We start from the raw sequence: 57,671 nt of genomic DNA on the forward strand, positions 1-57,671 counted from the left end.
GGGTGATTTCTTGAGTACGGTTTTTTACTTCTCTACGATGTGTTTAATTTTTTCTTTTAACTTTGTATGATAATCATTCCGTCTGAACCCGCCGTGTATTTTGAGATAAAAATCCGGTATCTTAATGACACATTCCAAACAGTCGTATTAGTATTTAAAATACCTTTGGAACAAGTTTCCTATACTTTTTTTGATGGAGCAATATTCTCCGCAAAACGAGTAATCCCAGCCCCAAATGCTAAATCAAACTCTTAACACTTCTACTTTGCTATCTAAAATCATAGATTACAATAAGGTCGTTTATTTGGGGGAAATATAATGCAATCAAAAATCGTTGGACAACTTATCCGCAGTCTTATTATCATTATCATTTTATTCGGCAGTATTTTTCTTCTTTATATGCTTTTCCCTTATATATATCCTATTCTGATAGCATTTTTACTGTCACTTCTCTTTCAGCCCTTCATCAGATTTTTTGCAGAAAAGTTAAAAATGCCGAGATTACTTGCTTTAGTCAGCACGTTTATTCTTTTTTTCAGCTTGTTCACTTTCGTTTTGTTCTTTTTAGTAAGTGAGGTCTACCAAGGTATTCTTTACTTATCGGACAGGCTGCCAGCTTATTTTCACCATATGATGGAACAGTTTCAACAACTGTTAGATACCCAAATATTACCTTTATATGATCAATTGCTTTCTCTTTTAACTACTTTACATGTTGATTATCGTTTGGAGGTCTATGAGTATATAAATTCCTTTACGGAATCTGTTACTGCAGCCTCAACCCGGTTCTTTCAAATGCTGTTACAGCAGTCGGCAAATTTTCTTATGATGCTGCCAAATTCCTTTACTGTTTTTATTTTTATTATATTGGCTACTCTTATGATCAGCTATGATTTTCATAACATCCAAAATAAGTTTCGCGAAATTATACCTTCCAATTGGTATGCTCTTCATAAAAAAATAGCCTCTCATTTAAAAGAAGCTGTAATTGGCTATTTTAAAGCACAACTCATATTGGTCTGTATTTCTGCAGTTATTTTATGGGTTGGGCTTTCCGTTCTCGGTGTAGAGCATGCATTTACGATTGTTTTATTTGCTGCGATTGCCGATTTTATCCCTTATTTAGGAATTGGAATTATTATTATACCCTGGATTCTTTTCAGCTTTTTAACCTTTAATTATCCTTTAACAATCGGTTTATCTGTTCTTTATGGCCTTATTATTATCATCAGGCAATTGATAGAGCCTAAAATTGTGGCAACTTCTATTGGTATTTCGCCTTTAATGATGCTCATAGGGATGTTTTTAGGTATCCAATGGCTTGGAGTCTTTGGATTTATCCTTGCTCCTGTGATTTTAGTAGTTATACTCGCCATCAAAAAATCAGGCGTATTCCAGCAATTATTTCTTTATATTAAGGGATAATTTATCACCATCGGCGGTAAATTATTGTGTTTCTGCCTACAAACTGCATTGCTATTTTCTTTAGTTGCTTTTTAAATTGATTTCTTGTCCAGGGTATCAGTAACAATAAACCAACTATATCTAAAACAAAACCAGGGATAATAAGCAAAAATGCTCCAAGCATCGTTGCCAGTCCATCGAGAATTTCATCGGTTGGTGGTGTACCTCTCTGTATTTGCAGCTGCGCACGTCTAAAAACTTCCATTCCCTGATACCTGGCTAGGAAAATACCCAATATAGCTGTTCCGATAATTAATCCAACTACCCATAAAACACCAATAAGCTGGCTTAACCAAAGAAACACACCAATCTCTACTGCCAGGATAATTATAAATGCCAGAAGAAGGTATTTATTTCTCATTTTCAACACCCTTTCTACTTTGATACGGTATTTTCACCCATTCCCAGAATATATATCCTAAATATATAAAAATAGAAATACCTATATTATCTATCCATTGAATTGTATCATTGAAAATGAGTTGTTTCACAGTAATAAAAATGAAACAAAGAATTGGCAATCCGATATTCTTTTTGAACATATTACCTTCCCTTCGTAAATACGTCTCTTCACTAAAATCAATAAATAAGCCAGCTTTTATTTTATCATGTTCCCATACAGACTTAAAAATAAAACCCCCGAATCGGGGGTTTAACTTATTTTTTATATTTTTTATAGTACGCCTGCATGGCCGGCATATACCTGTCCACGGCTGCTGTCTACAGTAATATCTTGACCGTCTTCTAATACTTCAAAAACATTCTCTACGCCGACAATAACTGGTATTCCTATACTAACACCAACTACTGCCGCATGAGAAGTCAGACCGCCTTCTTCTGTAATAATTGCAGAAGCTTTCTCAATTGCCGGCATCATTTCTTTTTCAGTGGCATGGGTTACAAGAATATCACCCTCATTCATACGGGTTAATGCTTCTTCATTATTTTTAGCGAAGACAACATGCCCATATGCTTTACTTCTGCCGATACCTTGTCCTTTTGCAACAACATCTCCAATAACATGGACTTTCATTAGATTTGTTGTGCCCTTTTCTCCAGCAGGTACTCCTGCAACAACAAGCACTGTATCTCCGCGTTTGCATACTTCCGCTTCAAGCCCCCGTTTTACTGCTACTTCTAACATTTCGTCTGTAGATTTTGTCGGTGTGCCCATAACTGCATGGACGCCCCATACTAGCGAAAGCTGACGATTTACTATTTCATCCACTGTTACAGCAATAATCGTTGCTTTAGGACGGTATTTTGAAACCATACGGGATGTTGACCCGCTTTCTGTCGGTGTGATAATCGTACCGATATTTAAGTTATATGCTGTATGAGAAACTGATTGTGTAATAGCTTCTCTGATTTCCATATCAACATTTTTAGAACGCTCTTCTAAAATAGCTTTATGATCTAATGCAGATTCTGCTTTTAACGCAATATTACTCATGGTTTGTACAGATTCTACCGGATAATTACCAGCAGCTGTTTCACCGGAAAGCATGATTGCATCTGTACCATCAAATATTGCATTGGCAACATCGGAAGCCTCTGCACGAGTCGGACGAGGATTCCGCTGCATAGAATCTAACATTTGAGTTGCTGTAATAACTGGCTTTCCGGCTGTATTACATTTTTTAATAAGTTCTTTCTGTACTAGAGGTACATCTTCTGCAGGTATTTCCACGCCAAGGTCTCCACGTGCAACCATTAGACCATCACTAACTTCCAGGATGCTGTTAATATTATCTACACCCTCCTGGTTTTCAATTTTAGGGATAATTTTAATATGATCTGCATTATGCTGCTCTAATACTTCTTTAATTTCTAATACATCTGAAGGACGGCGGACAAAAGATGCTGCAATAAAGTCTACTCCTTGCTCTACCCCAAAGATAATATCATTCGTATCCTTTTCTGTAATTCCAGGAAGATTGACGGATACATTTGGAACGTTAACTCCTTTTTTATTTTTAATTTCTCCAGAGTTTAACGCAACAGTTATAATTTCTCCATTATCCTGGTTAATCCCTGTTACTTCTAATTCAATAAGTCCATCATCCAGCAGAATTTTTGAGCCTTCATGAACATCGTTGATTAACCCATCATACGTAATGGAGAATCGTTCAGAAGTACCTTCTACTTCCTTCATTGAAATAATCACTTCTTCACCTTGAACAAGATCCGCTCTTCCTTCTTTAAAGTTCCCTGTACGAATTTCAGGTCCTTTTGTATCAAGAAGAATAGCTACTGTTTTATTTTTCTTAGCTGCTGCTTCACGAATATTATTGATTCTGGCACCATGCTCATCAAAATCCCCATGCGAGAAGTTTAATCTGGCAACATTCATTCCTGCATCAATAAGTTGCTCCAATTTTTCTATTGATTCCGATGCCGGACCAATTGTACAAACGATTTTTGTGTTTCTCATTTTATTTCCTCCTTAAAATTCAACCAAAATCTATCTTTGTATGTTAGATAGAAAGTTCTTTAGATAGCTGGAACATTTCATTATTAATATGATGCTTCATTTTCAAGATATCATTAATATCATTATCCACGATTTGGTTGTTTCTAATTCCAACCATACGTCCGCCTTTATTATTTAGCAGCAGCTCTACAGCTGCAGCACCAAGCCGGCTTGCCAGCACTCTATCCTGGCCAGTCGGTGAACCGCCTCTTTGAATGTGTCCTAATACAGTTACCCTTGTTTCCAAATCGGTAGCCTCTTCAATTTTCTTTCCAACGTCAAATCCGCTGCCGACACCTTCTGCAAGCAGGATAATACTATGCTTTTTCCCACGCTTATGTCCACGGTTTAATCGATCAACGATTTGAGAGAATTCATCCTTCTGTTCCGGGATAAGGATACTTTCTGCACCAACTGATAACCCGGCCCAAAGCGCTAAATCTCCTGCATCGCGTCCCATTACTTCTATGACATATGTACGCTCATGAGAAGTAGCAGTATCACGAACCTTATCCACGGCATCTATAATTGTGTTAAGAGATGTGTCAAAACCAATTGTAAAATCAGTTCCTGCAATATCATTATCAATTGTTCCCGGTACACCGATACAAGGAACACCTTTTTCTGTCAGCTTCTGTGCTCCTTTAAAACTGCCATCACCGCCAATTACAATTAAACCTTCAATGCCGGCTTTCTTCATTTGTTCAACCGCTCTTAGCTGTCCTTCATCCGTTTTAAACTTCTCACTTCTTGCTGAGAATAGAATTGTTCCTCCACGATGAATAATATCGCCGACAGAGCCAAGATGCATCTCTTCAAAGTTACCATCCATTAAACCTTGGTAGCCGTTTTTGACACCAATTACTTCCATCTCATGATAGATTGCTTTTCTCACAGTTGCTCTGATAGCAGCATTCATACCAGGAGCGTCTCCTCCACTAGTCAAAACACCAATTTTTTTCATTTATTTATTCACCTCATTGTTAAAATATCGCCATGTTCAGCTTATTTTTAAGCATTTGCGAAATATTGGAATCATCACTCCTGCTGTTTGGGAAATACAGGCAACTGTTATCAGACAGTTATACTAATTTGTCGAATTCCCTTTTCTACAATTTTAAAACACCTGAACACGCTTCTTAATATAAATAAAAGATAAAGAATATCGTTAGACATAGTAATTATAAATCAAATTAAATCAATAATCGATTATTGATTTCTTATCTTTCATCCACTACTCTATCTATTTTACATGATTCTTTCATTATAATCCAAATTAAAATAAAGGCTGATATTCATTCTCAGCCTTTATAAACGATACTTACACCGTTTGAAATGAACCTATCTTTTTATATTTTTGCCATCTTTCTTCTACAATATCCTCAGATGACAATTCTTTTAACTCTTTTAATGACTTTTCAAGTACTTGATCGATAAATACAGCTTGTTCGTCAATATCCCGATGTGCTCCACCTTTTGGTTCTGGTATCACTTCATCAATGACGCCCAATTTTTTCAAATCTGGAGCTGTAATCTGCATCGATTCAGCGGCCCGCTGCGCTTCTCCTGCATCCTTCCACAGTATTGCGGCAGCTCCTTCTGGAGATATTACGGAATATGTAGAATTTTCCAGCATGTGAACATGATTTCCTACACCGATTCCTAATGCACCACCGCTACCGCCTTCACCAATTACAACACACACAATAGGGACGGTTAAACCAGCCATTTCCATTAAGTTTTTGGCGATGGCTTCGCTTTGTCCTCTTTCTTCGGCTGCTTTGCCTGGATATGCCCCTTTTGTATCAATGAAAGTGATAATTGGACGGTTGAATTTTTCAGCCTGCTTCATATGACGCAATGCTTTTCTATAACCTTCAGGATGCGGCATTCCAAAATTACGTTTAATATTTTCTTTCGTATCTTTTCCACGTTGATGACCAATTATAGTTACCGGTTGATTTTTATAATAAGCAATACCGGAAACAATTGCTTCATCTTCACCAAATAAACGATCACCATGAAACTCAATAAAATCTTCAAACAGTCTTTCTACATAATCTAATGTAGTAGGACGATCTGGATGTCTTGCCATCTGCACCCGGTTCCAGGGCTTTAAATTGCCATAGATATCTTCTTCCAGCTTCGCTAAGCGCTCTTCCAGTGTTCTAATTTCATCCTTCAAATCAATTTCACTGTTTTCTGTGAATGCTTTTAGTTCTTTAATCTTTTCTTTTAAATTTACAATGGGTTTTTCAAATTCCATTATTGGCGCCACTTATGATTACCTCCCATCTGCATGCATGGAAAGAATTTTTCCAAGCGTTTTTTTCATGTCATGACGGTGAATAACCTTATCTATCTGCCCATGCTCTAATTGAAATTCAGCTGTCTGAAAATCGTTTGGTAATTTTTCACGAATAGTCTGCTCGATAATTCTTCGACCAGCAAAACCTATTAGTGCCCCCGGTTCGGCAAAATTATAGTCTCCAATAGATGCAAAACTTGCGGATACACCGCCGGTGGTTGGATGGGTCATAACAGAAATCATTAAATTTCCGCTGTCTCTGAACCGCTTAACAGCAAATGATGTTTTCGCCATTTGCATTAAACTTAAGAGCCCCTCCTGCATACGGGCACCGCCGGATGCTGTAAATATAATAAACGGGATAGATTCTTCTCTGGCTTCCTCAATTGCTCTGGTTATTTTTTCTCCGATTGCGGAGCCCATACTCCCCATACGAAAATGTGAATCCATAACTGCAAATGCGGTCTGTTTACCTTCAATCGCCCCTGTGCCAGTAATAATAGCTTCGTTCAAGCCTGTTTTCTCACGGTCTTTCTTAATCTTCTCCTCGTAATCAGGGAAATTTAATGGATTTGCAGATGTTAAACTAGCATCCCATTCTTCAAATGTCCCTTCATCGAATAAGTTTTCAATTCTTGTCCATGCTGTCATCGGATGATGATATCCGCAGTTGGGACAAACATATAAAGATTTAACTATTTCTTTTCGATAATAGATTTGTTTACAATTATCACATTTCTGCATTAAACCCTCTGGAACATCAACTTTCGCCTTCTCGCTCGGGATTGATGCATACTTCTTACGCTTGCCGAAAAAATCTTTAAGTGGCAAGTTTATCCCCCCTTTTTCTACTACTAGATTATCTGAGCATATATAAACAGGCTGTGTATATTATCTAGTATTCAAATAGAGCTTTCAATAAGAGCTGTTTCCTATTTTACTATTGTAAACTATTTTGCCGAGTTATAATAGTTATTCCATAAAATGAAAGTATTTTTAGTTTTAGAATCCCAACAAATAGATTACCACCTGATGCCAAGTCGTGCAATCACGTTTTTCTTATTAAACATAATTTTTTCTCAAATGTAAGGTAAATTATGCTGTTTAACGAACGGCTAAAACGCCTTCTCCCACTGGAATTAACTTAAGATTTAAAAATAAAATAAATGCGTATGAAGAGGATATTCAAAAAAAAATGAAATAATAAGCTGCAGGGTATCAGTCTATTATTAACACATCTATAATCATTTGTCGGGCATCTTATTTCCAGAACTTTTGAACATGTACTATGAGAGCAGTATTCTTTTGAAGAAATTTGGCTCTATACTGAATGTGGTGGTGCCCTCCGTTCCATCGCCAGATGGAACGGAGACAAAAAAATACACTCTATTTCCTCTCTCTGGTAACCTTGAGTTGTCGAGACAAAAGGAATGGGAGAGGAAAAGAGTGCATCATCATTTTATCACAGAGTTGTTAGGAATTAAAGATACGCATGTAGATGTGTGGGATATCAGAGAAGAAGAAAGTTATTTTATTGCAGAATTATTCACGAAACAGCGTATGCAGAAATGTCCTTTTTGCCGTAAAAGAACCAAGCGGATACATGGCTATCGTTGGCAAAGCATTCAAGGACCAGCGTTTACAACCAAGGAAGTTCATCTTTCCCTGCGAAAACGACGTTATATTTGCACGTCGTGTCATCACACATTTTATGAGCGTCTACAAATGATTCATCGGTATCAACGTTGTATGGCGAGTGTGCAAACGACAGCGATGATGCATGCAGCGGTGAGTTCCTTTCGTACAGCGGCGCTAGTAACCGGAGTAACAGTGAATCGTGTCTTACGGTGGTTTGATCAGAAGGAGTTAACTACCAGCAAAGTGTTGCCGCGAGTCATTGCGATCGATGAGTTTAAAGGTGACGCGGATGGAGAGAGGTTTCAATTGAATGTGGTCGATGTGGAGAACCGAAGAATTATCGATATCTTGCCAAATCGAAAAGTGGAAACCATTGAAGCGTACTTAAAGTCCTGTGATACAGGTAAAGTAGAAATGGTAGTAATGGATTTATCTCAAGCGTTTAAACAAGCAATTCGAAAAGCACTGGGAAATCCTCTGATTATCGCTGACCGTTTTCACTTTATGCGTCAGGCCTATTGGGCTCTAGATGAGGTCCGCCGTGAAGTTCAAAAGGAGCTGCCCAAGAAAGATCGAATTCGAATGAAACGTTCCAAAAAACTTCTGTGGAAATCATGGACAACCTGTTCAGATGATCAGAAGAAGAAAGTCGAGCAATTATTAAGGATAGATCCCCGCTTAAAGGAAGCTTATGGTTTAAAGCATGAATTGGATACGTGGTTTAAGGAAAGTGATGCGCACAACGCAACTGCTGGATTAGAAGCGTGCCTGGAGAAGTTGAATGCATCCGCGTTAGAGGGATTTCATCGTGTCGCACGTACATTTAAAAGATGGCAACAAGAAATTCTGCATTCTTTTATGTATCCCTTTAATAATGGCTACATAGAAGGCGTTAATAATACGATTAAAGTATTAAAAAGATTATCTTATGGGATTAAACAGTTTGATCGAATGAGAAAGAAAATTCTATGGCAACAAGAGGTAAAGCTTGTCTTAAAGCAAGCTTATAAATAAAGAGGTGGAGGAATGATATTCCACCACCACATTTGACATAGAACCAGAAATTTGTCCTAAAACAAAATATCCCCAAAAACACTTTTACTAAAAATGTTTCCGGGGCTAATTATCAGAACAGATTATTTATTGATTTCTTTTGTCAGATTTCTTGTCTTCTCTGCTACTTCCTCAGGGTCTACTTGGACACGGGCCACACCGGATTTCATTGCCGCTTCAGCTACGTGCTTGGCCACAAGCGGGGCAACTCTATCATCAAAAGGAGAAGGAATAACATAATCCTCATTCAACTCATCTTCTGAGATCAAAGAAGCGATTCCTTCTGCAGCAGCAATTTTCATTTCTTCATTAATCCGTGTTGCTCTGACATCCAACGCACCCCTGAAAATCCCTGGAAAAGCAAGTACATTATTTACCTGATTTGCAAAATCAGACCGGCCGGTTCCAATAACCCTTGCCCCTGCTTCTTTTGCATCATCTGGTAAAATTTCCGGATCAGGGTTTGCCATAGCAAAGATAATTGCATCATCATTCATCTTCTTTACCATTTCTTTTGTTAATGCTCCGCCTACTGAAACACCGATAAATACGTCTGCACCCTCTAAAACATCTTCCAGGCTTCCTTCTATCTTCCGTGCATTGGTATATTTTGCAACAAGTTCTTTCACCCGGTTCATCCCATTAGGACGCCCTTCGTAAATTGCTCCTCTGGAATCACACATAATCATGTCATGAACGCCCAGGCTCTTTAACAGCCGAATGATTGCAATACCTGCTGCACCCGCCCCGTTAGCCACAACTTTTATATTTGAGAAATCCTTATCTACCAATTTTAAAGCATTCATTAATCCTGCAACAGTTACAATTGCTGTACCGTGCTGGTCATCATGAAAGATAGGGATATTTGTTTCACTTTTTAAGCGGTCTTCTATAATAAAACAGTTTGGTGCTGCAATATCTTCCAGGTTGACTCCGCCAAAGGTTGGTTCCATTAATTTCACTGTTTCTACAATTTTGTCTACATCTTGTGTATCCAGACAAATCGGAAAAGCATCTACTCCTGCAAAGCCTTTAAATAATACCGCTTTTCCTTCCATAACAGGTAAAGAAGCTTCTGCACCGATATTACCGAGGCCTAATACAGCAGATCCATCACTTACTACAGCAACCATATTTCCCTTCATCGTATAGTCATAGACAGTTTCTTTCCGTTCATAAATTTCTTTGCAAGGTTCTGCAACACCAGGGGAATACGCTAGACTTAAGTCCTCTTTGTTTTTCATGGGAACCTTTGATTTTATTTCTAATTTCCCCTGCTTTTGTTTGTGTAAATGTAACGCTTCGTCTCGTAGGTTTGCCATCGAATTCCGCTCCTTTGAATACTGTAAGTAATATGTATAATTATTACGCTTACAATTTGGGCCAAGCCCTTTTAAATCCCTTTTATTATAACAGATGATGAACCTGTGTAAAGTAACTCTGCATATAAAATTACTATCTTTTCTATCATTTGAATATTAGCTGATATATTGCCAAAAACACTCTGCTGCCGACAGTGCTTCACGACTCTTATGATAACTAAAAACCAGGAGAGTCACTTCAGCAAAAGTAACTCCCCTAGGATTCATTCCAATCAATACATTTCAATTTATTTATCACTTTAATTTACATTCAGGCTGCAGGTACTACCTTTCTACCACATTCTCATTTCCAAAATAACTTTTCAGCTGTCTCATTTCTTTTTCCGTCAAATATAAAGCATAATCATTTGAAAGACGGTAGGTTTCCTTGTTTACAGGATTATAAACAATCACTGGTATTTTACCCGGATGCTGATCAGCTAATTGCTTTAAATACTGTAGAACATTGCTTTTATCCTGATTTGTCATTCGTACAAATAATTTTTTTGTTTCAGGTACACCTATCTCTGAAAGATCTAAAGCTCCAATTTCTTTTATAACAAGCTGAAGCTTTTGGTTTCTCTCTTCCACAGAAACCCGCATCCAAACCATCTGCTCTTCCTCCAGCTGGTTGGAAATTTGACGGAATAAATCGGGGAAAATCACAGCATCCAACTTTTTATCCTCATCTGATACAGTTAAAAAGGCCATTCTTTCCCTATTTTTTGTTCGAATAACTTTTACCTCTTCCACAACACCAGCCGTATAAATTTCTTTTCTCTTACCAGTGAATTTGCCTGCCTGTTTGAGTGAAATAATTCCGTTCGCCCTTAAAACATCCCGGCAGCTTTCAAACGGGTGATTTGATATATAAATACCCATTAATTCTTTTTCAAAAGTGAGCTTCTGTATCGTTGAGTAATCTTCTATATCTGTATATTCCAATGCATCTTGAAATAAAGAAGCATCTTCGTACATCCCTTGAAAAAGCTCTTTCTGTTCAAGAGCCGGTTCAATGGAAGCAATCAGACTTGCCCGGTTGTGGTGAAATGCATCAAACACGCCGGCTAAAACAAGATTTCGAATAGCCGCCCGATTTACTTTTTTAATATCAACCCGCATACAAAAATCAAAAAAGTTGGTAAAAGAAGCTTCCTTCCGAATTTCTAAAATATGAACTAATGCCTGATAACTGATTCCCTTAATAGCGGCTAATCCAGCACGTATCATCTTTTTTTCAACTGTAAATTGCTGATAACTTCTATTAATGTGCGGAGGGAGTATATTAATATCAAGTTCTTTTAATGACTCCTGATAAGCCGACAACTTTTCAGGCTGGTTCTTGGCATCGGTCAACAGACATGAGAAGAACACTGCTGGATAATGTGCTTTCAGAAAGCTTAACTGATAGGATATTTTACTGTAGGCTACTGCATGACTTCTCGGAAAACCGTAATTGGAAAAACGGACAATCCAGCTGAATATTTCTCCGGCCACAGCGTGAGAATAGCCATTCTTTATGCACCCTTTGATAAAAGCCTCCTCTTGCTGCTGCATAACACCCTGCTTCTTTTTGCTTACCGCTCTTCTTAAAATATCAGCCTCACCAAGGCTGAAACCGGCAATACGGTGAGCAATTTGCATAATCTGCTCCTGATAAATCAGAACACCGTACGTTGATTTTAAAATCGGCTCCAGATCTGGGTGCGGATAGCTTACAGGCTCTTGTTTATATTTCCGCCGGATATATACAGGAATAAAATCCATTGGGCCTGGGCGGTAAAGCGCATTTACCGCTACAATGTCCTCAAATGAAGATGGCTGCAGTTCTTTAAGTACATTTTGCATCCCTGCTGATTCTAATTGAAAGACCCCGCTGGTTTCTCCTCTTCGCAACATAGTAAAAGTCTTTTCATCCTGTTCTGGAATATCCGCTAATATCTCATCTTTTTTTAAAGTATATGCTACACCATTTGTTACTCTTTCAATTAGTGAAAGGTTTCTAAGCCCCAAAAAGTCCATCTTTAATAATCCTGCTGCTTCCAGTTCATTCATTGCATATTGCGTCAAATACGTTTCTCCTGTGCCGCTTGTTAAAGGAACATCTGCCACTAAAGGGTTCTCGCTGATTACTACACCTGCAGCATGTGTGGATACATTTCTGGGTAACCCCTCTAATTTAATCGCTATTGAAAATAAAGTCTTTAATTTTTCAGATGATTTCACATACGCTGCCAATTCTGTTGAATCTTGTAACAGTCTTTGGATACTTTTAGAAGATGCTCCCTTCAGCTCTCGTAAAATATAGCTGACATCCTGATCATGAACATCCATTGTTTTCATCAGTTCACGAAGAATAGAACGCGTCGCAAAGGTTCCAAAAGTAATAATCTGCGCAACATGCTCTCTTCCATATTTATCTCTTACATAATCAATTACTTCGTCACGCCGACTATCAGAAAAGTCCACATCAATATCTGGCATGGTAAGTCTTTCCGGATTTAAAAAACGTTCAAATAACAGATTATATTTTAAAGGATCTACCTCTGTAATCCCTAAAATGTAAGCTACAATGGATCCAGCTGACGAACCCCTTCCTGGTCCGACCATAATATGATTATCTTTCGCAAATTGAATAAAATCCGCAACAATTAAGAAATAATCACTGTAATTCATGTTTATAATTGTGTCCAGCTCGTACTCAAGCCGGTTCCGATGTACCTCTGTAATGTTTGTATAACGATCCTCCAACCCACTTTCACAGCACTGTCGCAAGTAAGTATCTGCAGATATCCGGTCTGGGGTTGGAAAGGATGGCAGATGCTGTTCATCAAAATTTAAGTATGTTGAGCATTTATCGGCAATTTCTTCTGTTTTATTGAGCAGCTCTGGCCAAGCGTGGAATAATCGTTTCATTTCTTCCGGAGAAGAAAAATGATGACCTTCAGGTAACTGTTCCTTCCGTTTTGGACCCCACTTCTCTCCAAAGCGCATCGATTGCAAGCAATCATATGCTAATATATCCTGTTCTTCTAAATACAGAACATCCTGCATAGCTGTATAAGAGAAGCCTGCTTCCTTCCAAACCTGGAGCTGATGTGCATCAGAATCAATTCCGACATAAAAATCACCTGGTTGAAAGTATGCTTCTACTTTTTTTAACTCTTGAAAGAATAAACCTGTATCAGCTTCTGCAGAATGATTACTGCCTTGAAGGAAATGTTTTCCTGATAAAACACCAATGACACCTTCTGTATATTTCGAAAGCTGGCTGGCAGTTAATATATCAATATGATTTGTTTGTAAATACGTACTTAACTTCAGCAGTTGTTGATATCCTGTCTTATTTTTGGCTAGTACAATAAACGGATTTCCTGGTTCATTTTCTTCTATTTGAACATTAACAGTCATTCCGATAATTGGTTTAATCCCTTGATCCATACAAGCTTTATAGAATGAAATGGCACCATAAAGAACAGCCTCGTCTGTTAAACACAGGCTTTGATAATGTAAATTTTTTGCTTTTTGAACAAGCTTTTGTATAGAAATGGTGCTCTCCATTAAACTATAGCCGCTTTTCACTGAGATATGTGTGTACGTCATTCTACTCCGCCTTCTTTCTAGAGGATGTTCAAAAAGTCTAATATGAATCGCATGTCGAGACGAGGAGTGTCTCCTAAAACCGCCCACATTGTGCAGGCAATATAGAAGTCACCGCTTCCTGAGAAGTTCGTTAGCTTACTTTTAGCTGTTCCTGCATCTAATAGTATAATTCTGCGCTGCCTCGAACTTTTTGAACACACATTTCTATGTCCATTATAACAAGATAGTACATATGTGCCTATAAATTTAGTTTTGCTCATATCCCGCCTATTTCATTCATAGGATAGAATATAGCACCTCCAATCATAAGGATTGCCAATTATAAGACAAGCTATAGCGCGAGGAGTGTCAATATGGAGGAAAGGTTTTTTGCTGCATTTATTCATTGTTTTTTCATTGCGTTAGGAGTTATCATCGGAGGCTCTATTATCGGGAGCATCGGAGATTTTGCAACAGGAGACGCTGCTTTAACTTCGATGAATCGAATCGCAGAACGCTTAAGGATATGGGGAATTGTTGCTGCTATCGGAGGAACTTTTGATGCTATTGCCAACTTTGAAAGAGGTTTATTTGATGGAACACCAATGGATTTAATTAAACAAATACTATTAATTTTATCTGCTATGGGCGGCGTAAAGGTCGGCCTGATTATTATCCAATGGTTTTCTCAAGGAGAGGTCCCATAATGCATATCCCGCCATATCATAAAAAAACAAACTGGCAGCTGATTTTTGTCGGTTTCTTTTTTGGCACTATTATTTCCTATATGGTTTTCACATATATGTACGGTACCATGTATGAAGAAGTGTTAAAAGAAAATATTGAATTGTCTAATGAAGTAACCGACCTTGAGCACACAAATCAAACACTGCTGAAAGATAAAGAGGATTTGAGTGAACAATCCAGACAACCACTTACCATCTCAAAAATCACGGTTGAAATAGAAGATCCAGATTCTATGAAAATTGATTTATTAATGCAGGATCAGCTCCGCGCTTTAATCCGCGATGAAATCAATCATGTCATCGGCCAGGAGGTAGAGCTTATATCACGTTCAGATGAGCTGCTTATTTCTACCATTGAAAATAAAGCTTTCACTCTTGACGGCATGAGCTACCAGTTCACTGTAAGTCAAATTATTGCATTGGGATCAGAATTAAAAATAGCTGTCTTACCTGCTTCAGTAAGATAATTTACGCAACTGGAAACGTTTCAGTTTAATCGAATACCTAAACAGATTGCTAAGGATGTTATTGCATGAGCTGCTCCCACTTTAATTTCTGACAAAATTTGAAGCGGGAGTTTATCCAGTCCATGACAAAATCTCTTTATATTCCACGAGAGCGGAAATTCTTTAGTTAAAGTTCAGTAGATGTTTTATTTCAGCTCCTATTTTGAAACATAACGCCCTTAGCATTTTCTAGTAAAGCAGAAACTAATATTAACCTGAAGCTCCAGCATCTATAATCACTTTAAACGTATTCTCTGCATACTTTTTCTAAATCAGATACTAAATCGTTTCCTTCCTCCCATGAATACACTGTTGCACCAGAGGCTAATGGGTGTCCTCCACCATTATACTTACCTGCTATTCCATTAATAATAACTCCTTTTGAACGTATACGCACCCGTATCTGATCTTCTTCTTCAATAAGAAAAACCCAAGCTTTAATCCCTTTCACATCTGATACCACCTGAACCAGCTGATTGGATTCCTCTACGCTGACATCATATTTTTCCAGCAAATCTGCTGTTAACTTAATGACGCATAGTCCATTATCGGATAATTGAAAATGCTGTAAAATATAGCCGCTTAACCGCAGTACCTTTTCCTCTGCCTGATATAGTTCATCATAAAGACCTGATCTGTCAAAATCATAACGAACCAGTTCTCCGGCATATTGAAAGGTTTTTACAGTTGTGCTCGGAAATTTAAATCTTCCTGTATCACCAACAATTCCTGCATATAATAAACGGGCTGCATTATTATTCAGTGCCCAGCCCCGTGACTGTGCTTCTAAAGCAAGCTCAACAATCATTTCGGAGGTAGAACTTGCATCTGTGGACACCCATTCTATGTCTCCATAAGAATCTGTAACCGGATGATGATCAATTTTTATTAATTGTTTTCCTGTATCATAACGCTCATCATCAATCCTCGGCTGATTGGCTGTATCACAGACAATTACCAGACTCCCATAGTACGCATCATCTGATACTTGATCCATCTGCGCTAAAAAGGTTAAGGACTGAACATCTTCACCTACAGCATAAACTTCTTTTTCCGGGAAAGAGTTTTTGATTAGTGCTTTTAAACCCACCTGTGAGCCAATTGCATCCGGATCAGGACGCACATGCCGGTGTATAATGATTTTCCGACTTTTTTCAATCGCTTCAATAATTTTTGTAACTTCCATGACTATCTTCCTTTCCTATATATGGTATCTCAATTGGTTCTCTAAAATTAATTATAAATCAGAAACGCGGAACACATTTGCAAGCTAAGAGCGCTTATACACCAGCTCCTTAGTTTTCGGCACTCGCAGTTGATTGCTGTCATTCCCGCATAAGAATTAATTTCCGCAAAAATATTATACTTTCTTTCACATCTAAAAAACGGTACAATAAACATAGAATTTAGAATATGTAATTAGGAGCATTTAAATGGTTATCTTCCCAATAATAATTATCGTTTCAGTTGTTTTTTATATCTATTATAAAGTATCCATCCTGAAAGAGAAAAGCACGTTAACCCAAAAATATTACAATGGCAGATCGAAATCCTGTCTGGGAGCGTTTATGATGGCTTTTGCTATCAATCAATATACGCTTTACCTTACACAGCTTAGCCTGTTTATCGGCCTAGTTATCTTCATTTTAGGTTTAATGCAATTTATCCGCGGTTTTAAAGAAGCACGTCACTATCAAAAAGAGTGGAGAAGATTGCATCCACAATAAGAAAAAACGTGAGCTGTACTTGTTAAAAAGCAGAAAAACATTCTTCTGTTCTCTCACGAAACTGATTCAGCCAAACTTTCCCGCCTTGAGCGTAAAAACAACTGGAATAATATGATTCCAGTTGTTTTTTTATAGCCTGGCAACAGACAGATTTCCCTCAGTTACCGATTAATAAGCTGCGCCATAATCAATGCTCTGCCAACAGTAGTCTGTCCTTGCAGTACTTCTATATCTATTTTTGCATACAAACGTCCGACATCCAGAAGCACCGGCTTAATATGCAAAATACTATCAATTGGCACCGGCTTGCTGAAGTAAACTGTAATATTCTCAATCGAAATTTCTGCCTTCTTCTCGATTTTCATCATTTTATCACAGGCTTCCGTAATTAAAGCTGTAAAGACACCATGTGATAATGTCCCTAAATGATTTGTCATTTGCGGTATAACCCGTGCTTCAAACAAACCGCCCTCATCTGGATTCTGTGACATATTATTAGAAACAATATCTTCAATTGTTTCTCCAACCTGTGGCTGTCTCTGAATCTGCTGCATCGCCTTTAATACATCTTGTCTGGAAATAACGCCTTTTAACACATGAGATCCATCCACTACAGGAACAAGTTCAATTCCTTCCCAAACCATCATATGTGCAACAGATGCCAAGGATGTTTTTTCCTGAACAACTAATGGCTTGCGGCTCATGATACGATCAATAAAAGTACTCTGTTCTTTTCCGACAATGTCACGGGAAGAAACCATTCCTACTACCTTCATACGGTCATCAACCACCGGAAAGCGTATGTGTGAAGACACTTCATTATTAATATACCAATCCTTCACCTGCTGTTTTGTTGTTAAATAATATGAAGATTCAAATGGCGTTGAAATATCTCCTACAAATACAATTTCCTTCTTAATCAATTGATCATAAATCGCCCTGTTAATCATTGCCGCAACTGTAAAAGTATCATAACTTGTCGAAATAATAGGTAATTGTTTTTCATTCGCCAGCTGTTTGATAGAATCGTCAGTATCAAATCCTCCTGTAATCAGAACTGCTGCCCCAGCTTCTAAAGCCAGCTTATGTGCCTCATGGCGGTTACCGACAATCAGTAATGAATCTGCTTGTGTATAACGCATCATAGCATTTAATTGCATCGCCCCAATGACAAATTTGCTGAGGGTTTTATGCAGCCCATCTCTGCCGCCGAGTACTTGTCCATCAATAATATTTACAATCTCGGCAAAGGTCAGCTCTTCAAAATTATCTTTCTTTTTCTGTTCAATCCTGATAGTTCCTACACGCTCAATCGTACTGACAATACCTTGGTTTTCCGCTTCTTTGATTGCGCGGTAAGCAGTCCCATCACTAACATTCAAATCTTTTGCAATTTGACGGACAGATATTTTGCTACCTACTTGCAACGATAAAATATGCTGTAATATTTGTTCATGCTTGGTCGCCATCTGCCATCACCTTCTTTCAACTGTACTATATAAAACGTAATAGTTTTATTATACAATTGATACAGGATAAACTCAATGGCTGCGCAGTTTCTTCTTATTTATTCCTTCCTGTTCCATAACCGGCGGACGAGACATCTTTAAAAGTGTTGCTAGATTTGCACCAATAAATACAAATGCAAATAACAACCAGCATCCCCAAAAAAGGAACTCTAAAGAGCTGGTAGATTGCGGAATCATTGGCCAGGCAATATAGAGAAAAAAGCCAACTAATAATAACCTTAAAATAATATTTGTTCTCAAAGTTACATCCCCCTTTATTATAAGTGTATGAGGAATGGTTATTTCTATGCACCAGAAAACCACAGAATATAGCGATTCTGTGGTTTTTCAGGTTAGAATATTATTCTAAATCAATTGTTTCTCCAACTTGCATTACATGCGCATTACCGGCCTTTACTTTAGATGCCCAGGCTTCCGGGTCCTGTTCAATTGGCGGAAAGGTATTATAGTGAACGGGGACAACCTTCTTAGCATTCACCCACTCAGCTGCAAGAAGCGCATCACTTGGTCCCATTGTAAAATTATCACCGATTGGAATAAAGGCAAGATCAATATCATTTAGCTCACCATACATTTTTAAATCCGTGAATAACGCAGTATCGCCCAAGTGATAAATGGTTTTTCCATTCACTGTAAGAAGTATTCCACCGGGCATGCCGCCATAAATAACTGTGCCGTCCTCTTCTGTATAGGATGATCCATGAAAGGCTTGTGTAAATTGCACTTTACCAAACTCAAATTCACGGGACCCGCCGATGTGCATTGGATGTGTATTCAGGCCTTTTGATGCAAAATAATCAGCAAGCTCTGCCGTCGCCACAACCAGCGCATTATTATTCTTAGCAATCTCCACTGTTTCTCCAACATGATCATTGTGGCCATGTGTCAACAGAATAACATCTGCTTTTTCTGTACCTGGGTCTAAATCGCATGCTTTATTCCCATTGATAAACGGGTCAATAATGATTCGGTGCTTTCCTGTGTCTACTTTTACTACTGAATGTCCATGAAAAGATACCTTCACTCAAAATCTCTCCTTTGGTATAGTTGGATTATTATTAGATTTTGTACTGTGTTTTCCCGTTATCAATTAAATCTATGCATTTTTTTACAAATTTATTTATTGAGTTTCTTTTTTAGTGCAGCCAGTTCATCATCTACACCATTGTCTTCAAGCTCTTTAAATTCATCATCTAGTGTTCGTGCGCTTTCATTTAAATCTTCTGACGTCTCGGCTTCTGCTTCGTATTGAAGTACTTTTTCTTCCATTCTTTCAAATCCTTGGCGGGACTGATCACTGCCGATAGAAGACATCGTACGATTCATTTTTGTTCTTGTTTTCGCAGATTCTGCACGTGCTTTTAAGGAGTCTTTCTTCAGCTTCATTTCCTGATATTCTTTTTTCATTTCAGATAATTTTTCTTTAAGAATTCTTACATCCTCATCAGCCCGTTCCCAGGAAGCCTGCAAAGATTCATACGACTTTTCCTGATGTCTTTTATCTTCTAATGCTTTTCTGGCTAAATCTTCATTATCTGCTTCGACTGCTTTTTCAGCTTGTTCCTGACGCTTTTCTACCATAGCTTTTGCATCATTTGCTTTCCGCTTCAGCATTTTTTCATTAGCCATTTGCTTTGCTACAGCTGCTTCTACGTCTTCGATATCCTTGCCCATATCTCTCAAGTATTGATCTAACATTTTGACCGGGTCTTCCGCCTTATCAATCATTGCATTCAATTCTGAACTGACAATTGTTTTCATTCTGTTAAAAAATTGAAACATACAAATCCTCCTCTTGGAATAAGTAATAGTAATGTACGATTCGTGTACAATAAGAAATACGATTGATTTCGCAAAAAGTTTCATTTTTATCGGATTTTTTCTTTCTATCTGCTATAATTTTTTAAAGGATGCTATTTATACATGCGGAATCGCAGCTATAATAATAAACTAGGAGGAAAAAATAATGTCAGAAAGAATTAATAAATTATTTGCCGAACTCAAAAAGCAGCAAGCGGACAGCTGTTTTATCAGTTCAAAAGCAAATGTATATTATTTAAGCGGGTATTACACAGATCCGCATGAAAGAGTTATTGGAATTATTGTTATGGATGGAATAGATCCTATTTTCCTATTGCCAAAAATGGAGGAAGAGGATGCTAGAAATGCCGGATGGAAACATTTAATTGTAAGTTATTATGATCACGAAAACCCTTGGCACGCTTTGCAGGTCTTTTTGAAAAAGCAAGAAAAAAATCCATCTGTCATGGCAGTGGAAAAAGACCATCTGACTATTCAACGCTATAATCAGCTCCAAGAAGTTTTTCCGGAAGCTGCGTATATAGATGCAACACCGGCAATTCAAAATCTACGTCTAATCAAATCAAAAAAAGAACATGATTATTTAAGAACTGCTGCAGAATTAGCTGATTTAGGAGTTAAAACTGGGGTGGAAGCTTTAAAAGAAGGTGTCTCTGAACTAGAAGTAGTTGCTGCTATTGAGCACACTTTAAAAAAGCAAGGGATACGCGAGATGTCATTTCTAACAATGGCATTATTTGGTTCGAAAACAGCATCCCCTCACGGAAACCCGGATAAAACACAATTGGAGAAAAATAATTTTGTTCTCTTTGACTTAGGCGTTATCTATCAGGGCTATTGCTCCGATATTACCCGGACAGTTGCCTTCGGTAATATTACTGATGAACAAAAACAAATATACGATACTGTATTGGAAGCTCAAGAAAGAGCAATTGATGCAAGCAGAACCGGCACAGCAGTCGGAGAGCTGGATAAAATTGCAAGAAATTACATCACAGAACAGGGATATGGTGATTATTTTACACACCGCCTTGGACATGGTTTAGGAATCGAAACACACGAATATCCTTCGATGCATAGTGAAAACACATTGCCTATCGAACCGGGAATGTGTTTTACGATTGAGCCAGGAATTTATGTGCCAAACGTGGGTGGAGTCAGAATTGAAGATATGCTGTTCACAACTAATTACATGCCATTAGAGCTGACAAAATATCCGAAAACATTACAAATCATTTCTTAAAAAATAATAAATGAATCAGTTTAACAATCCTCAAAACCCTGTTCTATATAAATCGGGTTTAAGTAACTTGCTACAGCCGGAAGCCTTAATAGCTTCTGCTGTCAAGCTCTTTACCAGATATTAAACTGATTCATTTATTTTTTGTCTTTTTTCCGAAATTTTATGTAATTTACTGATATTCGTTTGTAACGCTTTCAAAACAGGTATATAATAGTAGTAGAAAGGGGAGATGAATCATGGAATATAAAAATATTGTTGTCGCAGTAGATGGATCTAAAGCAGCTGAAAAGGCATTTAGTAAATCACTCGATATCGCAAAAAGAAATACTGCCCGATTAATCCTTGCTCATGTAGTGGATTCCCGTACTTTCTCAACAGCTGAAGCGTATGATCGTTCTTTATCTGAAAGAGCGGAAACTTATGCAAAAGAATTATTAGATGATTATGTAGCGCAAGCTGAAGCAGCTGGATTAACAGATATTATCCGTTGTATTGAATATGGATCTCCTAAAGTAAAAATCGCAAAAGAAATAGCTGGTAATTTTGAAGCCGATTTAATTATTTGTGGTGCAACTGGTATGAATGCTGTTGAACGTTTCTTAATTGGAAGTGTTTCTGAAAGCATTACAAGATACGCCAGCTGTGACGTACTTGTTATTCGTTAATCTATTGAACTTCCATCCTTTGGGAAACTCCTCTCAAGGGATGGAAACTAAATGCATAAAATCAAGAATAATACTGTATCTCAATGTCCGGTTTCTACTTAGAAATTCTTCACTTATTCAAGTTATATACTTCATCATGCCATTGCTCCAAAATAGCAGCAATATTGCTTCTTATCTTTGGATATGTATTTTTATACAGCAGCCGAAAATAAAATCCCCTCAAAAAGTTTATAACATTAGTTTTTTTCCAAAAAAAGTTTAAACTATATCCTTCTCTTGTTTTTAACTCCTGCAGATCACCAGTAATATTTAACACCAGACAAGCAATGTCCTCCTCTTTGATACCTTTATCAATAAGTGCTTCTAATACAAAAAGAAGTCTTTCCTCCTCATCATCAACGTAAGGAGCTTTTGCTATACTTTCTTTAAATAGACATCGTTTGATTGTTTCAAGGCATTCAAAAGATAGCCTCCTATCAAAACAGGGATGTTTAACTGCTTCTGTTAATAAATCCGCTCCATGCGCAATACTATGTGCCCATCCCTTACCTTCTACATAACCGCGAATATCTTTTTCAAGATTTAAATACGCAATACTCTTTTTAATTGTCTTGATAATAATTGCTTCCTGTAAGAAGACTTTTTGTCTATCTTTATGTAGAATTATTCCGATAACTAAAGCAGAAAAAGAGCGTGTAAAAACGAGGTTGCTTTCATTTTCTTCAATCCCCAAAAATAGTTTATCTAAGCAAACTTCAAGAATATGCTTCATTTGTTTATCGGTTAAAGAATCTTCCATAATCAATTTTCCAAACGTATTAAAAATCAATGTATCTCTCAGCTCCGGATCAATAGATCCGATATTATCTAACATTTTATCGATAAGAACATTTAAATCTTTTTGCTTTAGATTTATATCATAGTCTATTTCCTTCAGTTCTGCTTTTAATGTCATGCTGTCACCACTTTTCTATCTTTAAAATATCCATATTAAGGGACTAAAGTACATATTTTCACAGACATTATAGTTATAATAACACAAAATCACCTTCTCCCTATAAATTTGGGGGATGAGGAATAAAAAAGCTAACCTCTTTCCATGTAATTTTTCATTACACAGAAAAAGATCAGCTTTTTCATACCTGCTCTTGCTAAAATGGCTTTCATACGATCTGTGACAGCCGCTTAACCCAATAGCAATTGCCTTTTATTATTTACTTAAACGAACTGTATCCCGCGCAATCATAACCTCTTCATTCGTCGGGATGATCATTACTTTTACCGGAGAGTGCGGATAGTTAATAAACTGTTCTTTTCCGCGTACCTCATTAAGCTTCGGATCCCAATAAATTCCCATGAATTCCAGTCCTTTTAGAATTTTTTCACGGATAGTAATACTATTTTCTCCAATACCCGCAGTAAAAATAATGGCATCTACACCATTCATCTTCGCAGCATAGGATCCTATATATTTATGGATTCTTCCAGCAAATACATCTAAAGCCAGTTCTGCACGAGGGTTTGTATCTGCTTCACTTTCGATATCACGTAAATCACTGGAGAACCCGGAAAGTGCCAGCATTCCACTTTCTTTATTTAAAACATGAAGTACTTCATCTACTGTTTTACCAGTACATTGCATAATATAAGGAATTAATGCCGGATCAATATTCCCGGATCTTGTACCCATTGTAACTCCTGCAAGCGGTGTAAAGCCCATAGACGTATCCATAGATTTACCATCTTTAATTGCTGTTACACTAGCGCCATTACCGATATGGCAGGATATTAAGCGAAGGCTCTCTAACGGTCTGCCCAAAAGCTCTGCGGCCCGTTCAGAAACATATTTATGGGAAGTCCCGTGGAAACCATATTTACGGATGCCATAGTCTTCATAATAATTTCTCGGCAGGCTGTAAAGATAAGATGATTCCGGCATTGACTGATGGAAGGCAGTGTCAAACACAGCTACCATTGGAACATTTGGCAGAATTTCTTTGAAAGCACGAATTCCTGTTAAGTTGGCAGGGTTATGCAAAGGCGCTAATTCAGAAACTTCTTCAATTTTTTGAATTGCTTCGTCATCTAATAAAACAGAATCAGTGAAATACTCTCCTCCGTGAACAACTCGATGTCCAACTGCATCAATTTCATCAAATGATTGAATAATTCCTGTAGAAATCAAAGCATCTAATAGCATTTTTACTGCGACACTGTGGTCTGGAATATCTGTTACCGTCTTATCCTCTTTGCCGTTCGCCTCAATTTTAAAAATCGATTCCGGCATCCCGATTCGTTCTACCAGACCGATTGCAGCTACTTCTTCTTCCGGCATTTTAATCAGCTGAAATTTCAAAGATGAACTTCCAGCATTAATTGCTAATACATTACTCATTTTCATTCCACTCCTATATTCTTCATTTAATCCTGTTTGGATAAGATGTAAACCATTGATTAATCTGTTTGATGATATCTGCCGTTGCATGAGCATTCTTAAAAGAAGGTAATTGTACAAGTAACGGTTGCTTCGGTTCTTTTGTACCATACCCTTTTTTCTGCAGGATTAATACACTTTTCGCCTGATTTTTTGATTTAAAAGATGTTTCCGGCAATCGGATGACTCCGACAATATGTGCTGTTTCCTGTAGAAATGCATGTAATTTTGCCGATTGATCACTATCAAATAAAAATTCTGGAATCACGCCAATAAAAAATCCGCCATCTTTTATATATTTTAAGCTTTGCTCTATAAATAAATGATGTGAATAAGAATGACCTTCATCTGCCTTTAACTGATACTCCTCTGCTGTTACATCATCCGGATAATATCCCACCGGAAGATCTGTAACAACAAAATCCACCGGCTCTATCAGAAAAGGTCTCAAGCTATCCTGATGATAGAAGCTGATTTCTCTTTTCTGCAAATTTGCATTTAATACAGCTAATTCAATCAAAGTCGGATCTACTTCAGAAGCATATGCCTTCACAGGATTTTTTATCTGATTTAACACAGCCGTAAGCAGATTAGCTGTTCCGCTGGCAGGGTCAAAAATGGTTATCTGTCCCTTTTTATCAATCAATTTATTTACTAAGTAACTGATTAAAAAACTAACCGTATCAGGTGTCATTAAATGCTGCTGTTGGGCTGCACCCTTCATTCCTTTTAGAATGGAAAGTCCCAATGCTTTTCGATACGATTCTGCATCAAACTCTTCTTCATTAAAAGCCTGAACAAGTTTTGTAACCTTGCGCTCCGTAACATCGTCCAATTCATTCCGAGTTCCATCGTCCAAGATAGTATCTAACGATAAAATCAAACTTTCCAGATAGGTTTCATTTTTTGCGCTTTGAATAATTTCAGTTACTTCATCAATACATTTAAATAATTTTTCGACATTCGATTGCTCCATGGTATGTCCTCCTATCCAAGCTGACAACTTTCTATTTTAACAATTCTCATACCAGATGTAAAAGGAATTTAATTATTTCCAAATAAAATATTTGCTTAGATAAGAGCTGCGCAAGACATAACCATTTTTAAACCAGGAAAGTACAGCTTTATTTTTATATTACAGGATCCGGTAATTGACAATTTGTTTAATATTATATCCGCACTTTTGCTTATCATTTTAAGTCTGTGAACTTAGCCTTATTTATGTATTTTATTTTAAAAAAAGCATGACTCAGACGGAATCATGCTTTTTTTTCATTATTTTGTTTTTAAATGCTCCAATACAGCATCGTAATTTGGATGGTTCGTTACCTCTGGTACGTATTCTACGTAGGTAATCTCATTATTTTCATCTACTACAAAAATTGATCTGGATAATAAACGGAGTTCTTCAATTAACACCCCGTAATTTTTGCCAAAATCCGCTAAGCGGTGATCAGATAATGTTTCAACGTTTTCAATTCCATTTGCACCACACCAGCGGGCTTGAGCAAACGGTAAATCCATACTGATTGTTAAAACAACTGTATTATCAAGATTAGCAGCTTCTTCATTAAAACGGCGCGTCTGCTCAGCACATACTCCTGTATCAACAGAAGGGACCACGCTGATTAATTTAACTTTCCCGTCATAATCGGCAAGCGTTTTCTCTGATAAGTCATTTGCAATTACCGTAAAGTCAGGAGCTTTATTCCCTGCTTTTTGTTCTTCTCCGAGTAAAGTAACGGTTTCTTGTTTAAATGTAACATGTTTTGGCATTATATTTCTCCTCCCCATCTTTACAATTCTGATTCACTTACTATTATGGGGCTTGTTTTATTAACTGTCCAATCATAGCTATTATTCTGCTATCTAAATTTCAAAACGGTTAAGAATAGACTCCAGCTCTTTTTTTTCTTTCTCAGGTTCATGGTCGGAAGCTTGATTTTGTTCCTTATGATCTTTATGCTCTTTATGTTCTTTTTCATCCTTTTTGTGATGTCTTTGCTCTACTTTCTTTTCTAACGTTTTTTCTTTATTAGGCATACTTGAGCGCTGCAGAAGTTCTGGAATCAAATCAATTATTTTCTCATATAGATGTGCATGCTGATCCATATGCACCAGCTCCATATTTCCCTCTCTTAATACTAAAAAAGCAACCGGCGTTATAGAAACTCCGCCTCCGCTGCCTCCTCCAAACGGAATTTCGTGCTCTTCAAAATCACTTGACTTTAATTCTCCCGGCATGAATTCACTTCCACCGGCTGCAAAACCAAATCCAACCTTTGATACCGGAATAATTACTGTATCATCGGAAGCTTTCAAAGGATCCCCGATAATCGTATTTACCTCTACCATCTTTTGTATACTTTTCATTGCACTGGACATTAAACCTTCTATCGGATGTTCAGTCATTATTTTACCTCCTTTATTTTCAAGACGCGCATGATTCCCAGAATAGTTTTTCCTAAGCGGAAGGAAATCATACATGAAAATCTAGTCTCCAGACTGCTGCTTTTAAAGTCCGGCTGCACATGAATTTGCGGTTTTTCACAAAGCTGAAGATGCTGTGTGAGATATCCAATCAGCCAGCCTTTTATCGCCCAGATTGCACCGCTTGCTATAGATGTGGTAAAAGCATTACCAGTTCCTCCTTTGGTCTGCCATTTGAATTCAAGCACCTTTATTTCCTTTAATAAGGATCGAAACCGCAGTTGTTTTAGTAAATGAAGCTGTTTTCGGGACAATTGCTTATAAAAATGCATGTATCCTTTTTCCATTTCATTTTGATTTGGTATACGTAACTTCTTCTCTTTAAGAACACACCAGTTATAAAAAAAGACAGAAATATGCACATCATTCATTTCCGGAAATTGATAGTTGACTTTAATAATCCATTTGCTTTGGAAAAGAAATAGGATGATCAAAATACTAACCGCAATAAAAATTAACAAAATGTATAAACTATCCATAATCAACTCTCCTAAAATAATTAAAAAAATACTTCACAATTGTTTGTTTTTCTTATACCAATTCACTATCCATACATATTTCTAAAGAGAAATAACACTTAGAAAATGTTATGATGAGAATAAGCAAATCATAATTTTTGAAGATTTGCCTATCTGTATTTAATCCATGAGCTTACACCGTGTTTTATATGTTCCTGTCTGACAGCATGCATCTCTACCACGAAAACGGGAACCTGACAAAAGATTACTGCACCATAAAATTTGTTTGGAGGTTATCGTATGCAAAATCGTAATAATATTTTCTTTTTTTATCACCCTCGTCAGGAAGGCGAAAAAACAGATTACTTAAAATCGATTGCTGAACAAAATGATTTACACGTTGTTAATAATCCTAAAGATGCGTCTATTATTGTCAGCTTTGGCGGAGATGGTACTTTCCTGCAGGCTGTCCGCAAGACTGGATTCCGCCAGGATTGTATCTATACAGGTATTACAGACGACGAGCAAATTGGATTATACTGTGATTTTAGTATAACCAGATTCGACGAAATGATTGATGCAGTAACAAATAATAAAATTGAAGTTCGGCGTTTTCCGGCGATTAAAGTGAGTGTTGACGGTGAAAAAGCATTTTATTGCCTGAATGAGGTATCTTTGCGCTCCAGTATTATTAAAACTATCGTTATCAATGTCAAAATAGACGGCGAGCACTTCGAAACATTTCGAGGTGATGGTATGGTCGTATCAACTCCTACAGGAAGTACAGGCTATTCCAAATCTGCACGTGGAGCAGTTATCGACCCGTTACTTTCAAGCTTTCAGGTATCTGAGGTAGCTTCTTTGAATAATAATAGCTATCGAACACTTGGTTCTTCTTTTATTCTAAGTCAGGATAGAAAGCTTCAACTGGAGGTCATTCAAGACGGCAACGATTATCCTATCATCAGTCTGGATAATGAAGCATGGCCAGTACAGCGAATTCACCATGTTGACATTGAAATGGACGAAACAGTGATCAAAACTGTAAAAATGAAAAACAACACATTCTGGAATCGTGTACAACGAACCTTCTTATAAATATTTTCAAAAACCCGATGCTCCCCTATCAGATAGGGGAGCATCGGGTTTTAATAGTTGGTTTAATAAAATATATTGCCCAAAATCAAAGTATTCTCTTAGAGCGTTTTATATAAATATAAAAGCTGCCTCCACATTTGCAGAGACAGCTAGCCATGCATTTAATTATTTAGTTCCGCCAAATTGTTGCTCAGCCATTGTTACTAATCTTTTCGTGATTTCTCCACCAACAGATCCGTTAGCACGAGAAGTTGAGTCAGGACCAAGTTGAACACCAAATTCCTGAGCAATTTCGTATTTCATTTGATCAAGTGCTTGTTGCACTCCTGGAACAACTAATTGATTTGAGTTATTATTTGCCATGTTGTTCACCTCCTTGGTACTTATAGAATGCGTCGATTGAGGTGAAAACATGCATTTTATTTAATGGTAATTTTTTCTTTTTAATTGCTATTTAAAAATCGAATATAAGAAAAGGTAATCTGTTTAAAAAAGATCTGTAAAATCCTCATTGAATAAAGTTTTCTCTGTTACTTTTATTGTTTCTATACCCTCTATTGCTTCTTCAATCGATGGTGTAAAGTCATATTTTGATTCATAAAAATTAACTTTATCTCTTTTCGGTTTTGTTTTTGGAGATTTCGGTACAAAAATAGTGCAGCAATCTTCATAAGGTAAAATCGAAGTCTCATATGTTCCGATATCCTGCGCGATTCGGATAACCTCATCCTTATCCATTGCAATTAACGGACGGATGATTGGATAATTAGTTACCTCATTGATAGTGTGCATACTATCCATCGTTTGACTGGCCACCTGTCCAAGGTTTTCCCCTGTTGTCAGTGACAAGATACCTTCACGTTTGCAAAGCTGTTCACTGACACGAAACATCACGCGGCGCATGATTGTCATAGCATAGTCATTTGGCATCTCTCTAAAAATTTCCTGCTGTAATTTTGTAAACGGAACAATATGCACTTTTATGGACTTTCCATATTTCGTAAGCTGTTTGGCCAAGTCCAGTACCTTTTGCTTGGCACGATCACTTGTAAACGGCGGAGAATGAAAGTGAATTGCTTCTAAATGAACGCCTCTTTTCATTGCCAAAAAGCCCGCCACCGGACTGTCAATTCCGCCTGAAAGCAAGAGCAGTGACTTACCAGATGTTCCAACCGGAAGTCCACCTCTGCACATAATTGTTCCACTGGTAATATAGGTCGCTTCCTTACGTATTTCTACTTTTATTTCCAAATCAGGATGGTGCACATCTACAGTAATGTCTTCTGTATTGGTTAATAAATGGCTTCCTAATATATGATTCATTTCACCGGAACGAATTGGAAAATCTTTTTTCGTACGACGGACACTCATTTTAAATGTTTTTACATTTGCTTCTTGCTTTAATGCATATAAAGCTGCTTCTTTTATTTCTTCCACATCGTTCTCAACACGAATTGCCAGACTTAAACTATGGATGCCAAAAACATTTTTTATTTTTTCTACAATCGGTTCTGGGTCATTACCGTTCAGTAAGACGAACATTCTTCCCTGTGTCCGCATGACCTTCACACCATCAAAATCCTTTATCTTCTGATGAATATTATCATGAAGCTTCAGTATAAATTGTTTCGCGTTTTTTCCTTTTAAAGCTAACTCTCCATAACGAATTAATATATGATCATATTGCATGTTATCTACCTCAATACCTCTTTAAATTGTTGAATTGCTTTTTTTATTTCCTTCACAAATATATCTACTTCTTCTTCTTTATTCTCATAAGAAAAACTTACCCGTAAACCTGAGGAAGAAACTTCCTTTGTTTTCCCGCAGGCAACCAGCACATGACTTTCCGTCAGATCCCGGGATGAGCAGGCTGACTTTGTGGAAATATATATTTCCTTTTGGCTTAAGCTATGAATAATAACCTCCGGCTTAATTCCCGGTACAGAGAAATGGATAATATGATTGGCACCGCCAGCAGGGCTGTTGATTTCAATACCCTCCAACTGGCTGAGCTCCTTCATAAGCTTATCATGCAGGGTTTTTAATATATTATCCTTCTGAATATCTTGCTTTTCTTTGATTAAACGCAATGCTTTTACAAATGAAACAGCGCCAGCCACATTCTCTGTTCCAGAACGGATACCAGATTCTTGACTGCCACCATGAAGAAGCGGATATAATTTGGCCGTATGATTCACATACAGGAGTCCTGTCCCTTTTAGTCCATGAATTTTATGACCTGAAAAAGTACATAAATCAATACCAGTATCTGAAAGGTTTAAAGGAACCTTCCCTAACCCTTGGACAGCATCCACATGAAAAAGAACTTTAGGATGCTTTTTTAAAACATTTCCAATTTCCTCAATCGGCTGAATTGAGCCAATTTCATTGTTCACCTGCATCATTGTAACAAGAATAGTATCCTTTCGAATGGAATTTTCAACATCTGCCGCTGAAACAGTTCCATCTTCAGCTACCGGCATATAGGTTATTTCAAAACCCAATTTTTCTAAACTCCTGCATGTATCATGAATCGATGGGTGCTCCGCTTGAGTTGTAATAATATGTTTTCCACGTGATTGATGCTCAAGGGCAACTCCTTTAATCGCAGTATTATTTCCTTCCGTTCCTCCCGAAGTAAAGATTATTGTTTCCTTGGAAACGCCGATTAAATCTGCTGCCTGCTGTCTCGCAGCATCTAACAGTTTCTCCACTTGACCGCCCAGAGGATGTATCGATGAGGAATTTGCAAAATAATTAGCCGATACTTTCGCGAAGCTTTCAATCACTTCCGGATGCGGCTTCGTTGTTGCACTGTTATCGAAGTATATCAAGTTTTCCACCTTCTTTTTAACAAAAATGTAAGGCTGACCTAAGTTAACGAATATTCCATTCTTAGCGACAGCCTTTACCTTATATTTTTCATATTATATAGTATCTGAAATCTTCAGCGGATACAAAGCAGGCAACCTGTAAGCTCAAAAATTGTTCTTCCTGCTTTTGTTCTATCCAGTAAATAATCTTGTCCCTTCATAGAAAGAAACAACGATAATTATTGGCTTCTTTCCGTTTGATACGATTCTATTTTCTGTAACGATCCCGGTTCAATCTCTTCTACTGCTTTGGCAGCATGCTCTAAAGAAAGCTCATATTCATAATTACGGAATAATCTCTCCGCTTCCTTCAGCTTGTTGTCCAGATCAGAGTGCTTACTTCTGTAGCGGTTCGCATATTGAATCACCTGCTCTGTTAAATAAGCCTGATCCAGCATCATATCTACTTGCTCATATGCCTGCTCAATCGATTTTTTAGCTTCAGTCAACGCTTGCTGTACATTGTTCATATCTAATGGATAGGTTTCTAACGCTTCCATTACCTTATCATTTTTCTGTATTGCTGTTTCAAAACGGGTCCAAATGTAGCTTGGTACTCCCGGTATATTACTCTTTTTCAGTTTTCTATTCAAATCTGTAAGCTGTCCGCGCATTTCTACCAGTTTATCTCTTGCCTCCAGCTCATCTTTCCGTAAATTTGCAATAGACTTTTTAAAAGATTCATGCTCCTCTTCCAGCTGTGCAATTTTCTTAAATCCTTCTTCAATTCCTTTTTTCAATTCTGAATGTGATTGTTTATCGTCCTCTACACTCTGGTGTAATTCTTCTACATGGCCATTTAAAGCTTTAATTGCTTTACCCATAGTCTGGAAACGTTCCATATCATCGTCTTCTACGTAGTAAGCCTTCTTTATCTCTTCTACTTCTCTTTTCGCGGTTTCATACGTAGCACTTATCTGGTTTACAGAATCCTCATACTCCGGACCTTTCTGCTCTATATAATTCTTGGCTATCGCTTCCCCTTCCAGAGCTTCGTACATTTCTAAAATACGTGTCTCCATTTGCTGGAGAAGCTGTTCCACATCTGTTATATCAGCAGTTTCAAGCTGAGTTTCTATATCCCTCAATTGTTCCTGATATGTAATAATTTCTTTTTCAAAGCCTAAATGTCTAATCCGGTAGCCGCTTTCCCGCATCTCTTTCATACCGGAAGACAGGTTTGTTAATTGAGACGGCAGCTCCTGCTTCACTTGTTTAAGCAAATCAGGAAATGTATCTAATTTATTTTCTACTTTTTCAGTACTTTCCTTTAATTCACTAATACTTTCATTCGCTTTTAGATAGTCGCCATCATTAACGAATGCATCGTATTGATCCAATATTGCTTCCAGCTCATCGATTTCCTTGTCAAATTGCTTTTCGGCCTTCCCATATTGGTATCTGGATTGAGAAAGCATACTTCGTAACCCTTTAATTCTCGGTTTTAATTCCTCCGCACCGCCACGGCCTGTTTCTTCTGCATAGAGTAATTCCTCTAACTCACCGATAATTTCTTTGATTTCTTCCTCAATTTTTTCGAGATGGTTTTCTGCTTCTTTCAAAATTTTATTTGCCTTAGGCACAAGAAAGCGGTCAGCTGCCTCTTCTGCATCCATCAAATACTTCTCTATGTCAGGCAAAGATTTGGTTACGATTTTTTCCCATTCCTCTTTCCATTCTTCAAATTTCTCGAGTGTTTCACCGGATAGATTCAATGTTTTAATTTTTCCAATCTGTTTTGCAACATCCCTATCCGTAATATCCAATTTCCATTTTTCAATATGGTCTACTTGATCGTAAACACGCTTTCTTACAATTAAAGCAATCGTTAAACATACAATAATCGCTAAAATAATCCCAACTACGACAGCCATACTTTGCCTCCCAACCAATAAACATCTATATAAATATATCTATAATTACAAAATCACAATAATATATCCTTTATAATATCATGTATTCCGCCCTTTTGGCTAAAGAAAATACATTTTTCTTACTGATTCAACAACTTTTTGATATTTATACGGGGAAAAGTCAATTATTTATTATTATTTGCTTTTCTCGTTAATTTTTACATTTGCATTAAATTGAATCCATTTCTGTATACTTTTGGTATATTTTTTCACAAATTGTTCGTGAGCAAATTGCCCTAAAATTTGATCTTTCCAATCTGAATGTAAAATATAAGGGGTTATCAGCATGCCTTTCAGCTGCATAAACAGATACCTTTTCTCATCCTGATCAGCATTTCTTCCGATTGTTTCCTGAAACAATTCTTTTACATAGTAATTTTCTTTCGCCAGATATGTAACCGTCATTTCTCTAACAAATACAGAATCAAGAGATAATTCACGCTGAATAAAACATGTTAATTGATGATGCGTTTGCTTATAATGTATAATTGTAAAAATTAGTTCATTTAATCGATCGATAGAAGAGCTTCCTTCTGTTGTTTCAAGTGACTCTTCTATTTTCTCTAAGTATGCTTCATAATAATTTGTTACAGCATATTCTAAAAGGCCCTGCTTTCCTTTAAAATAATAACTGATTAAGGAAACATTCACAGAGGCCCGATCAGCAATATCACGCACAGAAGTACCATGGAATCCTTTTTGAAAGAATAGGGAGGAAGCAGCGTCCACTACTTTTTGCTTGGTTACGTTATTTTTCATTCTTATTCAACTCCTTACTCTATTCATTTACGACAAAGAAGGGGATAAATCCTTTAATCGATTATCGACAAAAACTGTATTCATGTCGTTAAATGTCATTTTTCACAAAACTACTACACGCAACTTTTAGGAGGTAACACATAATGTTTCAACAACTTGATTATTCTGGAGAAAAAACAAAAGATTACGAGCTTCTTATCAAACAGCTGGATGCCTTATCCACAGGAGAAACAAATCAAATCGCGCTGCTTTCAAACGCTTCGGCACTTCTCAATCAGTTTTTAGATGAAGTAAACTGGGTTGGCTTCTACTTATCCGAAAAGGAAGAATTAGTGCTCGGTCCCTTCCAAGGTCTCCCGGCGTGCATCCGTATTCCTTTTGGAAAAGGAGTTTGCGGAACTGCCGTCTCAGAGAAGAAAACACAGCGTATAGCAGATGTTCATCAATTTCCTGGTCATATCGCCTGTGATGGAGCGTCAAAATCTGAAATTGTCATACCTGTCTATCGTGATAATGAGATTATCGGTGTTTTAGATATTGACAGTCCTATTCATGACAGATTCGATGCTATTGATCAGGAATGTTTAGAAAAATTTGTTGCAGTGCTTGAAAAGCATTTATAATTACCTCATTTTATTACAAAATAGAATTTTAGACATATTCATATTATAACGGATACTTTTTTGTTATGAATTATTTTTGCTTCTAAACAAAAATAATATCTTTCCAAAAAGACTTTATACTGTGTTTTTTCTTTTTTCTATTGACAGGTGTACATGCAAATTATATACTAGAATTTGTGTAAAATAATAAAGTGGCCTAAGTGAGTCGACGCTTGCACTCATTTTGTTCCTTTCAAAGATGAATCTTATAAAGGTGTATCGTGTAACTCTCTGCTACTGGAGCGATGGTACATGAAAACAAAATGAACAACGAAACGATCACGCGCGTTTTATTTTATACAAATAAAACATAAAGGAGGAAATGTCCTATGTCACGTTATACTGGATCAGTATGGAAGAAATCACGTCGTCTTGGCATTTCATTATCTGGAACTGGTAAGGAATTAGATAAACGCCCTTACGCTCCTGGTCAACATGGACCGAACCAAAGAAAGAAAATCTCTGAATATGGCTTGCAAATGCAAGAAAAGCAAAAATTACGCTTTATGTATGGATTGAACGAGCGTCAATTCCGTAACCTATTCAATAAAGCCGGCAACATGAAAGGTATCCACGGTGAGAACTTCATGATTCTTCTTGAATCTCGTCTTGATAACCTTGTTTACCGCCTTGGTCTTGCTCGTACACGCAAGCAAGCACGTCAGCTGGTTAACCATGGTCACGTTACAGTAGATGGTTCTCGTGTAGATATCCCATCTTACTCTGTAAAACCTGGTCAAACAATCGCTCTTCGTGAAAAATCTCAAAAGCTGGATATCGTTACAGAAGCTATTGAAGTAAATAACTTCGTACCAGAATATACTACTTTTGATGCTGAGAAAAAAGAAGGTACTTATGCTCGTTTCCCTGAGCGTTCTGAACTTCCAGCTGAAATCAACGAACAGCTTATCGTTGAATTCTACTCTCGTTAATTTTGATGCTTTGCAGAGAACAACATTAAAAGAGGCTATACTAACTGGCCCAAATAGAAAAAAGAATTTTGCATCGAGTTTTCGATGCAAAATTCTTTTTTTCTTTAAATTAATGATATATCCTATCCATAAAAAATCTGGTAGAAACAGTGTATCTTCTCAGATTCACCGCTATTAAGACAAAGCCCAATTTTATATTATCCATTATACAAATGGCTTTATCTAAAATTAAATAATCCATAATCTCCTTTCTTGCTAATTTCCCAAAGATAAATTCATTAAAAATTTTACACACCTTTTCTCTAACACTTTCTTATTAATGATTTATTAACCAGCCTTTAACACTTTTAATCAATCAAAAAGCTCTTCAGTCTCTCGTGTTGGAAATACTAGTCATCTCTCTCCATGGAAAAAGTATAACTATACAAATCGTTTCGAAATACACCAGTTTCATAAAGAACTGGCACCCCATAATTATCGTAAGTAATTCGTTCCATCGACAAACCAGCTGAGTTTTTACTGATACCTAAATGTTTAGCTACTTCTGCATTAATAATTGTTGCATTTATCGTATGTGTTGCAGAACGAATAACCTTACCGCATTGTTGCTCAATGAAGAAATATAAAGATCCAGGAATATTAAAATCCTCGGTAATTCCAATATTTAACGGAATATATCCACATACATATAAAATCGGAATATCATTTCCTGTACGAATCCTCTCAATAAACAAGACTCGATCACTCACATCTATATCTAAGTTTTTAGCAACTTCCTCTGTAGGTTGTATTATTTTGCCTTGCAATAAAGTGCTTCCAGGGATCATACCCTTTTCTTCCAGTTCTTGAGACAAGCTTTTTAAATTTGGTAAAACAATATGACTCTCTGGATAGCTAATCGAAATAAAAGTACCTTTTCCGGTAATTCTCATTAGATATTTTTGTCTAACTAATTCCTCAAGAGCTTTTCGTATTGTAGCTCTGCTCATTTGAGTTTCTTCCTGCAATAAACTTTCAGTTGCAAAAAAGCTGCCTGGTTCCAATTCTTTATTAACAATAACCTTATAAAGCGAATCATAAAGTTGTTGATATAAAGGCAAAGGATTATTTCTATTAATTTTTTGTAAACTTCTTTTAATTGGATCAGCTAACAGTTTGTGGTCAAAATACTTATCGTCCTCTTTTATATGGAAATTCTGCATAACTTACACTTCCTTTTTTAATTCAACAGCACTATTTTTAATAATTCACATGTATATTCTAACATAATAATTTAACATGTATATTCTAACATAATAATTGAAATAGACTGAATAATAAATTTGACAAAACTCTTTTTATGACTTAATATGATTATACGTACAAACGGTTAAAATATCAATATAAAGGATTATTCTTTTTCAATTAAAATAAGAATTCTTCTAATTCATTCAATATTGTAAGACATTCACTAAAATTACACCCATGTATCTGGTTTCACTAACACAACAAAGTATTTTAATTATCCTTGTATATTATATATTTTAATCGCTATAAGTCTATTAAGCTGCTAATCGGTATAAAGAAAGGACTGAGCAAATAATATTGGCATTTATGAAAAATATTTAGTTTAAGCAAAATAAGGTAATTATAGAGTAGCTGCATCAAATGTTTTTCATTTGGAGACTGCCCGTGTAGCCTTTGAACTGGCAAAACTTCTAAAGTTTCCAATTATACTGAATTGTGCAGGAATTCATCCAATTGAAGAAGTTAATGAGATTGCCTATTTCTATGAAAGAAAATTGTTTAAATTGCTTGCTCTGTAGGTGTTTCTGTTGAAGCTGAACTTGGCCACGTGGAAGTAGGGCATAAATATGATAAAACGAGGGATAGTGGTTTAACCAATCTTAAAGAAACGATCGAATATGCCAAACAAACGAATATTGACTGTTTAGCTGTTGTAATTGGCACATCTCATGGTATTTATAAAGAAGAACCAAGGCTAGATTTTGAGCTATTACAAAAATTAAATAGCATTTTAGACGTACCTTTAGTCCTCCACCGAGGTTCCGAAACAGGTAATGACAACCTTAAAAGAACTATTAAAACCGGGATTCAAAAAGTAAATCTATTTGCTGATTCAAGCAAACGGGGTATGCAGCATTTAAATGCTTACTTGAAAGGAGTTAACAATGAACCAGTTAAATCAGAACTGTAATCAGACAAACCTAGAAGTGAATTTGATGATAATCCAAATATAAATATTTTTGACAGCATCAAACATATCGAGGGGGTTTTATAAAGAGACACTCATACATTACATAAAACTATTCAGCTCTGCCAACAAGGCTTAAGTTACAGTCACTAAAAACTAATAAATTTGTTTTACTGTCTGAATTAATAAAACCTACTTGTTACAAAGCGAGTAAATAATAATAAATATTGAGGTGTTTACATGGTTTATATTAATGGAAAATGGCGACAAAGCGAAACAAAAATGGAAGTACGTAATCCTGCGACTAACGAGGTTATCAAGACAGTTTTTACAGTAGGAAAAGCGGAAACAGAAGAAGCAATACAAAGTGCACAACAAGCATTTAAATCTTGGAAAAAAACAACTTTTACAGAACGCGTTACTTATTTGGAGGAAGCTGCTAGATTACTAGAAGAACAAAGTGAAGAATTAGCACAACTTATTACAAAAGAAAACGGTAAACCTATTGCTGATGCTAGATATGAAGTAAACGACGGAATTGCCTTTTTACATTGGTATGCAGAAGAAGCAAAACGGATATATGGTGATGTTCTTCCAGCAGCCGCAAAAGATAAACAACTTTTCGTTATAAGACGTCCAATTGGTGTATGCGCAGCAATTACCCCATGGAACTTTCCATTTTCAATGATTACAAGAAAAATCGCTCCGGCCCTAGCAACTGGTTGTACAATAATCTTAAAACCTGCATCTGTTACACCTTTGTCAGCGATTAAAGTATTTGAATGTTTTCATAAAGCGGGCTTACCAAAAGGGGTAGTTAATCTTGTTATAGGTAAAGCTAGCGAAATTGGAAATACATTAACAGCGAGTGAAGACGTAAAAAAAATCACCTTTACTGGATCTACTGATGTTGGCAAATTGTTACTAAGAGACTCTGCTGAGACTGTTAAAGCCTCTTCAATGGAGCTTGGAGGTCACGCACCATTTATTGTCTTTGCTGATTCAGACATCGATGTCGCTATAGACGGCGTCTTAATGACAAAATTTACAAATTCTGGGCAAACTTGTGTTAGCACAAACAGAATTTACGTTGAAAAAAGTATTGCTGAAGAATTCACTAGCAAGCTTGTACAGAAGGTAGAGAAATTAAAAATAGGCAATGGTTTAGATGAAGACGTTAATGTTGGTCCTGTTATTGATAGTAATTCCTTCAAGAAAATTATGAACCAGATTGCTGATGCTAAAGCGAAAAACGGAGAGGTTATCTGTGGAGGTAGACAATACGATAATAAGACAAGCGGTTATTTTATCGAACCTACTATTATTTCCAATGCTAATGAAGACATGTCAATCGCCTATGAGGAAACATTTGGGCCAGTTGTTCCAATCTTTACATTCGAAGGTGAAGAAGAAATTATTGAAAAGGCAAATCATACTCATTATGGTCTAGCAGGATATTGTTACACAAAGGATTTAGGCCGTGCTTTTAGAATGATGGAAGAATTAGAATATGGAATGGTCGGTATAAATGACCCTGCTCCATTTGCCATCCACACTCCATTCGGTGGAGTAAAAGAAAGCGGGCTTGGTCAAGAGGGAGGTAAATACGGTCTAGAAGCGTATTTAATTACAAAATACATTTCATTTAACATAAATTACTAATTATAGTAATGGGGCAACTTAACGAATAAGGTTTAGGTTGCTTCATACTATTTACTTAAGAAAAATATTTCCTAAAAAGTAACAACTAAGAGGAAAGGATGCATCTTTTTGAGAGAAGACACATTTGAGAAACAAGAGTTAGGCAAAGATAACACCAATGTTCTTATAATTATAGGGATTTTCTTAGTTGCTCTTAATTTAAGACCAGCGCTAACTTCAATAGGACCAATTATGGGAATCATTAGAGATGAAATAGGCTTTGCAAATTGGAATGTAGCATTACTTACAAGTTTACCATTAGTAGCTTTTGCTATTATGTCAATTACTTCATCATATTTAGCTCAAAAGTACTCAAATGAGAAAATATTAATTTTTGGATTAATGATATTAAGCACGGGGATTATTTTTCGCTCTTCTACTATAATGTTCCTTTTATTTCTTGGTACACTATTTATCGGAATAGGAATTGCAGTTTGTAACGTCCTTTTACCAGGAATCATCAAAGATAAATTTCCTGACAAACTATCAGTAATGACTGGGCTATATTCCTCGATAATGGGAATTTCTGCTACTGTTGCTTCAGCAATAAGTGTACCAATTGCCAAAAACATGGGATTGGGCTGGAGAAATTCTCTTTTAATTTGGGCAGCCCCTGCAATTTTTGCATCTTTTTATTGGTTAGTGCTTATACGGCGGAAATCGATGAATCATATAAAAGAAAGGCTCACAGAAAAACAAAAGAATCTTCTAAAATCTCCGTTTGCCTGGTTTATTGCCTTTTTTATGGGGTGTCATTCCCTGTTATTCTATATCACCATCTCTTGGTTCCCAGAAATATTAATTGATTTTGGTGCTAATAAAACAATTGCTGGTTTCCTATTATCCTATTTACAGCTAGTAGGAATAGTTTCTAGTTTACTCATTCCACTTATAGCTGGAAAACTTAAATCACAAGTAGGCTTAGTTATCAGCTTAAATATTTTATTAATAATAGGAGTTATTTATTTATTGCTTTATCATAATGATATAAGCTATATAATTTCCACAACACTAATAGGATTTTCTTTAAGTGGTAACTTTACAATTGCCCTTCTGTTACTATCTATTCGTACTAAAAATACAAAACAAGCTACACTTTTATCCGGCATGGCACAATCAACTGGTTATGCTTTAGCCGCTTTAGGACCTATAGCGGTAGGCTTAATCTATGATATTACAAGAGACTGGACCATTCCCTTATTCTCACTAATATTACTTGCTATTTGCAGTTCTCTTTTAGGATTGAAAGTCGGACAAAATAAATTTGTTTAAAATAATAAAATTTCAAGAGTATAAAGGATTATATAAGGATCACTCTGGCAGAGGTCATTCGTTCTAGTGGGAAGCTGTCTCACTTATACCGAAAAACAAAGAAGCTTAATGGAGATTAAATTCATAAAGATGTTGGCAAAATGTTGAGGGTCACAACCACACTTGATCGAGTACCATAAATGAAAGACTCCAAAATTAAAATAACAGTCGAAATCCGAACTATAAACGAATCCTTTAAAAAGAAATTGAATTCATAGTTCGGATTTCTTAATGGAATTTATGACAATATACCATACCAAATCGTATAATTACTTAAATCAGCTAAAATCATCATCAATATTTGGATCAGCACCTATTCGACCATTATGATCAAGATTAGCAAGCTTATCCATATCCTTTTTTACAATAGAGAAATCAAATAACTTAAAGTTTTCCTTAATTCGTGGCGGTGTAATAGATTTCGGAATAACAATTGTATCACACTCTAAATGCCACCTCAAAATAATCTGAGCCGGGGTCTTATCATATTTTTGAGCAAGTTCTTTAATCAGTTCATCTTGTAAAATTGTTCCTTTTCCAAGAGGTGCCCATGCTGTAACAGCTATTGCTCTTTCCTCACAAAAGCTTTTTAATCCCTTTTGCTGAAGATAAGGATGACATTCTACTTGGTTAACCATTGGCATTACATTCACCTTATTTTCAAGTTGTAAAAGATGTTTTTTATGATGATTAGAGACACCCGGCACACGAATAAGTTTTTCTTCATACAATTTTTCAATTGCACGATAGGTTTCAATAAATTTATCAGGTAGAGGCCAATGGGTTAAATATAAATCGATATAATCAAGTCCCAACAAACTCAATGAACGGTCAAACGCACGTAATGTTTCATCATATCCTTGCTCATCATTCCATACTTTAGTAGTAATAAACAGATCTTCCCTTGAAATTCCGGATTGACGAATTGCCTCGCCTACTTCCTTCTCATTTTTATAGTAGCTAGCAGTGTCAATCGCTCGGTATCCAACTTTTAATGCTTCCTCAACAGCATTCACCGTATCTTTCGGATCTATCATTTTATAAACACCAAGCCCCACTTGGGGCATAAGTACATCATTTCTCAATTTTTTCGATATCATTTTTTAATGTACCTCCTTTTTCGGTGACTTTTATCACTATTAGTAAAAGACTAGAAATGAATATTTAGTCAATAACTGCTAAACTAGTTTCTCCTTTAGCTCTTTTTCTTTACTCTTTTGATAACTTTCAACAGCCTTAGCAATTACTTTTCTTACAGTTTTTTTATAGCCATTAAGGTTTTCCTCATTTATACTCAATAAGTTTTCATTTATTAGTTCTTCACAACTGCGCCATGAAGAAAAAAAGGTTGCACCAGACATCAATAGACAGTCTCTAATATTCGCTTCCTTATCTAATTGAAGCATGATAATAGCACCAGAAAAAATACCTTTCTTTCTCTCCACTAATACATTTCCTGTTTCTAAAAACTTATTATAATGGGTATGCAATACTTTTGTCTGCTTTACTTTAAAAAACCATTGCAAAATAACTAAAACAATAAAGAATAAAAATAGAATCTCCATTTTCTCACCTACTTGATTGTGATTTCCCCAAGATTGGATAAATCGCTTTCAAAACCCGGTGTTAAATGAATATGACCAGGTAATTGTGCCTTCTTTGCTCCATCAAAACATAGTGAGGCATGTCCAAGCGAATAGAGATTTTCATTAACAATATTGCCTACAGCTGTGACCTTATACGTACAGCCTACTATAGTCACAACATCACCTGACTCTACTTGTCCATCATGCTTATTTTCTTCGGTAACAACACAGAATGGTTTTAAATCTTCCGGAGCACTTTGATTAAAAAGAATTAATAACCCCGTTTTCAACATATCCTCAACATTTGAACCAACTTCGACAATATTTACGTTATATTTCAAGTAAATTACCTCCTTAAAAATATTTACGATAAATATTTTAACATATTATTTATCTTTTCTTTTTGATATTTTATAAATCTATTATTATACCTATTATGTTAGTTTTAACTTCAAAAAATAAAGAGAACTGAATTGGTTAGTCTATCATTTATACAATCCTATTAATAAAAACAGATACCTGTTTTACTAATTAAATGAAAGTTAATTAGCATAAACCATTTATTTCCTACTCTCATCTACTGTTAACTTTTCGCTAACTGCGAATTTTTAATTTTAATATTTCAATCACTTTAATTATAGAGTCCAATACTAAACAGATATGCAATAACAACAGCAATAGGGCTTGAAATTTGTCTCGCGATCAGGAATGCTGGTGTACCATATTCTATTGTTTTTGGTTTCGCCTGCATTAAAGACATACCTACAGGGAAGAAATCCCCACCTACTTGTGCGTTGATAGCAAACAAAGCTGGTAATGCAAATTGTGGCGGAATTGCTCCTGCTGCAATTTGCGTGCCTACTAGAACACCAACGACTTGCGCAACAGCTGCTCCTGGCCCCAAGATAGGTGACAAGAACGGGAAACTACAAATAATAGAAATAAGCAGTAATCCCCAAAGTGACGACCCTAGCGGGGTTAAAGCGTTCGCAATCAATTCCCCTACTCCTGTATATTGCACTAGTGCTACTAAAATACTAACGAATGCCATGAATGGTATAATCGTTTTCAATAACAGATCGACCGTTTTTCTACCAGAGTCTAAGAACATGGAAACTACAGAGCCAACGCCAGAACCAATTTTGGTTAATAGTTTAAATATCAGGTTACCGCTTTCTTCGGCTGCACGTTGTTTATCGACTTTTTTTGGTTGTTTCTCTAGTTCAGGTTCTACTACCGCAGCGTGTTCATGATCTGGCTGGTCTAATTCTTGTACTATTGTAATATTTCCTTTTTTAACCCCAGAAACGTATATTTCCTCTTTAATGTGCTCAGCTAAAGGGCCAGATGGACCAATCGCATTTAAATTAATCGTGTAAACCCCTTTTTGTGGGTAAACACCACATCTTAATGTACCGCCACAGTTAATAATTGCACAAACAATCTCATCATCATTCGGTACCTCTTTAAATCCATCAACTGCCACACCGCCTATAGCGTCTGCAATATGTGTAGCTAAATCATGAATTCCTCCACCTGTCATTGATAATACTTTGTTTTTCTTCCCTTCACATTGTAAATAAAGTGGGCCACCCCAACCACTACCACCTTTTTCAACTTTAATCATTATATTTTTAGACATTTTTTATCCCCCCTGTTAAACCTCGTAATTATTTCTTCTGGCAATAATTGTAAATACTATCTCGGTAATAATACCACTGATGACACCTACAACAATACCGGTAATAACATAGCGAATAGCTAAAGCTCCAACTGGCAAACCAAGTGCCTCAATACCTTGGGCAACTCCTAGCCAAACAAATAATTCAGCTGGATTTGTATGGGGAAATAAACTAGTTAAGGGATGTCCATTTCTAAAAAACGCTTCCATTAATCCTGGTTTTGACTTTTCCGGCAGGAACCTTCCCATAGTACCACTTGCTGGGCTTCCAAGGAAAAATGCAGCAAATATCGGGAATATCGAATATTTTAATATGCTACTTTTTGCTAATAATTTTCCTATTCTTTCAATTCGGTTTTCACCAACAAGATTTACAATAAATTGAATTAAAGTTAGCATTCCTACAAGTATAGGAACAATACCAGTAAACATGCCGACAAACGTATCCCCTACAAATCCGAAAAAGCCCATAAACTGTTCCGCAAAATCAACGACAAACGACATAACTTCATCCTCCTTCTATTTGTTATACTGATTTTGATTGAGATTTTAAAAAATCTTAATGCCAAAAAATTAATTTATTATATGTTTGCGCTTACATCCTATAAAGAGAGAGTGTGACACCCTCTCCAATTACTTCATACATCGTAGTATTTTTATTGTGTAAAGTTATTCTGATTCTTCTTGTAATAAAACACTTACGCGGTAACTTCCTTGCGTACTAGCAATCTCGTAAGCTTTTTGGATTTCTTCTAGAGGTACTTTTGTTTCAATTAATTTTGACACATCAACTTTTCCATCATTTAATAAATTTGCAGATTTATTAAAGTCATGTATATCAGCTCCATAGGTCCCAATCAATTCCATTTTTCTATAATGAGCTAAATTCGAATCTACATGTAATTCAGGAGCAGGATATCCTGCAGCAAAAAGCAACAATCTACCATTTAAGCGTTTAACCATTTCTAATGCTTGATTATTTGCTTTCGTAGCTCCAACGGCAAGAATAACTGCATCTGCCCCCTCATCATTTGTTAATTCTTTTACTTTTTCTACTGGATCACATTCTTTCACATCAATAACATTTAGCCTCATTGATCTTGCCGCTTCAATCTTCTTATCCATCATTTCAGTAACAATGACTTCTGCACCATATGCTGTAGCAGCTAGTGCATTTAATATCCCCATTGTTCCAGCACCAATGACAACAACACGTTCTAATGCGCTAACCCTTAACCGCTTTAGACCACTCACCACAGTTGCAAGCGGCTCCAAAAATCCAGCCTCACTAAATGATAATTTGGGATTCATTTTAATAACTGCATTTGCATCTTTAACATTATAAGTTGCAAAACCTAAATGACCGTAATATCCTTCATCATTTTTATCTTTAAAAGGGTTTGATATCTCTACACACTCGCTCGTTCTCCCAGTTTGACAAGCCGTACATTCTCCACAATAATCATAAGCAAGTGCAACATGATCTCCTATACTTAATTCATCTCTTACATTTTTACCTTTTGCGACAAGGATTCCAGCACCTTCATGTCCGCCTGCCATCGGATATGGTTGATGTTCCCTTAGACCAAGCCATTGCCCGAAATCTGTTGTACAAATATTACAATTTTTTTGCTTAATGAGGACTTGATTATCACCAACCTCTGGGATTTCTCCTTCATGTACCTCTGCATTTTTTGCGTTTGTTAAAACAGCAAACTTTCTCATTTTAGTCATCAAAATTCCTCCATTAAGTTATTCTTGTGCTAAATATTTCGAGTTACTTAATAATTAACATTTTTAGTTTCTGGGCTTATGGATAATTTCTGCAAATCTAGCTAATAATTCTTTTGCTTCTTTGGGCGGCCGTTGCCAAACATTCCTGCCAATTGCAACACCATTAATACCAACATTAATAGCATCATCTACCATATTCACTAAATCTTCCGTAGTCCCACTTTTATTTCCACCTAGTAGAATAATAGGAATATCAAAATAATTCACCCAATTTTCAAGTGTTTTTGTATCACCAGGGTGAGCTACTTTTAATATATCCGCACCTAGTTCAAACGCAGCCCTATTTGCATCAGAGAGAACTTTTGCCCGCTCTTTAGGATCTTCGATTGGCTTTGATGTAAGGGGCTCCACTAAAACCGGCATTTCCCATTTTTCTGCTTCCTCAATAACTGAGGCTATCAATTTCATAGAACGCATTCTTTCCTCAGCAGGACGATCCCAAAACAAAACAAGCTTTATACAATCATATCCTTTACGGACTGCAAACTCTGGACTGAATGTTAAATGATGTTCCATTCGTTCATTTTTTACTTCATAACTAAAAATATCCGAATTTAACATTCGGCCTGGTGTGCCTTTTCCATAAAAAACTTCTTCAGCTTGTCTAGCAACACCATCATTTAGTAATATTGCGTCAATATCAGGTGTTTGTAACTCTTTAAGAATCTTAACTGGGTCTTCTAATCCTTCAATACTCCCTCCAATTCCATGATCTACAGGTAATATAAGTGAATTACCTGTGTCCTTTCTAAAAATTCTTGACAGCCGTAACGATTTTCCCATTTGGTCGTCCACTCCTTAGATTATTTTGTATAAAGCATCAACCCATTATTGTTTAAATTATTACAACTTAAACCGTTTGTACGTATAATGGTTTAAAATTATAATAGTATAATTAATATTCTTTGTCAATTCATTATTTTAAAATTTCAATTTATTTATTATTGATTAATGTCTGTAAAATGAAAAGATCTCATAATATGATTTGTAACATATAAAAAAACAAGACGCTTTGTACTTATGCGTCTTGTTTTTTGTATATTAAGCCCTGGATGATACATCTGCCTTTTCCATCCAGTCTTTCCCTTCAATATGTCTTGCCACAACCATACTTGAAACGGTATCACCTGTCGAGTTAACCATCGTAGCCGGCGGATCAACAACAACTCCGATCGCAGTAATGATTGGCAGAGCTTCGATTGGAAAACCGTACAGCGTAATTATCATTAATTCTCCCGTAAAACCTCCGCCCGGGATTCCACTCATAACAATACCGGATAATAAACAAATACCAATAGCAGTTAAAAATGTATCAATCCCGGTGAAGTCCTTGTTAAATACTCCAAAAATAAAAGCGATTTTTAACATAGCTGATAAACAGGAACCATCCATATGAATAGTTGCTCCGAGAGGCATGATCGTCTCACGGATATCTTTTGGAACTCCAATTCGTTCGGCTGCCTGCAGGTTAACCGGAATGGTTGCCACACTACTGCCTGTTCCCAGCGAGGTAGCAGCAGGACCTAGTATATTCTTCCAAAAACGGCTTATTCCTTTTCTTCCTCCGGCGATGAATGCATATAATGTAAAGCCGATAGCAAAATACAGTATAGCAACTGGATAATAAATAATCACTGCTTTTGCATAATCACCAATCAGTGCTGTTCCGAATTCTCCTACCAATGAGGCAAAGTATGCACCCAATCCAATTGGCGCATAGTACATAATCAGCTGAATCAGCTTCATAAATACGTCAGAGGCGCTGGTCAGGAACCTTGCAAGTGGTCTTCCTTTCTCTCCTGTCAATCCTGTTGCGACACCAATCAGTATCGACATAACAATAAGAGCCATCATATTATCTCTTGAGAACAGTTCAACAAAATCAGGAACAGTAAATGTATTGACTAGTTGATCTGCCAAGCTCTGTTCTTCAACATTATCTGGGGCACTCAATGGAATATCTACCCCTGAACCCGGCTCAAAAATAACTACGGCAACAAGCATAAATACAGCTGCAATCACTCCAGTTATGATAAATACCGTAATCATGGAACCCATGATTTTCCCAAGTCTTTTCATACTGTCCATGCTGGCAATAGCAGACGATATAGAGAAGAAAACAAGAGGGATGACAATCATAAATAATAAATTAATAAATAGATCTCCAAACGGCTTTATTACTGTTGCATCTTCTCCAAAAATCAAACCGATTATCGCTCCAACAATAATAGAAGCTAAAAGGATAAGCGGAAACCGGTAGGCTTTTAATTTTTCTAACATCTTTTTATTTCCTTTCCCTTTACAATATGATTTTAATAGAATCTATTTTATTTTACAGGAATGATGAAATGATGAAAAGTTATTAAATATTCATATAATTATTAAATTCTCTTTCGGAAAGGTTTTTATAAAAATTTTTCTGCTCATCATCAAGGAGCATTAAAGGTAAAGAAGATTACCAAATAAAATAATCAAACTATACAAAAAATCACTATTCTATACGACCGTATAGAATAGTGATTCCTTAAGACAAGTTGTATTTTATTTTCACCGGTGATAAAATGAAGCGACGGACATATTGGTCTGGAGACATGGTAGAGTGGAATCAATCAGTCTTATTCCAGAACGATATGTCAGTCCTCAATTATTTTACATAAGCTGCATCTTCTTTATCCTTTGATGCTTTACTGCTTAATTCTGGTTTTACAACGATTTTAATATGCTCCGGCTGTGGACCTGCAACTAATATATCTCTTGCTTCTTCTAAATCTACTACCTTAGAAATCATAAAGTCGGTTTTTATTCGGCCAGTTGTAATTAAATCTGCTGCAATACGTAATTGTCTTGCTGTCGAATCCGATGTTCCTGTAATTGTAATTTCATTATAGTGAATTACATTCAAATCAAGAGTGGCTTCAGGCTTTTGCTTAGGCATCCCCCCAAAAACATTGATTCTGCCTCTTCTCCTTACCCATTGCAATGCGTCACTAACTATTCCTGGTACTGGTACAGCAACAACCACTACATTAACCCCTAATCCACCCGTAAGCTCTTTTATTTTTTCAGCTGGATCTTCTTCTTGTGGGGAGAAAACAATATCTGCTCCATGTTTTTTTGCAATCTCTAAACGATTCTTATCAAAATCGCTGGCAATAATTTGTTTGGCACCATTTAATCTGGCTAATTGAATATGAAACAATCCCATCGGACCGCAGCCGACAACAAGTACACTATCTCCCAGCTTCACCTCAGCTATTTCCTGACCATTAATAGCACAGGACAAAGGTTCACTCAATGCAACCTGCTGCAATTTATCACTTGAAACCTTCAATACATTTCCGGATCGGATGGAACGTTCAGGAACTCTCATATATTCTGCAAATCCGCCATCATAATTATATGCGGTTGCTTGTTTGTCCAAGCATTGATTTTCATAGCCCTCCAGACATAATTCACATTTGCCGCAGGGACTTACTGCTGCAACAACAATATGCTCGCCGACTTCAAATTCATCCTTCCAGCTTTCACCAACCTTAACAATGGTTGACGCTATTTCATGTCCCATAACCCGAGGTAAGTCCATTCCATGCGCTGATCCCCCTGCTGAAATATTTCGAAAATCACTGCCGCAAATTGTGCAGGAATCAATTTTAATCAAAAGTTCATTATCGTTAATCTCAGGAACGGGGATATCATCTACTCTCATATCTTTTGGTCCATATAATCGTAATGCCTTCAATGCAAAATCCTCCTTAAATACTGATTTAAATCCTGCTATGCTTTTATCATCTTTTAATCTAGTTATACAGATTGTTTTACTACTTTTTCAGCAGCAATTCCATCAAGCTTGCTTGTAGCATGCATCCATTCTTTAAATTGCGGATAAGCTTTTTGATATTGCTCACTGTATAATTTATAGATTTCATGATTCTCCGGATTAGGCTCTATACGCTTCTTATAGCGTACCATATGACTTACTGCTTCATCTGCATTTGCATAAGCTCCCGCTGTAACCGCTGCCATAATAGCTGAACCTAAACAGGCTACCTGATTCGATTCCGGAACATTGATTGGTAAATTACTTACATCTGCATGAATCTGCAAATACAAATCACTGTTAGTTGCTCCTCCTGCTAAATATAACTCTTCTACCGGAATACCATTTTCTTTAAAGTTTTTAATATTTAATTCAGTACCATACGCAATCGCTTCCATAATAGCCCGGTAAATATGTGCCCGTGTATGCTTTAAAGTCAAACCGGAGATAAAACCGCGGACATTCGCATCAACATAAGGTGTACGGTTTCCCTGCCAATACTCCAGCACAAGAAGACCTTCTGATCCTGGCGGCAGCTCAGCAGCCTCTTTATTTAAGATATCGTAGACACTGATGCCTTCCTGTTTTGCCTGTTCCTCAATATCTATTCCAAAATGTGTTTTAAACCATTTAATAACAGAGCCTGAAGAAGCCTGGCCGCCTTCAGCTAATTTCATTCCTGGAAAAACAACTCCTGGATATGTTCCAAAGATTCCTTCTTTATGGATTGATTTATCTGTAAATGCCAGATTACAATGCGAAGATCCTGTAATTAGTGCAAGCTTTCCTGGTTTTGTCACGCCAAGGCCAATCATTCCATTTAAGCAATCTACTCCCCCCTGGCCGACAGGTGTACCTTCTGCTAATCCTAAATGCTCCGCTGCATAAGGAGTGAGGCCACCGATATATTCCCCCAGATATTTAATTTCTTCAGGAAGCTTATCAAAAATATCCTCTAAGCCAATTGTTTTATAAAAGTCCTCAGGAACTCCACCATTTTCCTGGTCATAATACCATCTCAATGTAGTCGTACTTGCTGAACCAGTGTTTCTCCCAGTCATCATAAATGTATACCAATCTACATAATCCATAATTTTTTCTGTTTCATGATAATTCTGAGACTCATGATTTTTAACCCATAGTACTTTACTAGGCATCCATTCTGCCGAAACATTACCAAAGCCGTTATATTTTAATGCTTCATGACCTGTTGCAGCCATCTTCTCCGCTTCTTCTGATGAACGGATATCCATCCAGATAACAGCTTTTCTTACAGGTGTTCCATCTTTTTTACAGAACACAACGCTGGAGCAGGTAGTATCTAAACCGATACTGATAATTTCATCTTTAGAAGCATTTGCATCCTTCATTGCTTTTTTTATACTTTCTGCCAGAGACGCCCACCAATCGTTTGGATCCTGTTCAGCCCAGCCCGGCTTCGGGTAATATGTTTTATAAGGTGTTATTCCCTCTCCGACTTCATTTCCTTTTAAATCAAAAATTCCTACACGAACACTTTCTGTTCCGCCATCCACACCAATAACAAGTTCTCTTTTCACAAATACCCTCTCCCCTATATTTTCTTTTAAAACATGTCTATGAAAAACAGGTGAAAACTATTAGAAGCTTAAAAGAAATATTTTGATGAAGGTTGCCAGATATATATAGAGTTCATTTATTTTATTTCGATCTCTGATTCCATACCTTGTTTTACCTTTTCTTTTTGGTTTCTCAACAAGTATTCTGCAACATGTTCATCGGTAATTAACGTATCCACCCATTCCCCTGCAAGTGCTGAATCAATTGCTTCTTTCTTATAATCATTTCCAGATACTAATACAACTTTAGAATGTTTGCTGATCTCTTCAATGCTTGATCCAATCACCCTGTTATGGATGTCAATATTGGGAATTCTTCCATCAGAATCAAAGAACCAGCAAGCCACTTCCCCCACGACATTCTCTTCTTTCGACTGTATTTTTTCTTCTTCCGTTAATAAATGAATATGGGCATAAGAAGAGGATTCTACACCAACGCTAATAAAGGTTATATCTGTTTCTAATGATTTTTTAAATACATTTTGAACAGTTAAGTCACTTAGTATAGATTCTTTTAATTCCTGGTTAGAAACAATAGCTGGTGCGTATAGTGGATAACACTTTGCCCCTAATTTCTCTGCAACTCTTTGGGAAATGGTATTGGCATCTAAACCATAACCCATTCCCGGCCAATTCCCACCCATAATTGGAACTACTTCACAATCAATTTTCTGCTCATCCCCTAAATAGTAAGCAAGCCTCTTTAACGTTTCCCCCATAGAAAAGCCAACAGTCATACCATCGTTCACCTGGTTCACAAGATATTCTGCTCCTGCCTGCCCCAGGGAATTTAATATATTCTCCTCTTTCGTTGAATATACTGGAACTACAATGGCTTCACTTATTCCAAATACTTCCTCCAACTGCTGCTCTAAGTCAAAACAGCGGGTTACCGGGGTCGTTACATTTATCTGAACAATACCTTGCTCCCGCGCCTCTAGTAAAAGCCTTGATATTTTACTTCTGGAAAAATTAAGCTCCTGAGCAATATCATGCTGGGACATATTATCGATATAATACATATATGCAATTTTTGATAATAACCTCAAATCTACTTTAGACATAATGAAAATATAGCCTCCTGCTTATCTCAATTATTTATTTTTTATCATATCACTCCTTTGTCATTTTTTGAACGAGGTTATTACCGAATAACAAATGAACAAATGTGCAAAATATAAATCATTTGTTCATTTTTGATTAGTATAAATCAATAAAATTTTAATGTCAACGCTTTCATTAGATTTTTTATTTAAATATTTCCTAATTAATAGAAATTTATTCGGGTTTTCTTGACTTTTTGATAGAAAATTGCATTTGTTCCACTTTGTGAACGTTTTTTGAAATATTTATAAAATAAATTTTCATTCATAAGAATTTTACAGTCATTTAATCTGCAATAAAAAAAGGTCTTATCCCAGAGAGATAAGAGCCTTCTTAAAATTATAAGTATTTAACCATTGTAACATGCGGAATACCTGCATCCAGAAATTCTCCAGAAGTAACCTCATAGCCCAGCTTTTGATAAAAATCCTGTGCATGTGTCTGTGCGTTTAGCTTAGCTTTATGAAAATCCCGGTTTTTGATTTCTTCTTCCATCTTAAGCATTAATTTTTTCCCGAGAGATTTTCCACGCTGCGATTTCAAGACACAGATTCGTTCCAGCTTACCGTAACCATCTTCCGTGAATCGTAAACGGGCGGCAGCAACAGGGAGTTCATCCTCATATGCAATAAAATGCGTTGCAGTTTTATCAAATTCATCTATTTCTCTTTCCGGCGGTACGTTCTGCTCCTCAACAAATACCTCTGACCGGATTTTATATACAGCTTCTAACTCTATAGGAGCAGTCGCAATCTTTACTAACATGAATATTTTATTCCTTTCCCAATAAAAATGTTTCATAAACCGTCCAGGAGCCATTTTCTAATTCATATAACAGCTGGAAACGGTCAATATAATCTTTGATTTCAAAGCCTTCCATTTTCAATCTTCCTACAATATCTCTGAATTCATCATGCACCAAGTCCTGTGCAATCGTAATGTGCGGCACAAAAGAATGGTCCTGGTTATTTTCAAATATCCCCTGCTGCAGCTGTTCGTTCAGCATCTTTAATTGTTCAATCGGTTCAACTTTTAAATAAATAGTGTTTGTTATTGGTTCAAAGGTACTGACTTTATTAATATGGATATAAAAAGGATCTACACTTCCCGCAACTTTACGCAATTCCTGAGTAACTTCATCTATCTTCTCAGGGTCTGTTTCAAACGGGTACTTTAATGTAATGTGTGGAGGGATTAAAGAGTACCTTGGGTCATAACGTTTTCTTAATGCATTGGCTTGATCCTGTACAGTTTTTGAAGGGAAAATCGCAATTCCATATTTCATTAATACAACCTCCTGGTATTATATTATTTATTATAAGCTATATATAATCTATATCTACATAAGTATAGCAAAAGAAAATGAAAATAGAAATTTTAATCAAACAATGTTGTCAATAGACGCCGCATATCATTTTGCCAATACTTCCAAGTATGAATGCCGTCTTCTAATTCGTGATACGTATAAGCTGCTCCGGCTTTTTCCAATGCTTTATTTAATTTCCGGTTGGGTTCTACAAAATCAGCTGTATTCCCATCACTCATTTGAACCTCTGTTTCTTTTGTACCAATTGTATGGTAAATATCCAGAGTGGACAAAGGCTTCGCCTGCTCTACATATGCTAATACCGTATCATCAACATATGGAGATTGAATACCTATCTTTCCAAATGTATGCGGGTATTTCATTGCTGTCATCAATGCAAGTGTACCTGCCAGAGAATCACCGATTAAAGAACGCGATTTCCCCATATGGTATGTCGGTATGAAATCATCTAAGTAAGGAACAACCTCACGAACTAGAAAATTTATATAAGCTTCATTCTGTTCGCCAGATGGGTGATATTTCTTCCTGCGGTCATATTTATCTTTATAGTGAATACCGACAAAGACAACATTGTGCATTTCTTTTTCATCATGAAGCTTATCGCTTAATGTAGCAATTCTTCCCATTTGAAAATAATCTTTTCCATCCTGCATAATACAGATTTCATATTTATACAGTTCAGAAAAAGTCTCCGGGTGATAAATCTGTAATGTCATGGTCTCTTTTAAAAAAGAGCTGTCTATTTCTTTTTCAATCATTTTTCCTTTTCTGCGCAAACGTCCCACCTCAGCCTTTTTATAATATAGCAATAGTCTATCATTGTATGATCGGCCTGTCACTTGAAGCATTTTTATTGATAAAGCTGATAATACTTTCCCTGCAGGTTCATTAATTCCTGATGATTTCCCTGCTCCATGATTTCCCCATTTTCGAGCATAATAATTTCATCTGCTTCCCGAATAGTATTAAGCCTATGGGCGATAACAAAACTAGTTCGCCCCTTCATCAGACGTTTTAATGCTTCCTGAATTTTTAATTCTGTTACGGTATCAATATTACTGGTTGCTTCATCAAGTATTAAAATTTTAGGTTCTGCTAATAATGCGCGTGCAATGGTCAATAGCTGTTTTTGACCTTGGCTTATACCGCTTCCATCCTGATCCAGTATCGTATCATATTTATCCTGTAAAGATAGAATAAAGTCATGGGCATTGGCATCTTTAGCTGCCTGCTCTATTTCCTCGTCAGTTGCTTCCAGTCTTCCGTAACGAATGTTTTCACGGATGGTTCCGTGAAATAAGAAAGTATCCTGTAACACAAAGGCCATATGTTTACGAAGGCTGGAGCGTTTTATTTTTTTGATATCAATACCATCCAATGTGATCTGGCCGCTATTATAATTATAAAAGCGGGAAATAAGGTTAATAATAGTTGTTTTTCCGGCTCCGGTATGCCCTACAAACGCAATCATTTCTCCCGGTCTTGCCTCAAAGCTGATATCATTCAGAATTTTAGCTGATTCATAGCCAAAGCTTACTTGATTAAAAACAAGATGACCTTTTGTATCTGGAATCTCTACAGCATCTTTCTCATCGATTTCTTCTCCAGTTTCATCCATTACCTGAAAGACTCTTTCTGCACCGGCGATAGCGGATAATAATAAATTAAATTGGTTGGATAGTTCGTTTAAAGGTCTAGTAAATTGTCGTGCGTATTCTGTAAAGATAACAATTGTCCCTACAGTCACCAGTGATCCATCTGAGGTGATAACAAGTACCCCGCCTACAAAGGCAATCATTGCAAAGCTTAAAAAATTCAACGTATTCATGATTTTAGGAATAAACCCGGAGATTGTTAATGCCCAAAAACCTGTGTTCTGCAAGGATTTATTCCTTTGCTCAAACTGGCTGGTTACGTAATCTTCCTGTGAATATGTTTTGACAACGTGCTGACCGGAAACGATTTCTTCCACATAGCCGTTTACATCACCTAAGTCACGCTGCTGCAGTTTATATAATGGCCCGGTTCTTCTAGTAATCCAGCGCATTGAAAAAAACATGACAGGAATAATAGACATCGTCACTAGTGTTAAAACAGGACTCAAATAAAGCATAATACTGACTGTCCCTAGTAAGGTAAGGATACTGGCAAAAATTTGAATGACAGACTGGTTCAATGTGTTATTAATATTATCTATATCATTTGTTAACCGACTCATTAATTCTCCGTGCTGCCTCTTGTCAAAATAGGAGATAGGCAGCCGGTGAAATTGTTCAAACAGGTTTTTCCGCAATGTATATACCGTTTGCTGTGAAATATCGACCATCCAATAGTTTTGGAGAAACAGTGACAAAGAATGGATAATATATACAATAACCAGCCCCACAAGTAAAAGCCCCAGTCCATTAAGCTGCTGGACCGCAATAAAATTATCAATTGACATCCCTACGAGAAATGGTCCCAAAAGAGCAAATATCGAACTGATAAAAACCATCAAAATGACAAGAAATAATTTTCCCTTCTCCATCTTTAAATAATTCCAAATCTGCTTTAAGGTTGCTCCCATATTTTCTGCTTTTTTAGAATCAAATTTGTTCACATTCGATAAATCAATCCGTTTATATTGAAAGGCCGCTTTTAAAGAGTTATTTCGCATGGAGAACCTCCTTTTCCTGCTGTGATTCCGCGATAGCCCGATACAAATTAGAACGGCTCAGCAAATCTTCATGTGAGCCTATGTCCAGAATCTTTCCCTGATCGAGCAGGAGAATGCGATCTGTTTTTTTAGCAGTGGCTATTTTTTGTGTAATTAGGAGTACAGTACACTGATAATTATTTAATGCCTTCAGGAATCGTGCTTCTGTAGCTAAATCAAGAGCACTCGTGCTGTCATCAAGCATTAAAATCTCCGGTTTACGGATAAGTGCTCTTGCAATGGATATACGTTGTTTTTGTCCACCTGAAAGATTAACTCCTTTTTGACCGACTCTTGTTTCATATTGATGTTCCAAATTTTGAATGGTGTCATGGATTTGTGCATCCTTAGCAGCTTGAATCACTTCTTCCATCGTTGCATCCTTTTTTCCAAAAGCGATGTTATCAAAAATGGACCCGGTAAATAAAAGCGGTGACTGGGGAACATAGCCGATACTATTTCGTAAAGCTTTAAATGAATAGCCATCTAAAGGTATGTCATCTATATATATCCTCCCTCTTGAAACTTCATAAAGCCGGGGCATTAACTGGAATAAAGAAGTCTTCCCGGAACCGGTTGCTCCTATAATCGCAAGGCGTTCACCAGAATTTACGGAAAAAGATATATCGGACAGTGTTTCAGCTAATTCATCTGGATAGCGGAAAGAAACATCTTCATAAACAATACAGCCTTTAGATACAGAATAATCCGTCTGCTTCTGTTTCTCCCCTTCTCCATCATCCTCTATCAGTACCTCATTAATTCGCTCAACAGATGCTTTTGTCCTAGAAAGAGCCATAATAATGAAAGAAAACATAGAAATAGACATTGCTACCCGTAGTGCATAATTAATCATCGTAACGACTTCTCCTATATTTGCCTGACCATTAATCGTTTGAATACTTCCAAACCAAACAATAAAAATTAAGCTTAAATTCATCACAAAAAGTAAAATTGGTCCAGTTGATTCAACGATTCGAAAGGTTTTCCTTGTCGTTAAAGCAAGCGTACGGTTAGCATTATCAAACCGGTTTTCTTCTGTGTAACGACGTGTAAAGGCTTTGATAAGTCTCATGCCGGCAAGGTTTTCCTGCATCACTCGATTGACACTGTCCACTTGACTCT

The 57,671-nt window shown here is 36.6% G+C and carries 53 protein-coding genes (1 of these 53 cut by a window edge); 13 read left to right on the forward strand and 40 right to left on the reverse strand.

Annotated elements, in window-relative coordinates; translation table 11 throughout:
* The first annotated feature begins 318 nt into the window (after positions 1–318).
* Positions 319–1,425 carry a sporulation integral membrane protein YtvI gene (gene ytvI / locus MKY30_RS21965; protein WP_339282439.1) on the forward strand — a complete coding sequence of 369 codons (1,107 nt, stop codon included), beginning with the start codon at positions 319–321 and terminating at the stop codon, positions 1,423–1,425.
* Between the two features lie 4 nt (positions 1,426–1,429).
* Here ytvI and MKY30_RS21970 read toward each other — a convergent pair whose 3' ends face one another.
* The 5 genes from MKY30_RS21970 to accD form a co-directional block, all read right to left on the reverse strand.
* Positions 1,430–1,825, reverse strand: a complete 396-nt coding sequence (locus MKY30_RS21970; RefSeq protein ID WP_341085376.1) for an FxsA family protein — start codon at positions 1,823–1,825, stop codon at positions 1,430–1,432.
* Positions 1,826–2,137: 312 nt separating this feature from the next.
* Positions 2,138–3,898, reverse strand: coding sequence for a pyruvate kinase (gene pyk / locus MKY30_RS21975; RefSeq protein ID WP_147211037.1), 1,761 nt, complete (start codon positions 3,896–3,898; stop codon positions 2,138–2,140).
* A gap of 43 nt (positions 3,899–3,941) precedes the next feature.
* Positions 3,942–4,901, reverse strand: a complete 960-nt coding sequence (gene pfkA, locus MKY30_RS21980) for a 6-phosphofructokinase (RefSeq protein ID WP_147211036.1) — start codon at positions 4,899–4,901, stop codon at positions 3,942–3,944.
* A gap of 357 nt (positions 4,902–5,258) precedes the next feature.
* Positions 5,259–6,215, reverse strand: coding sequence for an acetyl-CoA carboxylase carboxyl transferase subunit alpha (accA, locus tag MKY30_RS21985; protein ID WP_147211035.1), 957 nt, complete (start codon positions 6,213–6,215; stop codon positions 5,259–5,261).
* A gap of 6 nt (positions 6,216–6,221) precedes the next feature.
* Entirely contained in the window at positions 6,222–7,076 is an 855-nt protein-coding gene (accD, locus tag MKY30_RS21990) for an acetyl-CoA carboxylase, carboxyltransferase subunit beta (protein ID WP_341085379.1), read from the reverse strand.
* Between the two features lie 615 nt (positions 7,077–7,691).
* Between accD and MKY30_RS21995 the strand changes: the two genes are divergently transcribed.
* Complete coding sequence (locus tag MKY30_RS21995) at positions 7,692–8,897, forward strand: ISL3 family transposase (protein ID WP_339233414.1); 1,206 nt, start codon at positions 7,692–7,694, stop codon at positions 8,895–8,897.
* Positions 8,898–9,019: 122 nt separating this feature from the next.
* Here MKY30_RS21995 and MKY30_RS22000 read toward each other — a convergent pair whose 3' ends face one another.
* Together MKY30_RS22000 and dnaE are read right to left on the reverse strand one after the other, a co-directional pair.
* Positions 9,020–10,258 carry a malic enzyme-like NAD(P)-binding protein gene (locus MKY30_RS22000; protein ID WP_156986012.1) on the reverse strand — a complete coding sequence of 413 codons (1,239 nt, stop codon included), beginning with the start codon at positions 10,256–10,258 and terminating at the stop codon, positions 9,020–9,022.
* Positions 10,259–10,582: 324 nt separating this feature from the next.
* Positions 10,583–13,900: a DNA polymerase III subunit alpha gene (gene dnaE / locus MKY30_RS22005; protein WP_341085381.1), complete on the reverse strand. Its 3,318-nt coding sequence runs from the start codon at positions 13,898–13,900 to the stop codon at positions 10,583–10,585.
* A gap of 353 nt (positions 13,901–14,253) precedes the next feature.
* On the opposite strand from dnaE, the gene MKY30_RS22010 reads away from it, so the two are divergent.
* Positions 14,254–14,586, forward strand: coding sequence for a YtrH family sporulation protein (locus MKY30_RS22010; RefSeq protein WP_147211031.1), 333 nt, complete (start codon positions 14,254–14,256; stop codon positions 14,584–14,586).
* Entirely contained in the window at positions 14,586–15,092 is a 507-nt protein-coding gene (gene ytrI / locus MKY30_RS22015; RefSeq protein WP_147211030.1) for a sporulation membrane protein YtrI, read from the forward strand. Before MKY30_RS22010 ends, ytrI begins: the two co-directional genes overlap by 1 nt.
* Positions 15,093–15,372: 280 nt before the next feature.
* Here ytrI and MKY30_RS22020 read toward each other — a convergent pair whose 3' ends face one another.
* Positions 15,373–16,317: a DHH family phosphoesterase gene (locus MKY30_RS22020; protein WP_339282444.1), complete on the reverse strand. Its 945-nt coding sequence runs from the start codon at positions 16,315–16,317 to the stop codon at positions 15,373–15,375.
* Between the two features lie 247 nt (positions 16,318–16,564).
* Here MKY30_RS22020 and MKY30_RS22025 point away from each other — a divergent pair, with 247 nt between their 5' ends.
* Entirely contained in the window at positions 16,565–16,858 is a 294-nt protein-coding gene (locus MKY30_RS22025) for a YtpI family protein (RefSeq protein WP_147211028.1), read from the forward strand.
* 161 nt (positions 16,859–17,019) lie between these two features.
* Here MKY30_RS22025 and MKY30_RS22030 read toward each other — a convergent pair whose 3' ends face one another.
* The 4 genes from MKY30_RS22030 to MKY30_RS22045 all read right to left on the reverse strand — a co-directional run bounded on the left by MKY30_RS22030 (position 17,020) and on the right by MKY30_RS22045 (position 20,169).
* Positions 17,020–18,327, reverse strand: coding sequence for a DRTGG domain-containing protein (locus MKY30_RS22030; protein WP_341085383.1), 1,308 nt, complete (start codon positions 18,325–18,327; stop codon positions 17,020–17,022).
* 72 nt (positions 18,328–18,399) lie between these two features.
* The gene (locus tag MKY30_RS22035) at positions 18,400–18,627 is read right to left on the reverse strand and encodes a hypothetical protein (RefSeq protein WP_147211026.1); all 228 of its coding nucleotides are present in this window, start codon (positions 18,625–18,627) and stop codon (positions 18,400–18,402) included.
* A 100-nt stretch (positions 18,628–18,727) separates the two neighbouring features.
* Positions 18,728–19,411, reverse strand: coding sequence for a metal-dependent hydrolase (locus MKY30_RS22040; protein WP_339282445.1), 684 nt, complete (start codon positions 19,409–19,411; stop codon positions 18,728–18,730).
* A 92-nt stretch (positions 19,412–19,503) separates the two neighbouring features.
* Positions 19,504–20,169 carry a PspA/IM30 family protein gene (locus MKY30_RS22045; protein ID WP_341085386.1) on the reverse strand — a complete coding sequence of 222 codons (666 nt, stop codon included), beginning with the start codon at positions 20,167–20,169 and terminating at the stop codon, positions 19,504–19,506.
* Positions 20,170–20,353: 184 nt separating this feature from the next.
* On the opposite strand from MKY30_RS22045, the gene MKY30_RS22050 reads away from it, so the two are divergent.
* Together MKY30_RS22050 and MKY30_RS22055 are read left to right on the forward strand one after the other, a co-directional pair.
* Positions 20,354–21,451, forward strand: a complete 1,098-nt coding sequence (locus MKY30_RS22050; RefSeq protein ID WP_147211023.1) for a M24 family metallopeptidase — start codon at positions 20,354–20,356, stop codon at positions 21,449–21,451.
* Positions 21,452–21,687: 236 nt separating this feature from the next.
* The gene (locus MKY30_RS22055) at positions 21,688–22,116 is read left to right on the forward strand and encodes a universal stress protein (protein ID WP_147211022.1); all 429 of its coding nucleotides are present in this window, start codon (positions 21,688–21,690) and stop codon (positions 22,114–22,116) included.
* A 109-nt stretch (positions 22,117–22,225) separates the two neighbouring features.
* On the opposite strand, the gene MKY30_RS22060 is transcribed toward MKY30_RS22055, so the two are convergent.
* The 6 genes from MKY30_RS22060 to MKY30_RS22085 all read right to left on the reverse strand — a co-directional run bounded on the left by MKY30_RS22060 (position 22,226) and on the right by MKY30_RS22085 (position 27,519).
* Positions 22,226–23,071 carry a DUF2785 domain-containing protein gene (locus MKY30_RS22060; protein WP_156986009.1) on the reverse strand — a complete coding sequence of 282 codons (846 nt, stop codon included), beginning with the start codon at positions 23,069–23,071 and terminating at the stop codon, positions 22,226–22,228.
* A 255-nt stretch (positions 23,072–23,326) separates the two neighbouring features.
* Positions 23,327–24,511 carry an acetate/propionate family kinase gene (locus MKY30_RS22065; RefSeq protein ID WP_156986008.1) on the reverse strand — a complete coding sequence of 395 codons (1,185 nt, stop codon included), beginning with the start codon at positions 24,509–24,511 and terminating at the stop codon, positions 23,327–23,329.
* A 22-nt stretch (positions 24,512–24,533) separates the two neighbouring features.
* Positions 24,534–25,526: a class I SAM-dependent methyltransferase gene (locus tag MKY30_RS22070; RefSeq protein WP_339282449.1), complete on the reverse strand. Its 993-nt coding sequence runs from the start codon at positions 25,524–25,526 to the stop codon at positions 24,534–24,536.
* 299 nt (positions 25,527–25,825) lie between these two features.
* On the reverse strand, positions 25,826–26,326 hold the full coding sequence (gene tpx, locus MKY30_RS22075) for a thiol peroxidase (protein ID WP_147211018.1): 501 nt from the start codon (positions 26,324–26,326) through the stop codon (positions 25,826–25,828).
* A gap of 93 nt (positions 26,327–26,419) precedes the next feature.
* Positions 26,420–26,962 (reverse strand): GerW family sporulation protein, encoded by a 543-nt coding sequence (gene ytfJ, locus MKY30_RS22080; protein ID WP_156986006.1) that lies wholly within the window; start codon positions 26,960–26,962, stop codon positions 26,420–26,422.
* Positions 26,962–27,519 carry a DUF2953 domain-containing protein gene (locus MKY30_RS22085; protein ID WP_341085390.1) on the reverse strand — a complete coding sequence of 186 codons (558 nt, stop codon included), beginning with the start codon at positions 27,517–27,519 and terminating at the stop codon, positions 26,962–26,964. The genes ytfJ and MKY30_RS22085 overlap by 1 nt, the downstream gene beginning before the upstream one ends.
* Before the next feature lie 279 nt (positions 27,520–27,798).
* Between MKY30_RS22085 and MKY30_RS22090 the strand changes: the two genes are divergently transcribed.
* The gene (locus MKY30_RS22090) at positions 27,799–28,596 is read left to right on the forward strand and encodes an NAD kinase (RefSeq protein WP_341085392.1); all 798 of its coding nucleotides are present in this window, start codon (positions 27,799–27,801) and stop codon (positions 28,594–28,596) included.
* A gap of 165 nt (positions 28,597–28,761) precedes the next feature.
* Here the strand turns inward: MKY30_RS22090 and MKY30_RS22095 are convergent, their stop codons facing one another.
* The 5 genes from MKY30_RS22095 to refZ all read right to left on the reverse strand — a co-directional run bounded on the left by MKY30_RS22095 (position 28,762) and on the right by refZ (position 34,144).
* Positions 28,762–28,959: an alpha/beta-type small acid-soluble spore protein gene (locus MKY30_RS22095; protein ID WP_040979745.1), complete on the reverse strand. Its 198-nt coding sequence runs from the start codon at positions 28,957–28,959 to the stop codon at positions 28,762–28,764.
* A gap of 123 nt (positions 28,960–29,082) precedes the next feature.
* Complete coding sequence (thiI, locus tag MKY30_RS22100) at positions 29,083–30,285, reverse strand: tRNA uracil 4-sulfurtransferase ThiI (protein WP_147211014.1); 1,203 nt, start codon at positions 30,283–30,285, stop codon at positions 29,083–29,085.
* A gap of 5 nt (positions 30,286–30,290) precedes the next feature.
* Positions 30,291–31,433: an aminotransferase class V-fold PLP-dependent enzyme gene (locus MKY30_RS22105; protein ID WP_156986002.1), complete on the reverse strand. Its 1,143-nt coding sequence runs from the start codon at positions 31,431–31,433 to the stop codon at positions 30,291–30,293.
* Positions 31,434–31,651: 218 nt separating this feature from the next.
* Positions 31,652–33,346 carry a septation ring formation regulator EzrA gene (gene ezrA, locus MKY30_RS22110; protein WP_156986001.1) on the reverse strand — a complete coding sequence of 565 codons (1,695 nt, stop codon included), beginning with the start codon at positions 33,344–33,346 and terminating at the stop codon, positions 31,652–31,654.
* A gap of 174 nt (positions 33,347–33,520) precedes the next feature.
* A complete protein-coding gene (gene refZ / locus MKY30_RS22115; protein ID WP_156986000.1) occupies positions 33,521–34,144 on the reverse strand; it encodes a forespore capture DNA-binding protein RefZ in 624 nt (207 codons plus the stop codon).
* A gap of 143 nt (positions 34,145–34,287) precedes the next feature.
* On the opposite strand from refZ, the gene MKY30_RS22120 reads away from it, so the two are divergent.
* Positions 34,288–34,767 (forward strand): GAF domain-containing protein, encoded by a 480-nt coding sequence (locus tag MKY30_RS22120; protein WP_147211010.1) that lies wholly within the window; start codon positions 34,288–34,290, stop codon positions 34,765–34,767.
* A 368-nt stretch (positions 34,768–35,135) separates the two neighbouring features.
* Positions 35,136–35,738 (forward strand): 30S ribosomal protein S4, encoded by a 603-nt coding sequence (gene rpsD, locus MKY30_RS22125; protein WP_147211009.1) that lies wholly within the window; start codon positions 35,136–35,138, stop codon positions 35,736–35,738.
* A gap of 389 nt (positions 35,739–36,127) precedes the next feature.
* Here rpsD and MKY30_RS22130 read toward each other — a convergent pair whose 3' ends face one another.
* Positions 36,128–36,940: a UTRA domain-containing protein gene (locus tag MKY30_RS22130; RefSeq protein ID WP_156985998.1), complete on the reverse strand. Its 813-nt coding sequence runs from the start codon at positions 36,938–36,940 to the stop codon at positions 36,128–36,130.
* A gap of 632 nt (positions 36,941–37,572) precedes the next feature.
* Between MKY30_RS22130 and MKY30_RS22135 the strand changes: the two genes are divergently transcribed.
* From MKY30_RS22135 to MKY30_RS22145, 3 genes are all read left to right on the forward strand, one after another.
* Positions 37,573–37,935, forward strand: coding sequence for a class II fructose-bisphosphate aldolase (locus MKY30_RS22135; protein WP_341085398.1), 363 nt, complete (start codon positions 37,573–37,575; stop codon positions 37,933–37,935).
* A 237-nt stretch (positions 37,936–38,172) separates the two neighbouring features.
* Complete coding sequence (locus MKY30_RS22140) at positions 38,173–39,594, forward strand: NAD-dependent succinate-semialdehyde dehydrogenase (protein ID WP_341085399.1); 1,422 nt, start codon at positions 38,173–38,175, stop codon at positions 39,592–39,594.
* Between the two features lie 108 nt (positions 39,595–39,702).
* Positions 39,703–40,905 carry a CynX/NimT family MFS transporter gene (locus tag MKY30_RS22145; RefSeq protein ID WP_341085400.1) on the forward strand — a complete coding sequence of 401 codons (1,203 nt, stop codon included), beginning with the start codon at positions 39,703–39,705 and terminating at the stop codon, positions 40,903–40,905.
* Between the two features lie 317 nt (positions 40,906–41,222).
* Here the strand turns inward: MKY30_RS22145 and MKY30_RS22150 are convergent, their stop codons facing one another.
* The 16 genes from MKY30_RS22150 to MKY30_RS22225 all read right to left on the reverse strand — a co-directional run.
* Positions 41,223–42,044, reverse strand: a complete 822-nt coding sequence (locus MKY30_RS22150; RefSeq protein ID WP_341085401.1) for an aldo/keto reductase — start codon at positions 42,042–42,044, stop codon at positions 41,223–41,225.
* A gap of 78 nt (positions 42,045–42,122) precedes the next feature.
* Positions 42,123–42,509, reverse strand: coding sequence for a transcriptional regulator GutM (locus MKY30_RS22155; protein ID WP_341085402.1), 387 nt, complete (start codon positions 42,507–42,509; stop codon positions 42,123–42,125).
* Positions 42,510–42,517: 8 nt separating this feature from the next.
* The gene (locus tag MKY30_RS22160) at positions 42,518–42,871 is read right to left on the reverse strand and encodes a PTS glucitol/sorbitol transporter subunit IIA (protein WP_198048621.1); all 354 of its coding nucleotides are present in this window, start codon (positions 42,869–42,871) and stop codon (positions 42,518–42,520) included.
* A gap of 290 nt (positions 42,872–43,161) precedes the next feature.
* Positions 43,162–44,172, reverse strand: a complete 1,011-nt coding sequence (srlE, locus tag MKY30_RS22165; protein ID WP_341085403.1) for a PTS glucitol/sorbitol transporter subunit IIB — start codon at positions 44,170–44,172, stop codon at positions 43,162–43,164.
* Between the two features lie 15 nt (positions 44,173–44,187).
* Entirely contained in the window at positions 44,188–44,715 is a 528-nt protein-coding gene (srlA, locus tag MKY30_RS22170) for a PTS glucitol/sorbitol transporter subunit IIC (RefSeq protein WP_156985991.1), read from the reverse strand.
* A gap of 165 nt (positions 44,716–44,880) precedes the next feature.
* Positions 44,881–45,945 carry a zinc-dependent alcohol dehydrogenase gene (locus MKY30_RS22175; RefSeq protein ID WP_341085406.1) on the reverse strand — a complete coding sequence of 355 codons (1,065 nt, stop codon included), beginning with the start codon at positions 45,943–45,945 and terminating at the stop codon, positions 44,881–44,883.
* A 63-nt stretch (positions 45,946–46,008) separates the two neighbouring features.
* Positions 46,009–46,788: a class I fructose-bisphosphate aldolase gene (locus MKY30_RS22180; RefSeq protein ID WP_341085408.1), complete on the reverse strand. Its 780-nt coding sequence runs from the start codon at positions 46,786–46,788 to the stop codon at positions 46,009–46,011.
* A gap of 258 nt (positions 46,789–47,046) precedes the next feature.
* Positions 47,047–48,285, reverse strand: a complete 1,239-nt coding sequence (locus MKY30_RS22185; protein WP_156985988.1) for a cation:dicarboxylate symporter family transporter — start codon at positions 48,283–48,285, stop codon at positions 47,047–47,049.
* Between the two features lie 364 nt (positions 48,286–48,649).
* The gene (locus MKY30_RS22190) at positions 48,650–49,744 is read right to left on the reverse strand and encodes a zinc-binding dehydrogenase (protein WP_147211007.1); all 1,095 of its coding nucleotides are present in this window, start codon (positions 49,742–49,744) and stop codon (positions 48,650–48,652) included.
* A 62-nt stretch (positions 49,745–49,806) separates the two neighbouring features.
* Positions 49,807–51,381: an FGGY-family carbohydrate kinase gene (locus tag MKY30_RS22195; RefSeq protein WP_341085409.1), complete on the reverse strand. Its 1,575-nt coding sequence runs from the start codon at positions 51,379–51,381 to the stop codon at positions 49,807–49,809.
* Between the two features lie 116 nt (positions 51,382–51,497).
* A complete protein-coding gene (locus MKY30_RS22200; protein WP_147211005.1) occupies positions 51,498–52,484 on the reverse strand; it encodes a sugar-binding transcriptional regulator in 987 nt (328 codons plus the stop codon).
* A 379-nt stretch (positions 52,485–52,863) separates the two neighbouring features.
* Positions 52,864–53,289 carry a GNAT family N-acetyltransferase gene (locus MKY30_RS22205; protein ID WP_341085410.1) on the reverse strand — a complete coding sequence of 142 codons (426 nt, stop codon included), beginning with the start codon at positions 53,287–53,289 and terminating at the stop codon, positions 52,864–52,866.
* Positions 53,290–53,296: 7 nt separating this feature from the next.
* On the reverse strand, positions 53,297–53,809 hold the full coding sequence (locus tag MKY30_RS22210; RefSeq protein WP_147211003.1) for a YjcG family protein: 513 nt from the start codon (positions 53,807–53,809) through the stop codon (positions 53,297–53,299).
* A gap of 92 nt (positions 53,810–53,901) precedes the next feature.
* Complete coding sequence (locus tag MKY30_RS22215) at positions 53,902–54,627, reverse strand: alpha/beta hydrolase-fold protein (RefSeq protein ID WP_156985984.1); 726 nt, start codon at positions 54,625–54,627, stop codon at positions 53,902–53,904.
* Positions 54,628–54,701: 74 nt separating this feature from the next.
* Entirely contained in the window at positions 54,702–56,507 is a 1,806-nt protein-coding gene (locus tag MKY30_RS22220; protein ID WP_341085413.1) for an ABC transporter ATP-binding protein, read from the reverse strand.
* On the reverse strand, positions 56,497–57,671 hold the 3' portion of the coding sequence (locus tag MKY30_RS22225; protein ID WP_341085414.1) for an ABC transporter ATP-binding protein. It continues 553 nt past the right edge of the window; the window shows 1,175 of its 1,728 coding nt (coding positions 554–1,728); the start codon falls outside the window, past its right edge; the stop codon is at positions 56,497–56,499. Before MKY30_RS22225 ends, MKY30_RS22220 begins: the two co-directional genes overlap by 11 nt.

This window comes from Oceanobacillus sp. FSL W8-0428 (assembly GCF_038004405.1).
Taxonomy (GTDB): domain Bacteria; phylum Bacillota; class Bacilli; order Bacillales; family Amphibacillaceae; genus Oceanobacillus; species Oceanobacillus sojae.

Excerpts from the sequence above, each read along its gene's own strand:
- ytvI (WP_339282439.1), top strand. The coding sequence starts at position 319 with ATGCAATCAAAAATCGTTGGACAACTTATCCGCAGTCTTATTATCATT.
- MKY30_RS21970 (WP_341085376.1), bottom strand. The coding sequence starts at position 1,825 with ATGAGAAATAAATACCTTCTTCTGGCATTTATAATTATCCTGGCAGTA.
- pyk (WP_147211037.1), bottom strand. The coding sequence starts at position 3,898 with ATGAGAAACACAAAAATCGTTTGTACAATTGGTCCGGCATCGGAATCA.
- pfkA (WP_147211036.1), bottom strand. The coding sequence starts at position 4,901 with ATGAAAAAAATTGGTGTTTTGACTAGTGGAGGAGACGCTCCTGGTATG.
- MKY30_RS22000 (WP_156986012.1), bottom strand. The coding sequence starts at position 10,258 with ATGGCAAACCTACGAGACGAAGCGTTACATTTACACAAACAAAAGCAG.
- dnaE (WP_341085381.1), bottom strand. The coding sequence starts at position 13,900 with ATGACGTACACACATATCTCAGTGAAAAGCGGCTATAGTTTAATGGAG.
- MKY30_RS22010 (WP_147211031.1), top strand. The coding sequence starts at position 14,254 with ATGGAGGAAAGGTTTTTTGCTGCATTTATTCATTGTTTTTTCATTGCG.
- ytrI (WP_147211030.1), top strand. The coding sequence starts at position 14,586 with ATGCATATCCCGCCATATCATAAAAAAACAAACTGGCAGCTGATTTTT.
- MKY30_RS22020 (WP_339282444.1), bottom strand. The coding sequence starts at position 16,317 with ATGGAAGTTACAAAAATTATTGAAGCGATTGAAAAAAGTCGGAAAATC.
- MKY30_RS22025 (WP_147211028.1), top strand. The coding sequence starts at position 16,565 with ATGGTTATCTTCCCAATAATAATTATCGTTTCAGTTGTTTTTTATATC.
- MKY30_RS22030 (WP_341085383.1), bottom strand. The coding sequence starts at position 18,327 with ATGGCGACCAAGCATGAACAAATATTACAGCATATTTTATCGTTGCAA.
- MKY30_RS22045 (WP_341085386.1), bottom strand. The coding sequence starts at position 20,169 with ATGTTTCAATTTTTTAACAGAATGAAAACAATTGTCAGTTCAGAATTG.
- MKY30_RS22050 (WP_147211023.1), top strand. The coding sequence starts at position 20,354 with ATGTCAGAAAGAATTAATAAATTATTTGCCGAACTCAAAAAGCAGCAA.
- MKY30_RS22055 (WP_147211022.1), top strand. The coding sequence starts at position 21,688 with ATGGAATATAAAAATATTGTTGTCGCAGTAGATGGATCTAAAGCAGCT.
- MKY30_RS22060 (WP_156986009.1), bottom strand. The coding sequence starts at position 23,071 with ATGACATTAAAAGCAGAACTGAAGGAAATAGACTATGATATAAATCTA.
- MKY30_RS22065 (WP_156986008.1), bottom strand. The coding sequence starts at position 24,511 with ATGAGTAATGTATTAGCAATTAATGCTGGAAGTTCATCTTTGAAATTT.
- MKY30_RS22070 (WP_339282449.1), bottom strand. The coding sequence starts at position 25,526 with ATGGAGCAATCGAATGTCGAAAAATTATTTAAATGTATTGATGAAGTA.
- tpx (WP_147211018.1), bottom strand. The coding sequence starts at position 26,326 with ATGCCAAAACATGTTACATTTAAACAAGAAACCGTTACTTTACTCGGA.
- ytfJ (WP_156986006.1), bottom strand. The coding sequence starts at position 26,962 with ATGACTGAACATCCGATAGAAGGTTTAATGTCCAGTGCAATGAAAAGT.
- MKY30_RS22085 (WP_341085390.1), bottom strand. The coding sequence starts at position 27,519 with ATGGATAGTTTATACATTTTGTTAATTTTTATTGCGGTTAGTATTTTG.
- MKY30_RS22090 (WP_341085392.1), top strand. The coding sequence starts at position 27,799 with ATGCAAAATCGTAATAATATTTTCTTTTTTTATCACCCTCGTCAGGAA.
- MKY30_RS22095 (WP_040979745.1), bottom strand. The coding sequence starts at position 28,959 with ATGGCAAATAATAACTCAAATCAATTAGTTGTTCCAGGAGTGCAACAA.
- thiI (WP_147211014.1), bottom strand. The coding sequence starts at position 30,285 with ATGCAATATGATCATATATTAATTCGTTATGGAGAGTTAGCTTTAAAA.
- ezrA (WP_156986001.1), bottom strand. The coding sequence starts at position 33,346 with ATGGCTGTCGTAGTTGGGATTATTTTAGCGATTATTGTATGTTTAACG.
- refZ (WP_156986000.1), bottom strand. The coding sequence starts at position 34,144 with ATGAAAAATAACGTAACCAAGCAAAAAGTAGTGGACGCTGCTTCCTCC.
- MKY30_RS22120 (WP_147211010.1), top strand. The coding sequence starts at position 34,288 with ATGTTTCAACAACTTGATTATTCTGGAGAAAAAACAAAAGATTACGAG.
- rpsD (WP_147211009.1), top strand. The coding sequence starts at position 35,136 with ATGTCACGTTATACTGGATCAGTATGGAAGAAATCACGTCGTCTTGGC.
- MKY30_RS22130 (WP_156985998.1), bottom strand. The coding sequence starts at position 36,940 with ATGCAGAATTTCCATATAAAAGAGGACGATAAGTATTTTGACCACAAA.
- MKY30_RS22140 (WP_341085399.1), top strand. The coding sequence starts at position 38,173 with ATGGTTTATATTAATGGAAAATGGCGACAAAGCGAAACAAAAATGGAA.
- MKY30_RS22150 (WP_341085401.1), bottom strand. The coding sequence starts at position 42,044 with ATGATATCGAAAAAATTGAGAAATGATGTACTTATGCCCCAAGTGGGG.
- MKY30_RS22155 (WP_341085402.1), bottom strand. The coding sequence starts at position 42,509 with ATGGAGATTCTATTTTTATTCTTTATTGTTTTAGTTATTTTGCAATGG.
- srlE (WP_341085403.1), bottom strand. The coding sequence starts at position 44,172 with ATGTCTAAAAATATAATGATTAAAGTTGAAAAAGGTGGTAGTGGTTGG.
- srlA (WP_156985991.1), bottom strand. The coding sequence starts at position 44,715 with ATGTCGTTTGTCGTTGATTTTGCGGAACAGTTTATGGGCTTTTTCGGA.
- MKY30_RS22175 (WP_341085406.1), bottom strand. The coding sequence starts at position 45,945 with ATGACTAAAATGAGAAAGTTTGCTGTTTTAACAAACGCAAAAAATGCA.
- MKY30_RS22180 (WP_341085408.1), bottom strand. The coding sequence starts at position 46,788 with ATGGGAAAATCGTTACGGCTGTCAAGAATTTTTAGAAAGGACACAGGT.
- MKY30_RS22185 (WP_156985988.1), bottom strand. The coding sequence starts at position 48,285 with ATGTTAGAAAAATTAAAAGCCTACCGGTTTCCGCTTATCCTTTTAGCT.
- MKY30_RS22200 (WP_147211005.1), bottom strand. The coding sequence starts at position 52,484 with ATGTCTAAAGTAGATTTGAGGTTATTATCAAAAATTGCATATATGTAT.
- MKY30_RS22205 (WP_341085410.1), bottom strand. The coding sequence starts at position 53,289 with ATGTTAGTAAAGATTGCGACTGCTCCTATAGAGTTAGAAGCTGTATAT.
- MKY30_RS22210 (WP_147211003.1), bottom strand. The coding sequence starts at position 53,809 with ATGAAATATGGAATTGCGATTTTCCCTTCAAAAACTGTACAGGATCAA.
- MKY30_RS22220 (WP_341085413.1), bottom strand. The coding sequence starts at position 56,507 with ATGCGAAATAACTCTTTAAAAGCGGCCTTTCAATATAAACGGATTGAT.